The sequence below is a fragment of the Shewanella gaetbuli genome, from assembly GCF_023284065.1.
GTDB classification, from domain to species: domain Bacteria; phylum Pseudomonadota; class Gammaproteobacteria; order Enterobacterales; family Shewanellaceae; genus Shewanella; species Shewanella gaetbuli.
The window spans coordinates 173015-229481 of sequence record NZ_JAKIKP010000006.1 but is presented as its reverse complement, the minus strand read 5'-3'; the positions used below and the strand labels follow the sequence as shown (position 1 = coordinate 229481).

The 56467-nt window shown below is 39.3% G+C and carries 58 protein-coding genes and 2 tRNA genes; 33 read left to right on the top strand and 27 right to left on the bottom strand.

Translation table 11 applies throughout. The features are described 5' to 3' along the window. Nucleotides 1-900: 900 nt before the first annotated feature. The 3 genes from L2672_RS10465 to L2672_RS10455 all read right to left on the bottom strand — a co-directional run bounded on the left by L2672_RS10465 (nt 901) and on the right by L2672_RS10455 (nt 2757). Nucleotides 901-986: transfer RNA gene (locus L2672_RS10465), tRNA-Leu, on the bottom strand. Between the two features lie 40 nt (nt 987-1026). Beyond that, a tRNA-Gly gene (locus L2672_RS10460) sits at nt 1027-1102 on the bottom strand. A gap of 215 nt (nt 1103-1317) precedes the next feature. Then, on the bottom strand, nt 1318-2757 hold the full coding sequence (locus L2672_RS10455; protein WP_248995792.1) for a glyceraldehyde-3-phosphate dehydrogenase: 1440 nt from the start codon (nt 2755-2757) through the stop codon (nt 1318-1320). Between the two features lie 206 nt (nt 2758-2963). On the opposite strand from L2672_RS10455, the gene L2672_RS10450 reads away from it, so the two are divergent. Then, complete coding sequence (locus tag L2672_RS10450) at nt 2964-3812, top strand: DUF2989 domain-containing protein (protein ID WP_248995791.1); 849 nt, start codon at nt 2964-2966, stop codon at nt 3810-3812. Between the two features lie 210 nt (nt 3813-4022). Further along, nucleotides 4023-5033 (top strand): type I glyceraldehyde-3-phosphate dehydrogenase, encoded by a 1011-nt coding sequence (gene gap, locus L2672_RS10445; protein ID WP_248995801.1) that lies wholly within the window; start codon nt 4023-4025, stop codon nt 5031-5033. 67 nt (nt 5034-5100) lie between these two features. On the opposite strand, the gene L2672_RS10440 is transcribed toward gap, so the two are convergent. The 4 genes from L2672_RS10440 to L2672_RS10425 all read right to left on the bottom strand — a co-directional run bounded on the left by L2672_RS10440 (nt 5101) and on the right by L2672_RS10425 (nt 7825). Further along, complete coding sequence (locus tag L2672_RS10440) at nt 5101-5778, bottom strand: alpha/beta hydrolase (protein ID WP_248995790.1); 678 nt, start codon at nt 5776-5778, stop codon at nt 5101-5103. 17 nt (nt 5779-5795) lie between these two features. Beyond that, a complete protein-coding gene (locus L2672_RS10435) occupies nt 5796-6023 on the bottom strand; it encodes a DUF3389 family protein (protein ID WP_248995789.1) in 228 nt (75 codons plus the stop codon). A gap of 68 nt (nt 6024-6091) precedes the next feature. Further along, nucleotides 6092-6574: an FKBP-type peptidyl-prolyl cis-trans isomerase gene (locus L2672_RS10430; RefSeq protein ID WP_248995788.1), complete on the bottom strand. Its 483-nt coding sequence runs from the start codon at nt 6572-6574 to the stop codon at nt 6092-6094. 75 nt (nt 6575-6649) lie between these two features. Next, on the bottom strand, nt 6650-7825 hold the full coding sequence (locus tag L2672_RS10425; protein ID WP_248995800.1) for a lytic murein transglycosylase: 1176 nt from the start codon (nt 7823-7825) through the stop codon (nt 6650-6652). 250 nt (nt 7826-8075) lie between these two features. On the opposite strand from L2672_RS10425, the gene L2672_RS10420 reads away from it, so the two are divergent. Next, nucleotides 8076-8435: a DUF2750 domain-containing protein gene (locus L2672_RS10420; RefSeq protein ID WP_248995787.1), complete on the top strand. Its 360-nt coding sequence runs from the start codon at nt 8076-8078 to the stop codon at nt 8433-8435. 88 nt (nt 8436-8523) lie between these two features. Beyond that, a complete protein-coding gene (locus L2672_RS10415) occupies nt 8524-9192 on the top strand; it encodes a hypothetical protein (protein WP_248995786.1) in 669 nt (222 codons plus the stop codon). Nucleotides 9193-9221: 29 nt separating this feature from the next. Here the strand turns inward: L2672_RS10415 and L2672_RS10410 are convergent, their stop codons facing one another. Continuing rightward, nucleotides 9222-10163 carry a chemotaxis protein CheV gene (locus L2672_RS10410; protein WP_248995785.1) on the bottom strand — a complete coding sequence of 314 codons (942 nt, stop codon included), beginning with the start codon at nt 10161-10163 and terminating at the stop codon, nt 9222-9224. Between the two features lie 313 nt (nt 10164-10476). Here L2672_RS10410 and L2672_RS10405 point away from each other — a divergent pair, with 313 nt between their 5' ends. The 5 genes from L2672_RS10405 to L2672_RS10385 all read left to right on the top strand — a co-directional run bounded on the left by L2672_RS10405 (nt 10477) and on the right by L2672_RS10385 (nt 13758). Next, complete coding sequence (locus tag L2672_RS10405) at nt 10477-11013, top strand: lipocalin family protein (RefSeq protein ID WP_248995784.1); 537 nt, start codon at nt 10477-10479, stop codon at nt 11011-11013. A 63-nt stretch (nt 11014-11076) separates the two neighbouring features. Beyond that, nucleotides 11077-11652, top strand: coding sequence for an LON peptidase substrate-binding domain-containing protein (locus L2672_RS10400; protein WP_248995783.1), 576 nt, complete (start codon nt 11077-11079; stop codon nt 11650-11652). A gap of 125 nt (nt 11653-11777) precedes the next feature. After that, complete coding sequence (locus L2672_RS10395) at nt 11778-12380, top strand: sigma-70 family RNA polymerase sigma factor (RefSeq protein WP_420833151.1); 603 nt, start codon at nt 11778-11780, stop codon at nt 12378-12380. Beyond that, a complete protein-coding gene (locus L2672_RS10390) occupies nt 12373-13044 on the top strand; it encodes a ChrR family anti-sigma-E factor (RefSeq protein ID WP_248995782.1) in 672 nt (223 codons plus the stop codon). The genes L2672_RS10395 and L2672_RS10390 overlap by 8 nt, the downstream gene beginning before the upstream one ends. Before the next feature lie 540 nt (nt 13045-13584). After that, on the top strand, nt 13585-13758 hold the full coding sequence (locus L2672_RS10385) for a hypothetical protein (RefSeq protein WP_248995781.1): 174 nt from the start codon (nt 13585-13587) through the stop codon (nt 13756-13758). 119 nt (nt 13759-13877) lie between these two features. On the opposite strand, the gene L2672_RS10380 is transcribed toward L2672_RS10385, so the two are convergent. Further along, nucleotides 13878-14876: a 1-aminocyclopropane-1-carboxylate deaminase/D-cysteine desulfhydrase gene (locus L2672_RS10380; RefSeq protein ID WP_248995780.1), complete on the bottom strand. Its 999-nt coding sequence runs from the start codon at nt 14874-14876 to the stop codon at nt 13878-13880. 235 nt (nt 14877-15111) lie between these two features. Between L2672_RS10380 and L2672_RS10375 the strand changes: the two genes are divergently transcribed. After that, complete coding sequence (locus L2672_RS10375) at nt 15112-15525, top strand: YccF domain-containing protein (RefSeq protein ID WP_248995798.1); 414 nt, start codon at nt 15112-15114, stop codon at nt 15523-15525. Nucleotides 15526-15611: 86 nt separating this feature from the next. Here the strand turns inward: L2672_RS10375 and L2672_RS10370 are convergent, their stop codons facing one another. After that, the gene (locus tag L2672_RS10370; protein WP_248995779.1) at nt 15612-16367 is read right to left on the bottom strand and encodes a TIGR00266 family protein; all 756 of its coding nucleotides are present in this window, start codon (nt 16365-16367) and stop codon (nt 15612-15614) included. Nucleotides 16368-16431: 64 nt separating this feature from the next. Then, nucleotides 16432-17361, bottom strand: coding sequence for a LysR family transcriptional regulator (locus L2672_RS10365; RefSeq protein ID WP_248995778.1), 930 nt, complete (start codon nt 17359-17361; stop codon nt 16432-16434). Between the two features lie 231 nt (nt 17362-17592). Between L2672_RS10365 and L2672_RS10360 the strand changes: the two genes are divergently transcribed. From L2672_RS10360 to L2672_RS10350, 3 genes are all read left to right on the top strand, one after another. Further along, a complete protein-coding gene (locus L2672_RS10360) occupies nt 17593-18753 on the top strand; it encodes a homogentisate 1,2-dioxygenase (RefSeq protein ID WP_248995777.1) in 1161 nt (386 codons plus the stop codon). Between the two features lie 74 nt (nt 18754-18827). Then, a complete protein-coding gene (hppD, locus tag L2672_RS10355) occupies nt 18828-19868 on the top strand; it encodes a 4-hydroxyphenylpyruvate dioxygenase (protein WP_248995776.1) in 1041 nt (346 codons plus the stop codon). A 108-nt stretch (nt 19869-19976) separates the two neighbouring features. Then, the gene (locus tag L2672_RS10350) at nt 19977-20594 is read left to right on the top strand and encodes a LysE family translocator (protein ID WP_248995775.1); all 618 of its coding nucleotides are present in this window, start codon (nt 19977-19979) and stop codon (nt 20592-20594) included. A gap of 4 nt (nt 20595-20598) precedes the next feature. On the opposite strand, the gene L2672_RS10345 is transcribed toward L2672_RS10350, so the two are convergent. Next, nucleotides 20599-21765: a GNAT family N-acetyltransferase gene (locus tag L2672_RS10345; RefSeq protein WP_248995774.1), complete on the bottom strand. Its 1167-nt coding sequence runs from the start codon at nt 21763-21765 to the stop codon at nt 20599-20601. A 118-nt stretch (nt 21766-21883) separates the two neighbouring features. Between L2672_RS10345 and ggt the strand changes: the two genes are divergently transcribed. The 6 genes from ggt (at nt 21884) to L2672_RS10315 (ending at nt 29133) form a co-directional block, all read left to right on the top strand. After that, nucleotides 21884-23635 (top strand): gamma-glutamyltransferase, encoded by a 1752-nt coding sequence (gene ggt, locus L2672_RS10340; RefSeq protein WP_248995773.1) that lies wholly within the window; start codon nt 21884-21886, stop codon nt 23633-23635. Nucleotides 23636-24196: 561 nt separating this feature from the next. Continuing rightward, nucleotides 24197-25396: a porin family protein gene (locus tag L2672_RS10335; RefSeq protein ID WP_248995772.1), complete on the top strand. Its 1200-nt coding sequence runs from the start codon at nt 24197-24199 to the stop codon at nt 25394-25396. An 11-nt stretch (nt 25397-25407) separates the two neighbouring features. Then, nucleotides 25408-25803, top strand: coding sequence for a phosphate ABC transporter substrate-binding protein (locus L2672_RS10330; protein WP_248995771.1), 396 nt, complete (start codon nt 25408-25410; stop codon nt 25801-25803). Nucleotides 25804-25973: 170 nt separating this feature from the next. Next, nucleotides 25974-28142 (top strand): M3 family metallopeptidase, encoded by a 2169-nt coding sequence (locus tag L2672_RS10325; protein ID WP_248995770.1) that lies wholly within the window; start codon nt 25974-25976, stop codon nt 28140-28142. A gap of 133 nt (nt 28143-28275) precedes the next feature. Then, the gene (locus L2672_RS10320) at nt 28276-28827 is read left to right on the top strand and encodes a SixA phosphatase family protein (RefSeq protein WP_248995769.1); all 552 of its coding nucleotides are present in this window, start codon (nt 28276-28278) and stop codon (nt 28825-28827) included. 21 nt (nt 28828-28848) lie between these two features. Further along, nucleotides 28849-29133 (top strand): Rho-binding antiterminator, encoded by a 285-nt coding sequence (locus L2672_RS10315; RefSeq protein WP_248995768.1) that lies wholly within the window; start codon nt 28849-28851, stop codon nt 29131-29133. A 6-nt stretch (nt 29134-29139) separates the two neighbouring features. On the opposite strand, the gene L2672_RS10310 is transcribed toward L2672_RS10315, so the two are convergent. Further along, nucleotides 29140-30219 carry an AI-2E family transporter gene (locus L2672_RS10310; RefSeq protein ID WP_248995767.1) on the bottom strand — a complete coding sequence of 360 codons (1080 nt, stop codon included), beginning with the start codon at nt 30217-30219 and terminating at the stop codon, nt 29140-29142. A gap of 44 nt (nt 30220-30263) precedes the next feature. Then, complete coding sequence (locus tag L2672_RS10305; RefSeq protein WP_275975020.1) at nt 30264-30479, bottom strand: sulfurtransferase TusA family protein; 216 nt, start codon at nt 30477-30479, stop codon at nt 30264-30266. Between the two features lie 157 nt (nt 30480-30636). Between L2672_RS10305 and bepA the strand changes: the two genes are divergently transcribed. The 4 genes from bepA to L2672_RS10285 all read left to right on the top strand — a co-directional run bounded on the left by bepA (nt 30637) and on the right by L2672_RS10285 (nt 34927). Next, on the top strand, nt 30637-32082 hold the full coding sequence (gene bepA, locus L2672_RS10300) for a beta-barrel assembly-enhancing protease (RefSeq protein WP_248995765.1): 1446 nt from the start codon (nt 30637-30639) through the stop codon (nt 32080-32082). Nucleotides 32083-32108: 26 nt separating this feature from the next. Continuing rightward, entirely contained in the window at nt 32109-32462 is a 354-nt protein-coding gene (gene arsC, locus L2672_RS10295; RefSeq protein ID WP_248995764.1) for an arsenate reductase (glutaredoxin), read from the top strand. Nucleotides 32463-32468: 6 nt separating this feature from the next. Then, on the top strand, nt 32469-32849 hold the full coding sequence (locus tag L2672_RS10290) for a DUF2069 domain-containing protein (RefSeq protein WP_248995763.1): 381 nt from the start codon (nt 32469-32471) through the stop codon (nt 32847-32849). A gap of 146 nt (nt 32850-32995) precedes the next feature. Then, a complete protein-coding gene (locus L2672_RS10285; protein WP_248995762.1) occupies nt 32996-34927 on the top strand; it encodes a hypothetical protein in 1932 nt (643 codons plus the stop codon). Nucleotides 34928-35027: 100 nt separating this feature from the next. Here the strand turns inward: L2672_RS10285 and hda are convergent, their stop codons facing one another. Together hda and L2672_RS10275 are read right to left on the bottom strand one after the other, a co-directional pair. Beyond that, nucleotides 35028-35738, bottom strand: a complete 711-nt coding sequence (hda, locus tag L2672_RS10280; protein WP_248995761.1) for a DnaA inactivator Hda — start codon at nt 35736-35738, stop codon at nt 35028-35030. Nucleotides 35739-35810: 72 nt separating this feature from the next. After that, nucleotides 35811-36899, bottom strand: coding sequence for a DUF2066 domain-containing protein (locus L2672_RS10275; protein ID WP_248995760.1), 1089 nt, complete (start codon nt 36897-36899; stop codon nt 35811-35813). A gap of 145 nt (nt 36900-37044) precedes the next feature. Here L2672_RS10275 and L2672_RS10270 point away from each other — a divergent pair, with 145 nt between their 5' ends. Next, a complete protein-coding gene (locus L2672_RS10270; protein ID WP_248995759.1) occupies nt 37045-38277 on the top strand; it encodes a uracil-xanthine permease family protein in 1233 nt (410 codons plus the stop codon). Nucleotides 38278-38438: 161 nt separating this feature from the next. On the opposite strand, the gene L2672_RS10265 is transcribed toward L2672_RS10270, so the two are convergent. From L2672_RS10265 to L2672_RS10255, 3 genes are all read right to left on the bottom strand, one after another. After that, entirely contained in the window at nt 38439-38606 is a 168-nt protein-coding gene (locus L2672_RS10265; protein ID WP_248995758.1) for a DUF1289 domain-containing protein, read from the bottom strand. A gap of 6 nt (nt 38607-38612) precedes the next feature. After that, nucleotides 38613-38963 carry a VOC family protein gene (locus L2672_RS10260; protein ID WP_248995757.1) on the bottom strand — a complete coding sequence of 117 codons (351 nt, stop codon included), beginning with the start codon at nt 38961-38963 and terminating at the stop codon, nt 38613-38615. A 78-nt stretch (nt 38964-39041) separates the two neighbouring features. Further along, nucleotides 39042-39740 (bottom strand): DUF445 domain-containing protein, encoded by a 699-nt coding sequence (locus tag L2672_RS10255; protein WP_248995756.1) that lies wholly within the window; start codon nt 39738-39740, stop codon nt 39042-39044. A gap of 259 nt (nt 39741-39999) precedes the next feature. On the opposite strand from L2672_RS10255, the gene L2672_RS10250 reads away from it, so the two are divergent. The 4 genes from L2672_RS10250 to L2672_RS10235 all read left to right on the top strand — a co-directional run bounded on the left by L2672_RS10250 (nt 40000) and on the right by L2672_RS10235 (nt 44263). Continuing rightward, the gene (locus L2672_RS10250; protein ID WP_248995755.1) at nt 40000-43053 is read left to right on the top strand and encodes a DUF748 domain-containing protein; all 3054 of its coding nucleotides are present in this window, start codon (nt 40000-40002) and stop codon (nt 43051-43053) included. 77 nt (nt 43054-43130) lie between these two features. After that, on the top strand, nt 43131-43487 hold the full coding sequence (locus L2672_RS10245; RefSeq protein ID WP_248995754.1) for a glutathione S-transferase N-terminal domain-containing protein: 357 nt from the start codon (nt 43131-43133) through the stop codon (nt 43485-43487). Nucleotides 43488-43532: 45 nt separating this feature from the next. Beyond that, nucleotides 43533-43982, top strand: coding sequence for a hypothetical protein (locus L2672_RS10240; RefSeq protein WP_248995753.1), 450 nt, complete (start codon nt 43533-43535; stop codon nt 43980-43982). 89 nt (nt 43983-44071) lie between these two features. Continuing rightward, a complete protein-coding gene (locus L2672_RS10235) occupies nt 44072-44263 on the top strand; it encodes a DUF2986 domain-containing protein (protein WP_248995752.1) in 192 nt (63 codons plus the stop codon). Nucleotides 44264-44335: 72 nt separating this feature from the next. Here L2672_RS10235 and fadR read toward each other — a convergent pair whose 3' ends face one another. Then, a complete protein-coding gene (gene fadR, locus L2672_RS10230; RefSeq protein WP_248995751.1) occupies nt 44336-45055 on the bottom strand; it encodes a fatty acid metabolism transcriptional regulator FadR in 720 nt (239 codons plus the stop codon). 545 nt (nt 45056-45600) lie between these two features. On the opposite strand from fadR, the gene nhaB reads away from it, so the two are divergent. Further along, nucleotides 45601-47190 carry a sodium/proton antiporter NhaB gene (gene nhaB / locus L2672_RS10225; RefSeq protein WP_248995750.1) on the top strand — a complete coding sequence of 530 codons (1590 nt, stop codon included), beginning with the start codon at nt 45601-45603 and terminating at the stop codon, nt 47188-47190. Between the two features lie 124 nt (nt 47191-47314). Then, on the top strand, nt 47315-47827 hold the full coding sequence (gene dsbB, locus L2672_RS10220) for a disulfide bond formation protein DsbB (protein ID WP_248995749.1): 513 nt from the start codon (nt 47315-47317) through the stop codon (nt 47825-47827). Nucleotides 47828-47889: 62 nt separating this feature from the next. On the opposite strand, the gene L2672_RS10215 is transcribed toward dsbB, so the two are convergent. Both L2672_RS10215 and L2672_RS10210 read right to left on the bottom strand, forming a co-directional pair. After that, entirely contained in the window at nt 47890-48363 is a 474-nt protein-coding gene (locus L2672_RS10215; protein WP_248995748.1) for a YcgN family cysteine cluster protein, read from the bottom strand. A 9-nt stretch (nt 48364-48372) separates the two neighbouring features. Then, a complete protein-coding gene (locus L2672_RS10210) occupies nt 48373-48654 on the bottom strand; it encodes a YcgL domain-containing protein (RefSeq protein WP_248995747.1) in 282 nt (93 codons plus the stop codon). Nucleotides 48655-48775: 121 nt separating this feature from the next. Here L2672_RS10210 and minC point away from each other — a divergent pair, with 121 nt between their 5' ends. Genes minC through minE form a run of 3 tightly spaced genes read left to right on the top strand, consistent with a single transcriptional unit; the run spans nt 48776 to nt 50540 of the window. Then, entirely contained in the window at nt 48776-49441 is a 666-nt protein-coding gene (gene minC / locus L2672_RS10205; RefSeq protein WP_248995746.1) for a septum site-determining protein MinC, read from the top strand. Between the two features lie 26 nt (nt 49442-49467). Next, nucleotides 49468-50277 (top strand): septum site-determining protein MinD, encoded by an 810-nt coding sequence (gene minD / locus L2672_RS10200; RefSeq protein WP_248995745.1) that lies wholly within the window; start codon nt 49468-49470, stop codon nt 50275-50277. A gap of 2 nt (nt 50278-50279) precedes the next feature. Next, nucleotides 50280-50540 carry a cell division topological specificity factor MinE gene (minE, locus tag L2672_RS10195; RefSeq protein WP_248995744.1) on the top strand — a complete coding sequence of 87 codons (261 nt, stop codon included), beginning with the start codon at nt 50280-50282 and terminating at the stop codon, nt 50538-50540. A 130-nt stretch (nt 50541-50670) separates the two neighbouring features. Here the strand turns inward: minE and rnd are convergent, their stop codons facing one another. From rnd to L2672_RS10170, 5 genes are all read right to left on the bottom strand, one after another. Further along, entirely contained in the window at nt 50671-51789 is a 1119-nt protein-coding gene (gene rnd, locus L2672_RS10190) for a ribonuclease D (protein WP_248995743.1), read from the bottom strand. Nucleotides 51790-51844: 55 nt separating this feature from the next. Continuing rightward, nucleotides 51845-53518 (bottom strand): long-chain-fatty-acid--CoA ligase FadD, encoded by a 1674-nt coding sequence (gene fadD / locus L2672_RS10185; protein ID WP_248995742.1) that lies wholly within the window; start codon nt 53516-53518, stop codon nt 51845-51847. A 210-nt stretch (nt 53519-53728) separates the two neighbouring features. Beyond that, entirely contained in the window at nt 53729-54679 is a 951-nt protein-coding gene (locus L2672_RS10180; protein ID WP_248995741.1) for an alpha/beta fold hydrolase, read from the bottom strand. Nucleotides 54680-54682: 3 nt separating this feature from the next. Beyond that, nucleotides 54683-55528: a class I SAM-dependent methyltransferase gene (locus tag L2672_RS10175; protein WP_420833150.1), complete on the bottom strand. Its 846-nt coding sequence runs from the start codon at nt 55526-55528 to the stop codon at nt 54683-54685. Then, nucleotides 55518-56216 (bottom strand): M50 family metallopeptidase, encoded by a 699-nt coding sequence (locus L2672_RS10170; RefSeq protein WP_248995740.1) that lies wholly within the window; start codon nt 56214-56216, stop codon nt 55518-55520. Before L2672_RS10170 ends, L2672_RS10175 begins: the two co-directional genes overlap by 11 nt. Nucleotides 56217-56467: the final 251 nt, after the last annotated feature.

Here is a 56467-nt window from a genome sequence, read left to right as displayed (position 1 = left end):
ACGGGGCTACCGTTATTCCAGCAACGCTTTTGAGCTGGAATCTGCGCTAAACACTTAATAGCAGATCCTCGATTAAAGATCTCGAGGATGACGGGGTTACCGTTATTCCAGAACCGACCCAACCGTCATTCCAGCAACGTTTTTGAGCTGGAATCTACGGTAAACACTTAACAGCAGCTCCTCGATTAAAGCTTTCGAGGATGACGAAATTGGATGTGTTCGAGGATAACGGAAATATCGTCATTCCAGACTGATCCCAACCGTCTTTCCAGCAATGTTTCTGAGCTGGAATCTACGCTAATTACTCAAAAGCAGATCCTCGATTAAAGCTTTCGAGGATGACGAGCCAACCGTCATTCCAGCAATGATTTTGAGCTGGAATCTACGCTTAATACTCAAAAGCAGATCCTCGATTAAAGCTTTCGAGGATGACGGGGCTACCGTTATTCCAGCAACGCTTTTGAGCTGGAATCTGCGCTAAACACTTAATAGCAGATCCTCGATTAAAGATCTCGAGGATGACGGGGTTACCGTTATTCCAGTAACGACCCAACCGTCATTCCAGAACCGAACTAACCGTCATTCCAGCAACGCTTTTGAGCTGGAATCTGCGCTAAATACTTAACAGCTGATCCTCGATTAAAGATTTCGAGGATGACGAGCCAACCGTCATTCCAGCAACGCTTTTAAGCTGGAATCTACGCTAATTACTCAAAAGCAGATCCTCGATTAAAGCTTTCGAGGATGTCGAATATAGAAAATATCAAGGATGATAATAATTAGAAATTGTCTAGGGTACGGCTATAGAAAATATTGATGGTGACAAAAATAAAAAAGCCCCAACATAATGTTGAGGCTTTTTTATCCATCATCCGACTTTAAAAAGTGCGAACTTAATAATGGTACCCGAGGCCAGACTTGAACTGGCACGCTTATTCAGCGAGGGATTTTAAATCCCTTGTGTCTACCGATTCCACCACTCGGGCAAAACTGTTGTTCTAACCGTATTCACAATTAAAACTAATTTGGAGCGACATATCGGGTTCGAACCGATGACCTATACCTTGGCAAGGTATCGCTCTACCAACTGAGCTAATGTCGCATTTTGTTCGACACTCAAATTAATCAAATCAATTAACTGACTTGCTCCCTGAGTGCGGAATGGCATTCTACCGATTTAATGTTGATAGTCAATCAATAAAATCGTAAAAATTAAAAAAATTAATTAACTGACGAATAATGCAGCATTAAGCTAATGAAAAACACAAAAGCACCCTTCTCGGGTGCTTTTGAACCGTTGTAGCTAGCTAAATATTGCTACTCGCTTGTCGGTAAAGACAGCGTTGTTAGACCAAGCATTTTTTGCATTACGCCAACAACTTGGCAACTGTAACCAAATTCATTGTCATACCAAACATATAAAATTGCACGTTTACCATCAGCAATAGTCGCTTGCGAGTCAACCACCCCAGCATAACGAGAACCCACTAAGTCGCTAGACACAATTTCTGTTGACTCGGTGAAGTCAATTTGATTCTGTAAGTCCGATTGTAGCGCGACATCTTTAAGGTATTCGTTTAACTCATCACGGTTAGTTTCTGAATTAAGGTTTGCGCTAATAATGGCCATTGAAACATTAGGAGTCGGTACACGGATTGCGTTACCTGTTAACTTACCCTCTAAAACAGGTAGCGCTTTAGCAACGGCTTTAGCTGCACCAGTTTCAGTAATAACCATATTTAAAGGAGCACTTCTACCGCGTCTTTCAGCGCTGTGGTAGTTATCAATCAAGTTTTGGTCATTGGTGTATGAATGAATGGTTTCTACATGACCATTTTCAATACCATACTTATCATTAACAGCCTTTAACACTGGCGTAATAGCATTAGTTGTGCAGCTAGCGGCTGAAACAATCATATCTTCTTCAAGAATATCGTTCTCGTTAACACCAAATACAATATTCTTAATTGCGCCTTTAGCTGGAGCGGTTAGCAATACTTTCTTCGCTCCTGGGCTCTTTAAGTGAAGTCCTAGTCCGTCTTCATCTTTCCAAATACCCGTATTATCGACGATTAAAGCATCTTTAATACCGTACTTTGTGTAATCAACTTGATCTGGTGAATTAGCATAAATAATTTGAATGTAAGTACCATTAGCAATAATGGCATTGTTTTCTTCATCAACTTCTACAGAGCCATTAAAAGGACCGTGAACTGAATCGCGACGCAGTAGGCTTGCACGTTTTTCTAAATCACCTTTTTTACCACCACGCAATACTATTGCTCTGAGGCAAAGTTTATTGCTTTTACCGGTACGTTCAATTAACAAGCGCGCTAATAAACGGCCGATGCGACCAAAACCATAAAGCACTACATCACGAGCAGGCGTATCATCACCATGATTAAGCCCAACAGACAAAGCATCTGCCATATACGCTTCAATTTGGCTTTCGTCACTATGTTCACGCCAGTAGTTAACAGCTAACTTACCAATATCAACTTTACAATGTTTGACAGCTAGTTTGCTAAGTGCCTGAACAAATGGGAAGCTTTCACGTAATCTTAGTTTATTACCTACGTGGCGACGAACCAAACGGTGTGACTTGATAATTTCGATAGTAGATGCATTTAATAACGGCTTGCCATAAACCACAACCTCGACACCTTGGTTACGGTATAGTTTTCCTAATAAAGGCTGCATCGCTTCTGCCATTTCAAAACGTTCTTGCCAGCTTTGTAGGTGTTTATCTGCGCTCATGTAAGGTTCCTTTAATCCCACTTTTCTTTAAAATATTTATAGAAAGGTTTGAGTAACAAAAAGAAAAGGCTAATAATTAATCTTATAATCGGGATGTACTCCCGCTAGGTCGGCGACATTGTAATGAAAATTGATACTTTTCGCCAGCAACAAATTTTTACTAAACCTGTAATTTTATTAGATAAATTACTCACCGGGAGGCTATTTTGAAGCGAAATCTAGTAATAATTACATCATTTGGTTTGATCAGTGTCTTTTTAGCCCTAATTGGCTGTGAAAACGACCGAAATAGCGATGTCATTTGTAAAAATAATCCTGAAATTTGTGCCGATTTGCATCAAGATAGTTGGTGTCGATTCGAAAAAGGCGATCTTATTCGTCATAGATATCAGTTAAAGCAAACCGCTGATCCGTCTGGCAAACAACTTTACCAGCAACTTATTTACTTAGAGACCTACAGTAAATGTGTCGAACTGGCCTCTGGGGTACAACACATTTTAAACCCCGACAGAACCAAAGACCGCAAGCGTGCTTATGCTGTCAGCACTCAAACCTTGTCAGAGTTGCAACAACACACTAAAGATAACCCTGACGTATATTTAGCTTTTTATCGGTGGATTAGGTTTAATGATAAAGATTCACAAAATCTGGTGATTGAAAAATATAATGCCGGTGAAGTTGAATCAGTAGAAATACTGAGCCAACTCGCAGCCTCATTTGTTCGTCAGTCACCGCAAAAAGCTATTCAAGTGTATAAACAACTATTCGACATTACCCCATTTGAACAATTCGACCCCGATTGGCTTTTAGGGTTAGCAAAAATATATCAACATCAGCAAGATTTAGAAAATGTGTATATATTTACTCGAGCAAATACGCTTTTAGCTGAGCATCAAGTGAATGAAGAACAAATTCTAGCGTTAATCAATAACGACACTATGTTGGCTCAAAACCTCGATTTAAAAGCAGAGGCTTTAATCGATGATATTCAGACAGGAAACTTTGCTAACTCTAGTAGTGCTGAACTACTCTCTGACAATAAACCTGATGAATAATCATCAATTTGTTTAACTAGCTAGTATAAAAACTTTCATTTTCACGCTCAAAAACCAGCCAAAATGATTGAAATGGAAAAAAATTACGAAATTAATGTGCTTATTATGGCCTTTTTAGGTGATTTAACTTGACGAAAGCCGTCAATTTGGTAATTTTACTACCAGGCGATAGACGTGCCACCAAATTTTTTTTTAATTGAGGGATATGAGATGACTATCCGTGTTGCTATTAACGGTTACGGCCGTATCGGTAGAAATGTTTTACGTGCTTTATATGAAAGCGAAAAAGATTACCCAATCCAAATCGTTGCTTTAAACGATTTAGGTGATGCGTCTATTAACGCTCACTTAACCAAGTACGATTCAGTACATGGCCGTTTTAACGCTAAAGTAGACCATGACGAAGAAGCAATCTACGTCAACGGTGACAAAATTCTAACTTTCCAAGAGCGTGACCCATCTAAGTTGCCTTGGGCTGAGTTAAACGTAGACGTGGTTTACGAATGTACTGGTATTTTCACTTCAAAAGAAACGGTACAACCACATTTAGACGCTGGTGCTAAGAAAGTTATTATTTCTGCTCCTGGTAAAAATGTTGATGCGACCGTTGTTTACGGTGTTAACCAAGACGTATTAACCAAAGACATGACGGTAATTTCAAATGCATCATGTACCACTAACTGTTTAGCGCCTTTTGCTAAGCCACTAAGTGATGCGGTTGGTATTGAGTCTGGTTTAATGACAACCATTCATGCTTACACCAACGATCAACGTTTATCAGATGTTTACCACACTGACTTACGTCGTGCTCGTGCAGCAGCAATGTCAATGATCCCGACTAAAACCGGTGCTGCAGCAGCAGTTGGTTTAGTCGTACCTGAGCTACAAGGTAAATTTGACGGTTTAGCAGTACGTGTTCCTACTGTAAACGTATCGTTAGTTGATTTAACTTTCCAAGCTTCTCGTGACACTACTGTTGAAGAAATCAACCAAATCGTTGCTGAAGCAGCTAAGTCTTTCCCATTAAGCGAAGCACTTGCTATTAATGAAGAGCCTTTAGTATCTATCGACTTCAACCACAACCCATACTCTTCTAACTTTGACGCAACACAAACTCGTGTTAATGGTCGTCTAGTTAAAGTAATGGCTTGGTACGATAACGAATGGGGTTTCAGTAACCGCATGTTAGACAACACTGTTGCGTTAATGAACGCTAAGTAATCTATCGTTATTAATCGATATTAAAAAGCCGCTCAAAGGAGCGGCTTTTTTGTCTGTCTAAACTGCCTTAATGATTTATTAATCGTTGAGAAATCCAACGTCCAATATCAATAAGCTGATTAGGCAATACACTATGTGGCATGGGGTAGGTTTGCCACACAGACTCATAGCCTGCACCAAGCAAGGCGTCATGAGCCATTTTACCAGCAAACATCGGTACCACGTCATCTTGTTCACCGTGGTGCTGTAAAATAGGCGTACCTTTATTAACTTCACTTAATTGCTCTGGCAATTTGTCTCCACTGGGTAAATAACAAGATAACGCCATAATGCCCGCAAGCTTATTCTGTAAACGCAAGCCGGTGAAAAGACTCATCACCCCGCCTTGGCTAAAACCCGCTAAAATAATATTTTCACTGGCAATGCCGCTTTCCATTTGTGCTTTAATTAACGCTTTCACACGTGCCTCTGACGCCAACACACCATCAATATCAGCTCTGTCATGCAAGTCCATGCTTTTGATGTCGTACCATGAACGCATAACAAAGCCACCATTAATGGTTACGGCTTGCTCTGGGGCGTGAGGGAATATAAAGCGTATAGCATGATCAGTGGGTAAACCTAAAGCGGGTACCACTGGGGCAAAACCCGCGCCTGAATCACCCAAACCATGTAACCAAATAACACAGGCTGTTGCTGGCACTTTAGGCTCTACAACAATGGCTTCTAATTGCGCTTGTGACATATTAATCCTTTTACTTTTTATTGAGCTTGAATACTGGTCTGTTGTAAAAACAAATCAAACTGCTTAGCGTCATCTAATTTAACGCTCCACTTCACGGTTCCAGCATCGGCGGCTATCACTAACCCTTGATGATAACAGCTGATATCATCAACATCGGCTATAAAAATAATATGGTTTGCATTTAGGCGACACTGAATTTCGGTGGCAGTAATAATTATTTTGCCTTGGGAAAACGTTAAAATCATTGGAATTCTTATATAAGAGTCTAAGCCCGAAGGCTTAGACTTGTATCAACTGAAGGGTAATAATTAAATTAGTGGTGATGACCGCCTACACCATGGGCATGGCCATGTGCAATCTCTTCATCGGTGGCGTCACGCGCACCAACAACTTCAATATCAAATGTCAGCTCACGTCCAGCTAAAGGATGGTTTACATCAACGGTGGCCATAAATTTACCCACTTTAACAACAGTTACCTGTCGTTGACCTTGGTCGGTATTAATAATGGCAGCCATACCCGGCTTCCATACTTTCGCACCGGTTAAATGTTTAACTGATACTCGTTGTTCTGCACCTTCTTGGCGCTCACCGTAAGTATCTGCAGCAGGAGGCGTTACAGTAAATTTGTCACCCACATTTTTACCGGCAATAGCACTTTCAATCCCAGGCATCATATTGTCGTGTCCATGAAGGTACGCAATAGGATCACGGCCTTCATTTGACTCTAACACTTCACCATTTTCATCACGAAGTGTGTAGTTAAACTGCACAACCATGTCGTCATTGATGCTCATTTTAATTCCTTAAATAATTTGTGCCGATAAAAATGGATCATCAGCTATAAAAAGTCGCAAGAGCTTAACAAATGCTTATTGTGTCGGCAATTTGTTTAGGTCAATTGCTAATTTATCAAACGTGACTTTATCTGGATAACCATCGGCAATTAGCCCTTGTTGACGCTGGTACTCTTGCAGACCTGCAACCGTTTTTGAGCCTAGCACCCCATCCGGTTTGCCCACATCAAAACCTGCTTGTGTGAGTTTTTGTTGTAAGGTCTTGATCATTTCACGGCTTAAACGAGCATGACTCGGTAACGGTTTTACAATCCCCGTGCCGCCAACTATTTGGTCTGCTAACTTACCCACTGAGATAGCATAGAACTCTGACCGATTCCAACGCATGATGACATTAAAATTTTCATAACCAAGAAAAGCGGGACCAGTGTGCCCTGCTGGAGCATATAAAGATGCGGTCATATCTGGAGTCGACAAAGGCTGACCATTAACTTGTTTAATGCCCAGTTGTGCCCATTCGGTGAGTGATTTTTTATGTTTGCCCCCTAAATAAGCATAATCATAATTGCTAGGAATGGTCACTTCCCTTCCCCAACGCTCTGTGGGTTGCCAGCCTAATTGCTGTAAAAAGTAGGCCGCTGAAGTTAATGCATCTGCAGTACTGTTCCATAAATCCGCTTTGCCATCACCATCTCCATCAACCGCATACTTTAGATAGTTTGTCGGCATAAACTGAGTATGCCCCATCGCACCAGCCCAAGAGCCGACCATTTTGTCGTCACTAAACTGGTAACGTTCTTTCAAAGTTAACGCCTGCATTAACTCTTGGGTAAAATAATCACTTCGTCTAGGATCGCAAGCTAAAGTTGCCAGTGAATTTAATACCGACATTTTACCTTTGTAATTACCGTAATTAGTCTCTAGCCCCCAGAAAGCAATAATATACTGACCCGGAACGCCGTACTGTTGAGTCAATTTATTTAATAACTTTCGGTGTTCAGCGTACAGTTTTCGGCCCTCATTGATGCGCCAATCTGTGACTCTTTTGTCGTAATAATTTTTGAATGTAGTGGTAAATTCAGGTTGTTGTTGATCAAGCTCTATTACTCTAGGGACAAATTGTAAATTTGCTACAGTGTTATCAATAGTCTGTTGTGAAATGCCATGTTGTTTGGCTTTTTGCTGTAAATCGACCACACATGTGTCAAATGTGTCATTGGCAAAAACACTAAAAGAAAAGCAGCCACTCATTAAAATTACTGGGACAGAAAAAAACTTACCATTTAACATCAAAACACCCAATCTACGACAAATAAGTTGATAGCCACATCGTGACTTAAACCACGCTGTAGCACAAGAGTAACTTAGTTTGAAATAAGCGAGTTCGGTGGAAAAACCAACGAGTTTAATGGTTAATTAATGTTTAACAAATAGCAACTTGAGCAAATGTTGCTATGCAGTATAATGAATTAGATTTTAAACCTAATTATTGAGAATGATCATGACCGAACAAAATCCTGCTTTATCAAGTTTCATTGAAAGTGTAAAAGAACACCAAGTTGTTTGGGGACTTCAAGACGAAACCGGCGAAGGCTGGGTTGTTTGCGATTCATCGGAATATGAAGAAACTGATGTCATGCCATTATGGTCTACTGAAGCGGCAGCCCAAAAGCACTGCACTGATGAATGGGCTGATTATCAAGCGGTAAGCATTACGTTAGTGGACTTTTTAGAATACTGGGTTGGCGATTTAAACGATGACGGTGTATTAGTCGGCATCGATTGGGAAAACGATGAAGAGTGTTTAGAAGTCGACCCTATCGTACTGGCAAAAAGCCTCGTAGATATTGAAAAAGAATAATTTAGCTTCAGATTATCGCGCTAAGTATCCCATGCGCTGAATGACTATTCGGCGCATTTTTATATAGCTAACTTAATGATATTACCTCATGCCTGAAGCTAATCAGCCCCCCACTTTAGTTGATATTCCATTTGATAAACGCCATCTGTGCTGGTTTTGTGAAGAGCCTTGTAATCTACACTTATCCTATTGGCGTATGCCTCACACTCCCCACCCTTCATTGAGTGTACCTGCATGTAGTGAATGTTTGAAAATTGCCAAGCAGCAACTACTGACGTCTATTTGGGACTGCAGAGAAGCCGTCAAAGATCAGCTAATGGCGCGCTACCAAAAAGACTTAGCTATCGGAGTTAATTGGACAGAACAAGAATTACAAGAATCAGAGTTTGACTGTAAAATATTTGGCGGATTTAAAAAAAGTGCTTGGATGATGTATCAAATAGCCAAGCAACGGATGAACGCCAAAGGCTGGCCATTAAGTATTGATGGCGTAGTGCTAGAAAACGATCCTTTTCAGTTTGGTAAAGCTAGTTTAGATTTTGAGTTCGATGGTCTGCAATTTACCCATTTAACCCAAGCGATAAAACACTATAGTGATGCCATGGCTTTAGATAACGGGTTCCTCACCCAACTTGTGACCCTTCTTGGTAAAGATAATTTTGGCCACGCAATAAAGTTAGCACGATTAAATAACGGCGTAACGAAAACTATGCAACAGAAAATATTGGCTGAACTGATGGAAGATCTTGACCAGTAGCAACAATTTATGCAGCAAATTTAACAGTATTAATTCAAAATATCTCTTAATCTATTTTGAACTTCTGTCACGAGTAGATCAGGCTGGAATTTAGAAATAAACGCATCACAGCCGACTTTTTCAACCATCGCATGATTGAAATTTCCACTTAAAGAAGTATTTAAGGTGATATATAACTCTGCCATTTGAGGATCTGAGCGCACTTCAGCCGTCAGTTTATAGCCATCCATTTCAGGCATTTCGGCATCTGTTATCATCATTAGTAAATCTGATGAAACATTCTTGCCTTCACTTGTCCATTTTTTCAATAAATTCAACGCTTGCAAGCCATCTGTTGCTTCAATAATTTCTATACCTAGTTGAGCGAGTGTTTCCTTTACTTGTTTTCTTGCAGTGCTGGAATCATCAACCACCAAAATTTTTCTGCCAGATAATTTACCGCTTAAGCTTTCGTCTAAAATGCCTGCTGATAAACGAATATCATAATCAATAATTTCAGCAAGCACTTTCTCGACATCAATAATAGACACCAAGTGCATATTGCCCTGATATTCTAAACGAGTAATAGCGGTGAGATAATTGTGTTTACCAGCAGTTTTTGGCGGAGGCATAATATCTTGCCACGTCATATTAACGATATGCTCGACCTTCCCCACCAAAAACCCCTGAACACTGCGGTTATATTCGGTAATAATGAGATTACAGTCTGGAGTTATTGGCATGGGCGAAAAACCTATGGCTTCTCTGAGGTTGATAACAGGAATAGACATGCCACGAATATTCGCCACTCCGGCAATATTGCCATTACTCCCTGGCACACTGATTAATGACGGTATTTTAACGACTTCTTTTACTTTGAACACATTAATGGCAAATAACTGGGTTGAATTAATACGAAAAAGAAGTAGCTCAAGTCGATTCTCGCCGACTAAGTTTGTTCGTTGATCAACAGTATCCAACATTTTTTTCATATCATTTCTCACCAATCTTGTGCCGTTTAGCTTCACTAAAGTCGAACTCTATCAAACCTCATCATGCTGTTTATTGTCATTGTAGTATAAATCAGATCAATTTTGACTAGATTTAATATTTGATTACTATCCAGTAATCACTTGTAAAGCAACAACACAATGCTTAGAACAACTGGGCTAACGCCAAAATTTAGAGCTAATTTTTCGATCTAATATCGTTATATTTACGTATACACCATTACACTGAAATAAAGCCATCTTCTGCCTTTGGGTACATTGCTTTAGTTACTAACAATATTTAAGAGGGTAATTCATGCAAGCAACTTTTATTTTCATAAGGGCTATTTTATTAATGGGTTTGTTAACTGGCTGTACTGTTATTGATGAAAAGGTTTCTGTGGTTAGCAATTTTGACGTCAACAAATACTTAGGCACATGGTATGAAATAGCCAGACTTGATCATTCATTCGAACGAAATATGAATAAAGTCACCGCCAATTACCAACTAGATAAACCCTCTGGAAAAATCTCTGTTATCAACAAGGGATTCGACACGCAATCAAATCAATGGGATCAAGCAGAAGGAAAAGCCTACTTCATTGAAGAATCGAATAAAGGTTTGTTAAAAGTCTCTTTTTTTGGTCCGTTTTATGGTGCTTATCAAATACACGACCTGATTATTCAACCCGATGGCCATTACTCTGACGCTTTAGTCATAGGTCCAGATAATACATATGCTTGGATATTATCACGCAATAAACACATTGATGCCGCGACTCAACAACGTTTTATTTCCAAGATGGAAACGCTCGGCATTTCTGCCGATTCAATTATCTGGGTTGAACAATAATGAACCTTTCGCCCCTTTACTTCGTAAACATTATTATTAAAATTCAAAAGCATAAGGTTATATATGAATATTCCAATTTTTCCATTACCGATATGTATTTTGCCCTCAGGATACAGCCAACTGCGCATATTTGAAGCAAGATACAAACGGCTTGTCACTGAAACATTAAAAACCGGCAGTGGCTTTGGATTATGTATGTTTGACGAATCTAAAAAGCAAATTTACCCTACCGGAACGCTGTGCCACATTATCGATTTTGAAACCTTAGATGACGGCTTATTAGGCATTACTATTCGTGGCGAGCAAAAATTTGTTATAGAAGACATGAGTGTTGAAAGTGATGGATTAAAACGGGCAGAAGTGAACTTAATACCTGACTGGCCTAAGTCATTAATCACTGATAAACAGCCGGACATCAATATTGAAAACGGTAAGTTAAGTCAGATGCTCAAAAACCTGCTGCAACAATACCCTCAGCATTTGGCAAGGTATAAAGCTGAAGACTTCAACGACATGGCTTGGGTTTGTCAACGCTGGTTAGAAATTATTCCTGTCAGTTGCAGTGAAAAATATCCTTTTATAAATAGCCATGACCATAAAGCTGCCCAAGACTTTTTAACAAACATCATTAATGAATAAAAAAATACAGTAAATATGATCCAGTGGCTCAGTATCTGCGTAATGAAAGTTATGTCAGCAACATGCGAGTGAATTTGATGGAAAATATTCAGCCACAAACAGCACAAAATCGTTATGATAGAACAATGAACGTCAAACGTAACGGTGCGATTAAAGTGTCAAATAAAAATGAACTCGGCCCAGAACAATTATCTGAATTGATGATTAACGTCGCCAATAGCCGATGTAAGGCTTCTTTTGCAAAATTATTTAACCATTTTGGAGCCAAAATAAATTCATTCGGTAATCAAAGATTACATCAGCAAGGTCTCGCAATGGATCTTGTGCAAGAAACAATGACCAGAGTGTGGACCAAAGCACATTTGTATAATCCTGATAAAGCTGCAGTTAGTACATGGGTTTTTACCATAATGCGTAACCAATGTTTTGACATGCTGCGCAAGGTTCAGCACAACAAAGAAGACGCCTTTGGTGATGATATTTGGCCACTTTTTGATTCTGATGACGCTGAAAACAACGAAGATGATTTCAAGCTAACAGGTACATTACTCCAACATGTAAACGACCTACCGCCTCTGCAACGTCAGATAGTTCAGGGCATTTACATGCAAGAAATGACACAGCAAGAACTGGCCGACAAACTCAACATTCCTATTGGTACGGTCAAGTCAAGGTTACGTTTAGGTTTAGAGAAGTTAAAAGGTTTTATGGAGAAGCATTATGATTAATTACCATCCAAATGAGCAATTATTAGCTCTCCATATTGCGGGTGAATTGCCTTTATCTATGTCAATTGCGATTTCTGCTCACGCTGAACTGTGTTCTATCTGCCAACAAAATTTAAACCAGTTGAATGATGCGGCTAGTGATGAAGCTTTTCAAATCACTAACAGTACCGCTGAAATTGATACCGACATGTCAGATATGCTTGAACAACTAATGTCTACCACGTTGGATGATCTTGATAACTATCATGGTCGCGCTGAACCTGATGGAGTCGACCATGTCACCATTAAAGGGGATACTTTCAAAATCCCTAGAGCACTAAGGCAACAAGTCAATCACCCTTGGCAAGGCATAGGTAAAGTTAGTCGATTGAGGCTTGATACCGGTGAAGATAAAGCCAGGGCAAGTTTATTGCATATTGCAGCCAATGGAGAAATACCCGAGCATACTCATAAAGGGACAGAGCTCACGTTGTTGCTCGCCGGCGAATTTTTTGACGAATTTAACTCCTACCAACCTGGCGATTTTATATTGCTTGATGAAAATCATCAGCACTCGCCTAAAACAATAGATGGTTGCCTTTGTTATACCATCGTGGACGCACCGTTGTATTTTACAAAAGGGTTCAGTAAATTGTTAAACCCAATCGGCGAGCTGATTTACTGATAATTGAGCACAGCTTTGTCGCGCTAAAATGCTGACAAAGCTTGCTGTTTTGAACGACTTGTCAATAATATCGTGATGTCAGTAAGAGATTTGTTAATATCTCTTGCTAACATCCTTATTTAATGCTAATTTCCCTACAAGTTTTATACCTTGTTTATTTGTTTACCTTACGAAAGTCTGCTGTACGTCTGCTCAACTTCCTTTGTAAACCAATTCGTCTCAATGCTTTATGGTATTTATCTCATACGCATAAATTGTTGCATTGTAATCGACGTGTCATAAACCTGTGGTCAACTAACTACCAAGTGTTTTAGCGAAATAACTATTAATTATTTCGTGATAGAAATAGGTTAAAAAAAATTAATCAAAAAACATGATTAAAACCTCATTTTTCTCTTTTAAAACACTTGATTAGTGTAAGATTGATAAGGTATTTTACTGAAGAAAATTAAATCTTTCGCAACACTAAAAATGTTAAGGAAATTTTATTGGTAAACTTTTATCACCCAAGGGTGAACATAGATAAGAAGGAGTATGATAATGTCATACCATGCTAACGGACATGAAATTACAGTTAATTTTCCAGTTAATTCAATTTCGTCAAACAAAAATTCAATTGCTTTTACTGATTCACAAGGTAAAAACAAAACCACTTTTACTAAACGTACTGAAGCCTTAAACTTTATGAAATGGCTTATTAGTTCGAATAAGTAATACTCTCACACGTTTTACGTGTTTCATTTGCTCTGTTATTTAATAAGCTTGGCTAACGGTATTCTCCTCTCAATTACCGAATGTTTATTAAAACAGAGCAAATTGACCAACAACCTATATTACCCTCGTTCTACTTTTCTCACATTAGTTTTAGCTAACTTTCGCTGATAACGTTTCAACATACTATGGTTGCCGATCAAGCCGCCTTGATGCAAATACAGCACAGTTTTATCAGCAAAAATCGGATTATTCAGATGGTGTTTTAATACTGATAATCCTATTGGGTCATACAACAAATCAAATTCTACTCCAGTAGATTGCTGCACTTCCTGCCAAAGCTGATAAAGCGGTAAATACAACTTACCAAAGTGATACTTTTTGCCGTCATTCAAAATAATTGGGTGTAGGTGAACATCGTCCACTAACTGACTAAATTGGGCAGTTAAGTAACTTTCATCTCCCACTGTACAGCAGGTAGCAACTTGAACCTTAATATCGTTTGAAGCGTTAAGCAAAGCCAGTTGTTGATTTAAATATACCGCTGTTGTGCCTGTTCCCGAAGGCAAAAATACCACCACATCATTCTGCTTTGTTGCTTTACTCCATTCAAGCACCTCTGCAGCGAGCTGTTTCAAGCCAGTTTTAGCAAACTCACAACGGCCACCTTCTGGCACAAACAACACCTTATCGCCATATCGTTCAATATACTGTGGCTTTAAAACTTCAATAGCATCATCTAAATGCTCACAGTCACTAAATTGTTGTCGTTGCCAATCAATAGCTAGCACATTGGCACCATTTTCAAGCGACTTTGCATAATTAGTTTGAGAGGCAGTTGAGGATGTATATTGAGATTTAACCTGTTCACTAATGTGGCTGACATAATAATCAAGCTGCCAGCCATTCATTTTGGCCAAAACTGATAATGAATACAGCGAGTTGGCCTGAGCGGAGCCTGAACCCACAATGTATTTTATATGAGGAAAATCATTGACTAAAAAATGATAAAATTTTCGCGCTTTATTACCACTGAAGTGGGTATCTAACAAATCATCTCGTTTAACGAAAATTTGCTTATCCCACAATGTAATTGATTGGGTTGGACTATTAGTGAACATATAATGACCTAAGCGCCTGAATGCAGTGACATAATAATGATGAGCGACCTTTATTTTAACCAATTTTGGTCAGTTTTACTTATTTGTTAGTCAAAACCGTTAAATCAATGAGTTATACCAACAGGCAGAAAGGCTAAACCCATGTTTTAATTGAAAATTAAAAACTGGCACAAATTTAGCTTATTAATACTAAACAACATCATATATGCAACGTAAAAAAGGTAATATCAACAATATGACTATTTTGAGATTAATTTTTAATATCGCCTGGTTTGTACTCGGTGGATTCGTAATGGGTCTAGCTTGGTGGCTTGCAGGTATTTTGTGCTTTATATCAATTATTGGGATTCCATTTGGTCGTGCTTGTTTCGTCATTGGAGAAATGGCTTTCTGGCCTTTTGGTCAAGAAAGTGTCAGTCGAAAACAAATTAAAGGCTACGAAGATATCGGTACAGGCTCTGCTGGTATGATCGGTAATATTGTTTGGTTTGTGTTTTTCGGCATTTGGCTAGCCATTGGTCACTTAACGCATGCACTGGCTTGTTTTATCAGTATTATTGGTATTCCATTTGGTATTCAACATTTAAAACTAGCCCTATTAAGTTTAACCCCTATTGGTCAAACTGTGGTACCTAAAGCTGAGTACTAATAACTCACTCATACTCAAGCAAGATTATTTTGAATCAATCCAGCGAAGCTGGATTGATTCATGCTTGTTACGACATGTTCACCTTTCTACTTACCTCCTTTAGTTTTACCGCCTAAAGAAGGCGCATGAGAGATAATTCGGTCAGCCATACGTGAGAAAGGTAATGATTGTAACCACACCGTACCATGCCCTGATAACGTAGCTAAAAATAGCCCCTCGCCACCAAAAACCATCGATTTCAATGAGCCCGCTCGTTCAATATCGTAATCAATTTCTGAAGTGAAACCGACTAAACAGCCTGTGTCGACTCTTAATGTTTCACCGTTCAGCTCTTTTTCAATCAAGGTGCCACCAGCATGAATAAATGCCATACCATCACCTTTTAAGCTTTGTAAAATAAAGCCCTCGCCGCCAAAAAAACCACTACCTAAACGACGATTAAACTTCAATGTGACATTGGTGCCTAAAGCCGCCGCTAAAAAGCTGTCCTTCTGGCAAATTAACTCACCATTGTGTTTTGATAAATCAATCGCTAATACACTGCCAGGATACGGCGCAGCAAAAGCGACTTTTCGTTTTTGATTTCCTTCATTGGTAAAATGAGTCATAAAGATACTTTCACCAGAAAATGCTCGCTTGCTAGCCCCCCAAATTTTGCCAAAAAAGCCTGACTCAAGATCAGAACCGTCACCCATTTTGGCTTCAAAATTAATATCAGGCTCCATAAAGTTCATTGCTCCGCCTTCAGCAATCACCGCTTCACCGGGGTCAAGCTCAACTTCTACTAACTGCATACTCGAGCCAATAATTTGATAATCAACTTCGTGACATTGTTTGGTCATGGTTATTCCTTTGCTTTGTAAAATGTAAGTCTGCTTATTTAGCCTAAACTCAGTTGAGTTAATATTAACCTAACCCCGTTATATTGCGTGATTTTATAGTTTGGCCTTCAAACTGAGTAAATTCATCTAAAATCAAATCTGTAAACAGTTGACCAGCACGTCCAAGTGGCCGCTCAAGCGTTGATACAAGTTTAGGGGTAAAACTAAATCGATTACCACCAACAAAATCAACTTGGGTCAATTCACCTGACTGTAATTCTTCGGTAATCAAAAAGTCTGGCATCCAGCCAAACCCCAAACCATTTAAAAGCGCATTCTTTTTCATCATAAAGCCTGATAAATAAAATACTTTGTCGCCACCAAATTGCATTTCATCACGTAGGTTTCTATGCGGAGAAGAGTCTTCAATGGTTAATTCAACATGTTGCTGTAGTTCAGATAAGCTAACCCCTTGCATCGACGCTAATGGGTGAAAGGCACTGGCTACCAATAAGCTGGTGATGGTGGGCAGTGATTTAGGATGATAATTGGGGCCTGCATTGTAATCTTTAACGAGCATAAGATCAGCACCATCACGTTCAAACCTATGTTGCACCCCTCCTAAAAACTCCATATTAAGTTGGATTTTAGTCGGTATATTGTGCTCTGCCATGCGTTTAAGTGCCGACATAATAGGCTCCATGGGTAAGGCACCATCAATCACCAACTGCAACTTTGGCTCCCAGCCATCACTAAAACGTGTGGCTAAGTGTTCAATATTGGCCAAATGTTGTAGTAACCGCTGGCCTTCAGCAAGAATGACGTGGCCTTCTGGTGTCAATTCAGCTCGATATTTATCACGATTAAATAACGTCACTCCTAAATGTTGCTCAAGTTTCTTTACTTGGTAACTTACAGCAGACTGTGCTTTGTGTAGGCGCTCTGATGCTTTAGCAAAACTGCCCTCTTCCACCAGCACCTGAATCACATGAAAAGCATCTACATCAATACGCATAAACTTCCCCGAAAATAGCTGAACCCAAATGACCTCTGTATTAATAATCTGCCACTTATGTAATCAAATCATTACAATCGAAAAACTTGATTATCTTAAACACTTTATTATTCTTTTTTTTGTTCATCCCAGCAACTAAATTGAAATGATATACGTGACGTAGATCGCAATAACACATAATAAAAAGAGCTAAGCAGCATATTAACTTGCGAACTGTTTAAGGAATCAACAATGCCATTTTATATAAAACAAGGTCAAATTCCGCATAAGCGCCATATTGCGTTTGAAAAAGAAAATGGTGAACTTTACCGAGAAGAGTTATTTTCAACTCACGGTTTTTCTAATATTTATTCAAATAAATATCATCACAATATGCCAACTAAGGTCATGGAAGTTAAGCCTTATCAAGTTGAACATGGCGAAGCCTGGCAAGATACCCTAATTCAAAACTATAAATTAGACTCCAGAAAAGCTGATTGCGATGGTAATTTTTTCAGCAGTCGTAATAAAATATTCTTTAACACAGATGTTGCGCTGTACACCGCAAAGGTTACCCAAGACACGCATGAATTTTATCGTAATGCCTATGCTGATGAAGTAGTGTTTGTCCATGAAGGTGAAGGCACACTTACTAGTGAATACGGTGAAATTGCCGTTAAAAAGTGGGATTACTTAGTGATCCCCCGCGGAACAACCTACCAACTGAAGTTTACCGATTATTCAAATGTTCGTTTGTTTGTTATTGAATCATTCTCAATGGTTGAAGTACCAAAGCATTTTAGAAATGAATACGGTCAATTACTTGAATCAGCCCCGTATTGTGAACGTGATATTCGAACACCTCAACTTCAACAAGCTGTTGTCAAGCAGGGTGATTTTTCATTAGTTTGTAAGTTCGGTGACAAATATCAGCAAATGCAACTTGAATGGCACCCATATGATTTAGTGGGTTGGGATGGATGCGTTTACCCTTGGGCATTTAATATCACTGAATATGCGCCTAAAGTGGGCAAAATTCACCTGCCACCATCTGATCATATTGTATTTAGCGCCAACAACTTTGTGGTGTGTAATTTTGTCCCTCGCCTGTATGACTTTCACCCTCAATCGATACCTGCTCCTTATTACCACAACAATATTGATAGTGACGAAGTGTTGTATTACGTCGACGGCGATTTCATGAGCCGCACCGGTATTGAAGCAGGCTATATGACCTTACATCAGAAAGGCGTACCTCACGGGCCTCAACCGGGTAAAACCGAAGCCTCAATAGGTAAAACGGAAACGTACGAATATGCGGTAATGGTCGATACTTTCGCCCCATTAAATTTAACCTCTCATGTAAAAAACTGCATGAGTGAAGATTACAACCGTTCATGGTTAGAAAACTAAATCAATACATAACCATTAACTTTAAATACATTAATGAATCTCCCTAAAATGAATACAGGGAAAAGGAAAACATCATGGCTAGCGAACAAAACCCACTGGGACTTTTAGGCATCGAATTTACTGAGTTTGCCACCCCAGACACTAACTTTATGCATCAAGTATTTATAGACTTTGGTTTTTCAATGCTAAAAAAAGCCAAAGATAACGACATTGTTTACTACAAACAAAATGACATTAACTTTTTGCTGAACAAAAACCGCAGTGGTTTCTCAGCTGAATTTGCTAAATCTCATGGTCCTGCCATCTGTTCAATGGGGTGGAGAGTTGAAGACGCACAACTCGCCTTTAAACTTGCAGTAGAACGTGGTGCCAAACCTGCTGGTGACAGTAATAAAGATTTACCTTATCCAGCTATTTATGGCATTGGTGACAGCCTTATCTACTTCATCGATGTGTTTGGTGAGCAAAACAATATTTATGCAACTGATTTTGTTGATTTAGATGAACCCATTTTTACAGCCGATAAAGGGTTTATGGAAGTTGATCACTTAACTAACAATGTCTACAAAGGCACCATGGAAAAGTGGGCTAACTTCTATAAAGATATTTTTGGTTTTACTGAGGTTCGTTATTTTGACATTAGCGGTGTACAAACCGCACTGGTTTCATATGCCCTTCGTTCTCCAGACGGCAGCTTCTGTATTCCAATTAACGAAGGTAAAGGCAATAACAACAACCAGATTGATGAATACTTAAACGAGTATAACGGCCCTGGTGTTCAGCATTTAGCCTTTAGAAGCCGAGATATCGTTGCCTCATTAGACGCGATGGAAGGCACATCCATTGAAACATTAGACATCATCCCTGAATACTACGACACCATTTTTGAAAAGTTGCCTCAAGTAACCGAAGACCGTGATCGCATTAAACATCACCAAATTCTGGTTGATGGTGATGAAGAAGGATATTTATTACAAATTTTCACCAAAAACTTATTTGGCCCTATTTTCATTGAGATTATTCAACGTAAAAATAACCTGGGTTTTGGTGAAGGTAATTTTAAAGCCTTATTTGAATCTATTGAACGTGATCAAGTGCGTCGAGGCGTTTTATAACCGACTGACTAGCCTAAAAGTCACATAAATAAAAAACCAGCCTTGTGCTGGTTTTTGTTTGTTTAACCCATTAGAATCGCCACTCATTTTACAATAACGATGTTACTTATGCCTGATTTAGCCGTACTTGCTGTGTTTATTCCTACATTCTTTTTTGTCTCTATCACACCCGGAATGTGCATGACTCTCGCCATGACATTAGGCATGAGCATTGGGGTAAAAAGAACTTTATGGATGATGCTAGGTGAATTAGTCGGTGTTGCCATTGTTGCTGTTGCGGCGGTATTAGGTGTTGCCAGTGTAATGCTAAATTACCCACAGATTTTTCAAGGATTAAAATGGCTTGGCGGGCTTTATCTAATTTATATTGGCATCAACATGTGGCGCGCTAAAGGTAAAATGGCGCAAATTGATGGCCAAGCAATCAATACCCGCAGGTTAAGTTTAATGAGCCAAGGCTTTATCACCGCAATTGCCAACCCTAAAGGCTGGGCATTTATGATTTCATTATTGCCACCATTTATTACCGTGGATAAACCCGTCGCACCACAATTACTGGTGCTGTTGGCAGTGATCATGGTGACCGAGAGCCTTTCAATGTTGGCTTACGCCAGTGGTGGAAAAAGCTTGCGTATCTTCTTATCTAAAGGCGATAACATTCGTTGGATGAACCGTATAGCAGGCAGCTTAATGATGCTGGTTGGTGTGTGGTTAGCGCTGGAATAAAGGGTTATTTGGATTTAAAAGGCAGCATATTAGTCATCTGCTGCTGGTACAGCGACATATGTAACTGCTCTTGTTTACAATAATGACCAATGGCATCAGCAAACTGCTCATGTGCAACAAGGTGTTTTGAAAAGGTTGTTACAGGTTCAAATCCTCTGGCAACCTTATGCTCACCCTGGGCGCCTGCATCAAAAATAGCTAAGCCGTGTTCAATCGCGTATTCAATCCCTTGGTAATAACACGTTTCAAAGTGCAGTCCATCTAATTCTTGTTTTGTTCCCCAGTAACGTCCATACAAATGGGTTTGCGATACAAAAAACAAAGCACAAGCTAATTTATTTCCGCTTTCATCACTCACCAACAGCAAACGGATATCTTGTCCCATAAATTGTTTTAGTAACTTAAAAAATGCTCCTGAAAGATATCCGCTATGGCCAGATCTTTTGTGATAGGTAATTTGATAACAATCAATAAAGTGTTGCCAATCATCGTCCGAGGCCTCAGAGCCAATAACAAATGAAAACTTAAGATTATATTGCGCTAACTTAGCCCGCTCTTTTTTAATGGTTTTTCTTTTACGAGAGGTCATGCGGTTAAGAAAGTCATCAAAATTATTGTACTGATGATTAACCCAATGAAATTGAACCCCATGACGACTAATCACACCTTGTTTAGGCCACAGAGTATTTTCATTGGAGGTCACAAATAACCCATGCCAAGATGAAAACCCATGCTGATTAATATGCTCAACCAGATAATCATTCACCTTTGATAACAGACTGGTTTGCTCCGCTGGTGTTAGCTCATCAGTCAATCCTATACGTGTACCAACAGATGGGGTAAAAGGAATACTGGTCACTAATTTCGGATAATAACCTAACCCGTTACGCTCATATGCTTCAGCCCAAGCCCAATCAAATACATACTCACCCCATGAGTGGTGCTTAATGTACATAGGCATAACCGCAACTAGCTTTTGGGTTTTAGAATCAGTCACCATCAAATGATATGGCTGCCAGCCCGTATCTAGATTAATGCAACGAGATTGCTCTAACGCAGATAAAAACTCGTATCGATTAAACGGGTTAGATTGACCAAAACATTGGCACCAGTTATCTGGCCCTATAGTTTCGATACTATTAACATGCATAAATGAAATGCTTTCTGGCACAGATATCCTTATTAATGATGATTAAACAGAAGTTGCGTTTATAAGCATACCAATTTTATCTTAGCTGTGGCACAGTCGAATCATTATAAATATTAAAGCAATAATAAAGGATAATATTGTGCGCCCATTACGACAATTAACCCCGTTAGTTTTATCGACTCTTTGTAGTTTCACGCTTTTTTCAGTCGCAACACTTTCTAGCAGCGCTCACGCTACTGAGCAAGCCATTTTTAGTGATATCGCCACAGCTCAACCCGTTTTCGCCAAACAGGGTATGGTGGCAAGCCAAGAAGCCATTGCCTCTCAAATTGGTGTGGATATATTAAAGCAAGGCGGTAATGCCGTTGACGCTGCTGTTGCAGTTGGATTCGCGCTTGCTGTCACCCTACCTAGAGCAGGAAACCTTGGCGGCGGTGGCTTTATGTTAGTCCATTTAGCGAAAGACAATAAAACCATAGCAATTGACTATAGAGAAACTGCTCCCAACAAAGCCCATAAAGATATATTTTTAGATGAGCACGGTAACGCTGTCGCTAAATTGAGTCGTGAACACGGACTTGCCGTAGGTGTTCCCGGCACGGTAATGGGCATGGAATTAGCCTTAAACAAATACGGTACCCTTCCTTTAGCAAAAGTTATCCAACCGGCTATCGACTTGGCTAAGCAAGGCATTACCATCACCTCAGACTTGGCAAACTCATTGGCGGGTAGCAAAAGAAGAATTAGCCAATGGCCAAGCTCTAAAGCTATTTTCTATCAAGCTGATGGCAGCAATTTCGACATTGGCGATACCCTAGTGCAATCAGAGCTAGCCCATTCTTTATCGTTAATTGCCAAACAAGGGAGTAAAGGGTTTTACCAAGGCGAAACAGCAGAAAAGATCGTTAACACGATTCAGCAAGCTGGCGGCATAATGACACTTGATGATTTAGCGAATTATCAAGTGGTTGAACGTGAACCCGTTAAAGGAACTTATCGAGGTTTTGAAGTGGTATCTATGCCTCCCCCATCATCTGGTGGCGTACATATAATTGAAATGCTTAATATTTTAGAAAACTTTCCTCTGTCTGAATACGGCCATAACACCGCTCAAACCATTCACGTTATGGCTGAGTCAATGAAATATGCTTACGCAGATAGAAGCGAATTTTTAGGCGATCCTGACTTTGTTGATGTCCCCACCCAACAATTAACCGACAAAGCCTATGCCAAAAAAATTGCCAGTAAAATTGACTTGAACAAAGCCACCCCAAGTAGTGAGATTAAACCAGCCAACTTTGGCATCAAAGAAAGCCCTCAAACCACCCATTATTCGGTGGTAGATAAATGGGGTAATGCCGTGTCTAACACCTATACATTAAACTTTAGCTATGGTTCAGGTTTAGTGGCCGAAGGGACGGGTATTTTACTGAATAACGAAATGGACGACTTTTCAGCGAAAGCTGGCGTGCCAAATGGCTATGGTCTGATTGGAGGCGACGCAAATTCGGTGCAAGCTAATAAACGTCCTTTAAGCTCAATGAGCCCAACCATTGTAATGAGAGATGGTAAACCATTTTTAGTAACAGGCAGCCCTGGGGGGTCAAGAATTATTAATATCACTCTGCAAATTATTTTAAATGTTATTGACCACCATCTTAATATTGCAGAATCGACTGCAGCAGCCAGAGTCCACCATCAATGGCTTCCAGACTCGCTTTGGATTGAGCGTACTTTAAATAAAGACACCATTAAGTTACTTGAAGCTAAAGGTCATAAAACCAAAGTGCAACACTCAATTGGCAGTACTCAATCTATTTTAGTGGACGAGCAAGGGTTATACGGTTCATCAGATCCTAGACGAGCAGGCTCACTTACCGTAGGTCATTAATTTACAATTTGTGGCCTTATGTCAAATTAAGGCCACGTGATTTTTCACCCTCATAAAGCCCATCATATTAAAAACGAAATTAACAGCAACTTCATAGGTAAACAATTCCTCAAGTTATCCATGCCATTACTCACCTTTCATTATTAGTACCAACCAAAACCAATACCCCTAACTCACTGAATAAAAAATATTTAAACAAAAATTAAAGATAGTTTACCCCTCGCCGATACACAGTAAAACCTATGCGGTTATCGCAATAATCCAACCACATTCATGTCATTAACGCTATGAAAGTGAATGATAATTTACTAAAAGGCCTGCATGAAGCGGTGTAATTTTAAAATCAAACACAAGGTCAGCCTAATTCAGACCCTTTTTCGGTTCAGGTCCAACTCTATTCTGCTGTGAACTTAGTCGGCAAACAGATTAAAGCCGTAACCAATCAGGTTAATGTGTAAAAAAACATAACAAAATTGGTTAGTTGTAGAATTATTAGCTATATAAATATAGCAATATAAAAAAAGCCTTCGGGTAAATGAGAGATGTCAAAGGAGTAACACTATGAACTTTAATTTGAAAGCGCTACCTATAGCGATTTCTATTGCATTGCTGCCATCAGCCGTTTTAGCGGATGAAAGCACAGAGGCAAAAGTTGCTAAGCTAGAGCAACAAGTTCAATCTTTGCAAGCACAGCAAACAAAGAGTCTTGCAGACAAATTTAATTTTAATGGTTTCATCAGCGGTGCTTACATTAGCGCTGATAATAACGCCGGTTACAACGGTGCCACTACCAGTGCTGACTTCAGTCAAGATAGCAAAATTGGCTTTCAAGGCACATTTAATATAAGCAACAATACCCAAGCTGTTTTACAGTTGATGATGAAAGGCGAGAATGACTGGGATGTTGAAGCTGAATGGGCATACTTATCTCATCGTTTTGACAACGGTATAAAAATTCGTGGCGGTAAACTACGGGTTCCATTATTTATGTATTCTGATTATTTAGATGTGGGATACGCACAGCCATTCGCGCGCCCACCGGGAGAAGTTTACGACCAAGTGCCATTTTCATCGTACACCGGTGTTGATTTAGCCTATGACTTTGAATTTGATGATTCAACGTTAACAGTGCAAGCATTTGGGGGCGAATCAGATGTTGAAGTCGAGTCTGACACCAGTAGCGACACCAATTTAGATCTATCTAATTTAATGGGCATTAACGCTTCTTGGACTGATTTAACTTGGACCTTTAGAGCCGTCTACGGCGAAACCGTGCTAGATGGCACGGCTAGCGGTCTAGGCGTTGATGATGAAAAAGCAACATTCAATGGTTTGGGTGGTAGTTATGATAACGGAAGTTTCTTAGCTGTTGCAGAATGGACCACGGTTGATATTGAAGGTTTATTAGCGGATACCGAATCAGCTTATTTAACGTTAGGCTATAGAATTTCATCATTCACCCCTTACGTCACGGCAGCTTATGTTAAAACAACCGATAACGATGTAAGAGGCGCGATTCCGCTACCAGAGTTAGCCGCACAACTTTCTGCAGCGTTAAATGAAGAACGTACCGCATATAGTGTCGGCCTACGTTGGGATGCCATTGATAATGTCGCGCTAAAGTTTGATGTCACCTACTTAACTGATTTTGGTGATACTACTGGCGGTATGTCTCCAAACCTTCTTCCTTTACTCATGACGGGTGAAAACATGTATGACGATAGCATGGTATACACCGTTAAATTTGATGCAGTATTTTAAGGAGCGATAATATGAAGAAGTTACTATCAATATTAACGCTTAGTTTAGGTGTTACATTTGCGGCTAATGCTGCAGTAGTGGTTATCGGTAACCCAAGTGCCAGTGATATGTCTGCATCAGAGGCTAAAAAAGCCTTCTTAGGTAAAGGTAATTCATCAATTGTGGTCTATGAACTTGATGAAGGTAATGCGATTCGCACTGAGTTTCACAATACCGTAACGGGTAAGTCAGATGCACAATTAAAAGCATTTTGGTCTAAACAGGTATTTACTGGTAAAGGGAATCCACCAGCAACCGTAGCAACAGCAGCGGCAATGAAAGCAGCAGTCGCAGGCAACCCTAATGCCATTGGCTATATAGATGAAGCTGATGTTGATGGCTCTGTGAAGGTTATTTTAAAACCGTAACCCTTCTCAAACATCCGTGACACCTCTGAAAACGATGTAACACTATTGTGTTTACATCGTTTTTTTTGTTACAAAGTAACGTTTTTTTCTGAATTTGAAACACGTAAAATAACCGAGATAAATATCACCGATCTCAACTCGGGAAGTTCAACAAAAAATAAGGAATAACAATGAAGGGAATACCGCTGAAGCCACTCGTCGCGGCAATCACCATTTCACTGACATTAGCAGCCTGTTCAACCACCCCACAGCAAGCAACTAACACAGAGCAAACTCAACAAAATCAACTTGAAGTATCGGCAAATAATCCATTTTTTAAGCCTTATAATACCTTTTTTGGTATACCCGATTTTGACAACATCAAGCCAGAGCATTATCTGCCTGCATTTGAAGCCGGTGTAAAACAGCAGCAACAAGAAATTGCCGCCATTAGCAATAATGCTAAACCAGCAACCTTTGCCAACACCATTGAAGCGATGGAGTTTTCGGGTGATTTACTGAATAAAGTTAGCCGTGTTTTTTATAACTTAACTGGCGCACATACTAATAAAGACTTACAAGATATTGCCAAGATCGTGTCACCAATGCTGTCATCAGCAAGAGATGACATTTACTTAAATGATAAACTTTTCCAACGGGTTAAATCAGTATATGAGCAACAAGAAAGCTTAAATTTAACGGTTTCTGAAGCTAAGCTACTTAATGACACCTATAAATCTTTTACTCGTGGTGGGGCTAATTTATCACCACAAGATAAGCAAAAGTTACGCGATTTAAACGAACAAATAGGCAAACTCAGCATTGAGTATGGTGATAATGTCTTAAAAGAAAATAATGCATTTAAACTGATTATTGATAACCAAGACGATTTGTCTGGATTGCCTCAAGGTGTAATCAATACAGCAGCACAAAAAGCCACAAAACTAGGTCATGATGGAAAATGGGTTTTCACCATACACCGTCCTTCAATCACGCCTTTTTTAACCTACGCTGATAACCGTGATCTTAGAGAAAAAATCTATAAAGCATATGTTAACCAAGCTAATCATAATGATGCCAATGACAATAAAGCTATCTTAGCCACTATAGCAGCGTTACGTTCTGAACGAGCAACCCTAATGGGTTACAACACTCACGCTGATTTCGTGTTAGAAAACCGAACCGCAAAAAATCCTCAAAACGTTTATACACTGCTAGATAGAATTTGGCCTGCTGCAATTAATAAAGCCAAAACAGAAGTCGCAAATATGCAAAGTTTAATTGATGCTGAAGGCGGTGACTTTACATTACAAGCTTGGGACTGGTGGTATTATTCAGACAAGATTCGTGTTGCAAAATACGACTTTAATGAACAGCAAACTAAGCCTTACTTTTCTTTAGAAAGCACATTAGATGGGGTGTTTTATACTGCCAACCGTTTATTTGGTATCACCGTTAAAGAACGTACTGACTTACCAAAGTATCACCCTGATGTGAGAACATGGGAAGTCTATGATAAAGACGGCAGCCTAATGGGGATATTCTTAGGTGATTTCTATGTCCGTGAAACCAAACGTGGTGGCGCATGGATGAATGCTTATCGTCAGCAATACAACATGAATGGTGTTGACTCTAAACCCATTATTGTAAACGTATTAAACTTCCCTCGCCCGACGGCAAGCCGCCCTTCTCTGTTAACCTTTGATGAAGCCAGCACCTTATTCCATGAATTTGGTCACGCATTACATGGTTTACTTTCTGATGTAAAATATCGCTCACAATCAGGTACCAGCGTGCCACGAGATTATGTCGAGTTTCCATCTCAAGTCATGGAAAACTGGATGACACAACCTCAAGTGTTAGCGCAATTTGCTAAGCATTATGAAACCGGTGAAATTATTCCACAAAAATTAGTGGATAAAATTCAAGCGGCAAGTCAATTCAATCAAGGGTTTATTACCGTTGAATATATGGCAGCAACTTATTTAGATTTAGACTGGCATACCCTTAAAAATAATACGGTGCATGATGCGGCTAAATTTGAAGCTGAATCAGTGGCGAAAATGGGTTTATTACCTGAAATTGCTCCTCGTTATAGAAGCACCTATTTCTCACATATTTTTGCCGGAGGCTACTCAGCGGGTTACTACAGTTATTTATGGTCTGAAATTCTCGGAGCTGATGCCTTTGAAGCATTTAAAGAAAATGGCATATTTGACCCAGAAACCGCGCAAAAGTTTAGAGATAATATCCTTTCCAAAGGTGGCAGTGCTGACCCAATGATGCTGTATAAACAGTTCAGAGGAAAAGAAGCCGGTATTGAGCCATTACTTCGCGCACGTGGATTTTTAGCACAATAAACGGTGCATAAAGCGTAAATTAAAACAACATCATCAATGTTGTGCTGATAATAAAGCCCTGTACATCAGGGCTTTATTTTATGTAGATTAGCCAGTATGGTAATAATAACTGCTTTTATATTATGAGAATGATATGAACAAATTTTTAAGCAATTTAGCCCCTTGGTTAATGCTATGCGCCTTAGTGAGTCCTACAACCCTTGCCACAGAATCATCAAGTATCACGCCTCATAAAGTGGCAGAGCAACAGCATAAATGGACATTTATTCTAGTAAGACATGGCGAAAAACTTAAAGAGAAAAACCCAGGCTTAAACCCACAAGGACAAGCCAGAGCCGATCGCTTAGCGCAAATGCTGGCCCATATTCCACTCGACAAAGTATATTCAACTGACTACAAGCGCACGCTTCAAACCGCTGAACCAACAGCATTACACCATAACAAGACCATTGAAATTTATGACCCAAGTGAGTTAGCCGCCTTTACTGAAACGCTAATGACCCGCCCTGGGACATATTTAATTGTTGGCCACGGTAATACCACCATTACACTCGCGAAAAAGCTCAGTTTACAAACCGACGTTGATAAAATGGATTACACAGAAGATTACGACAGATTGTATTTTATTGAAGTCAACCAAATGGGTAATAAACAAACTCATTCAATTTATCGCTTTAGTTACTAACGCCGTGATAGGTAACCCACGATGAAACAGTCTGAGGAGCAAAATATTTTAGCCTGTGAATACCATGACTATATAGAAATCATATGCCTGTATCGTTATAACGTGACAATCACGCTGACAGACAACCGCCTTATTCAAGGGCAGTTTCATACCACGGGTTTTACCACTCACCAACAACATAAATATGAAGTTATTAAAGGGTTTGACGATAACCAACACCCCATTGAAGTGAAATTAACTGAAATAGTGAAGATTGACGTTAACAATCAAAACGCACAGTTTAGTTCAGTGCGTTTTGATTTATGAATCACGTTACTCTAAGTCTAACTTAGGGTTGTTATCCGGCTGATTCGGCCAAGCATTAATTACCGCTTTAACCAACGACGCCAAAGGAATAGCAAAAAACACTCCCCATACACCCCACAACCCACCGAAAACTAATACCGCAGCAATAATCATCACCGGGTGTAAATCCACAGCATCACTGAATAAGATAGGCACTAATAAGTTACCATCTAATGCTTGAATAATGCCGTAGCCTAACATTAAGTAGCCAAACTCAGGACCAATACCCCATTGGACAAATGCAACCAACGCAATAGGTAATGTCACCAAGGTGGCACCGACATAAGGAATGAGCACAGATAATCCCGTCAGAACACCAAGTAAGGCCGAATAACGTAACCCCATGATGGCAAAAAATACGTAACTCACGACACCCACAATAACAATTTCAATCACCTTACCGCGAATGTAATTAAAAATTTGCTGGTCCATTTCGAACCACACTTTACGCGCAAGCCCTCTATTTGCAGGGAAAAACCGCTTACTACCTTCAATCAGCTGTTGTTTATCTTTTAAGAAAAAGAACACCAACAGAGGAACTAAAATCACATATACCATTAAGACTAACAATGATGCTGAAAACCCTAATAGCTGTTTACCAAAATCAAGTAAGTGTTGGGTATCAAGCAACTTCTTGAACTCGTTTAACGAAGCATCAATTTGTTCTGCACTTATAAATTGCGGGTAGTCATTACTTAAATCACGAATAACTAACATGCCTTTATCTAACATGCTAGGTAAATCAGTCACTAAGCTTACTCCTTGTCGCCAAAGACTCGGTATTAAGACTAGAAATAACACCAACATTAAGCCTAAAAATGCCACTAATACAATTGATGCACCTGCGGTTCTATTGATGCCCAATTTGGCCATTTGCGCTACAGGCCACTCTAATAAAAATGCCAGCACTAAGGCGACTAATAATGGCGCAAGCAAGCCTGCGCCAAAATATAAAGTCAGCGTGATACCAATTAGAATAAAGACCAGTGTGATAGCTTGAGGATCACTAAAGCGAGTTGTATACCATTCTTTCAAAAACTCTAACATTACCAAACCTTGTATAAATGAAGAAAAATTAGCCTAACATGTCGTTATTTAGTAATAATTATTGCCATCTGCTGCTTATCTTGCTGCAATAGATCCACCTGATAACCATTATTTTTTGCCCACGCGGGAACATCTCTACGCGAACCAGTGTCAGATAATATAACTTTCAACGCTTCTCCAGAAGTTAATTGTTTCATATGCAATTTTACTTGGACTAAAGGATATGGGCATCGATAAGATGTTAAATTTATATTTTTCATCATTTTGTTACGTTAAATAAACTGCCGCTATTATCCTTAGTTGCATAGAAAACCACAAGCTAACAGAGTAAACTCTTAACCGGTTTTCTCTATAAATTAATCAGTTTAAGGGTGTCGTTTGGGAAAATTAAATTTCACCGGTAAGTCGTTTAAAAAAATGACTAAAACAATCCTAGCAAGCTCGGTGGCGGTGCTGTTTGCTGCAACCATTGCAAAAAGTTTTGCTAACAATGACCTACCTGATTTAGGTACAGCGGCTGTTAATACTTTTAGTCTAGAAAAAGAAACCGTCTACGGTGATGCATATATGCGTGTAATACGCTCATCTGCGCCGGTATTAAATGACCCTGTACTTAATCAATATTTATCTGAGCTAGGTAACAAGCTCGTCGCCCATGCAACAGGGGTTAAAACCCCATTTTACTTCTTCCTACTTAGAAATGACGAAATCAACGCGTTCGCTTTTTTTGGTGGTCATGTAGGTGTTCATACTGGGTTATTTTTGAATGCCAACACCGAAAGTGAATTAGCCTCAGTATTAGCTCACGAAGTCACTCACGTGACTCAACGACATTTAGCACGTTCTTTAGAAGCCCAGCAAAAAAGCTCTACGGCAACCATGGCGGGGTTACTTGGAGCCATTTTATTGACCATTGCAGCTCCGCAAGCAGGTATGGCTGCGCTTGCGACCACCCAAGCATTGGCAACACAATCTAAAATCAATTATACCCGCTTGCATGAAAAAGAAGCGGACCGAATTGGTATGCAAATATTAGTTGATGCTGGATTTGACCCTAACGGTGCATCTGATTTTTTTGCTCAGTTAGCAACTCGGTATCGTTTTACCACTACACCACCGCAAATGCTTTTAACTCACCCATTACCTGAGTCGCGTATTACTGATGCCAGAAACCGAGCGTCACTCTATCCACATCGCTATGTGCCTGATAATTTGAATTACCAGTTAGCAAAAGCCCGTATCCAAGTGCGTTTTTCTAGCTTTAGTGATCAAGCGGCATTATCTTTGTTTAATACTCAATTAAAAAAACGCACCTATACTTTTAAGCAGGCGGCGCAATATGGCAAAGCATTAGCTCTTTTTAGGCTCAAACAATTTGAAGAATCAGAGCAGATTATTGATGAATTATTAGCATTAGATAATGACAACCTGTTTTATATCGATACTAAAACGGATTTATTAGCGCAGAAAAAATCTTATGATGAAGCCATTGCCTTACTTGAATCGCAACGAAAATTAAAACCAACTTCTCAAGTAATCAACGCTAATTTAGCGCATATTTATGTGGAAGCAGGCCAACCTAAAAAAGCCATTCCAATGCTTCAAGATATTATCTTTTTAGATAAACAAAATATCTTACCCTATCAAATTATGAGTGATGCATACCGTAAAATGGGTGACAAAGCGCTTGAACATTATTCAAAAGCCGAAGCTATGGCGTTAATGGCTGACTACAAAGGTGCCATCGATCAATTAAACTATGCTTACAGACATTCAGAAGGAGAGCCATTACAAATCGCTCGAATTGAAGCCAGAATAAGACAGTTTAGAGAAGCTGACAGAAGCCTAGAAGCTTTAAAATAATCCATCCAAACAGAAAAATGAGTACTATGAAAAAAATCACCATTATTCATAACCCACGCTGTTCAAAAAGCCGCGAAACATTAGCCTTAATTGAGCAAAAATCTTCTGACATCGAAATTATCGAATACTTAAAACAGCCACTTGATGCTGCAAAAATTAGCCACATATTGTCACTACTTGGCTTAACAGCCCGCCAACTAATGCGTACCAAAGAAACAGAATATAAAGCCCAACAACTCAACAGTGAAGCGTTAACCGAAGATGAGTTAATTGCTGCAATGGTTAACACCCCCAAGTTAATAGAGCGTCCAATTGTACTTTGCGACGGCAAAGCGGCCATCGGTCGTCCACCTGAGAATGTTTTAGCCATTATTGAGTAACCCTAAATGACCTCTAATACTTTATTTAAGCTTTGTCGTTCAGGTTACATCGCCTTGGTATTGTTGCTGACTGGCTGGTTTATTCAGCAAGGATTGAATGGCACATATTCATTGGCATTTAGTCTTATTTGGATTGTACCGTTATTGTTTCCATTAAAGGGTGTAATACAAGGTAATCCCTATACTTATGCATGGGCAAGCTTCATTCTATGTTTATATCTACTCCATGGGTTAACCTTGGTTTACATTACTGAAACGGCAATCATTTTTGCTGTCATCGAATCTGTACTGATTATGGCTTTACTGGTGGGTTTTCCATTTTATGCCAGAAAAAGAGGTCGCGAATTAGGCCTTGGATTAAAAAAGAAATCAAAAGATAACGGCTAATTTACTCCGCTAGCGTTTAAGCTATCAACTCAACCCTTTAGCATTTTATTAAATGAAAACAAGCGCCTTATGGCGCTTGTTTTATCTTTTCAGCAACATTTCTATCATGCTATAGTCAAATCATAATAACGTTATGGAATTCTATTATGATTATTTTAAACAAGGCATTTCCTGTCATTATATCCGCGTGTGTCCTAACTGCATGTGGTGGCGGTGGTGATGATAGTACTGAAACTCCAGACACAGGGACTCCTATCGTACAGTGTAATGAAGGATTCGAATGGAATATTATAGACGCTGGCAATAATCTTGAGCTGTTTTTAGAGCCCAACTACCAACAAGGCAAACCGAGTGCCATCATTGCCAAGTTTTCTAATCGTGATAGTAAAGACCTTAACTTTGAATGGCAACAACTCACTGGTAGCCCATTAGCATTAGTAAGCAGTCAATCACCAGTGCTAAATTTCACCCCTAATAACAGCGGAGTCTATCAATTTTCGGTTAATGTAACCGGTTCAGGAATCGATATTCAACATGACTTCGAAGTGAATGTCACCGCAGAAAATCAAGTATATTATGGCGTTAATAGCGATCATCAAGTTGTTGAAGGAAATGGGGTTAGTGTCCGTTTGACCAGTGATATTACTCAAGCGACCAACAACACCCAATGGTGTAGTGACTCATCAATAAATCTTAATTTAGACCTGTCGAATGGAAGTAGACCCTTATTTACTGCTCCTACCGTTAGCCAAGATACTATTGTCACTTTAAACGCCACTGCTAATGTCAATGGTCAAACCTATACTGATAACGTCCACCTACTGGTGACCAATGAGTCACCTATTACCTCTGAATACTTTGATTCCCCTGTAGCCAGAACGTATCCCTATAACAATGACTCGCCCTACTCTGCTGCATTATCACAATGTGTATATTCCAATTCCTTGAATGAGAGTTGTGCCATTTCACGTTTACCGCTAATAGGCCAACAAAGAACTGCCCCTACCATTGATGAAATAATGGACAGAGTGATTGTGTCCCATGATTGGATGGGAGCAAACTTCAAACGTTTTTTGATTGAAAAAGATGTTAATAATGACTTTAAAACCTTATTGCAATCAGTAACGGCTGTCGTCATTAGTTACGATGTTAGGCCCTCTTTCTATTGGGTCGTCACAGGTGCAATATACCTAGATCCTAACAATCTGTGGATGACACCAGAACAAAGAGACACCATCAACGAAGCTCCTGATTTTCGAAGTGACTTCGGTAATGACTTACAATTTTTAGTCCCTTGGCGTCATGTTAAAAACAATGATTATGTCTATCGATATTATGATCCTGAAATCCGCGTCAGTCGAACCCTTAACGACTTAACGCCAAGACTGGCCTCTTTGCTTTATCACGAACTGGCTCATGCTAACGACTTTTTCCCTCGCAGTGTTCATGCGCAATTAACGGGCCCAACTCTGTTAGACGATTTTTATCGTCGCGCTAACAACAGTGCTTTGGTTTCTGATCAATTGGCTTTAAATTCACCTCTGCAAAGTAGCGAAATGTACTCTCTTGCTGAAGTTAGCTTCAAAGGTGAAACAGCTAATAATACTCAAAAAGCTTATAAGCCGAGTGATGTCACCAGCTTTTTTAAACCTGATCATGCATCTGACTTTTACAGTTACTCCTCTACTCGTGAAGATGCTGCCATGCTATTTGAAGAAGCATTGATGAGTCACAGATATAATATTTTACGTGATGTGGCAATTACCAATAACCCTGAAAATGCCTCAGGTTCAAATATTATTGTGGACTGGGGACAACGTGGGCGAATTGGTGAGCCAAGTATCAAACCTCGGGCAGAATACGTTATTGATCAAATGCTGCCAGAAGTCGGTAGCCAGCAACTGGTCGATAACTTACCTGCCCCAATTCAAATGGTTGCCGGTAAAACTTGGTTAGAAAACTTAGTATTAATGAGCCCGAGCAATGCAGTAATTCAACAACGTTCAACACCGCAAACGATTCAATCTACCCTCGATGATTCACGCCCACTTGAATTAAGCGGCTCACAACACAGATAAGCCTGCTGTACACCAAAAAGCCTAACTTAGTCAGCTAAGTTAGGCTTTTTAATATGGATACTTAATAAAGGCGGACAAACTTTGTCGGCAATAACTCGAATTACAGCCGTAACATCTCTTTGATAAACGGAATGGTTAGCTTACGCTGATGCACCATAGAGGCTTTATCTAACTTATCTAAAACATCGAATAATGTCCGTAAGTCGCGAGCCATACGAGTTAATAAAAAACGGCCAACCTCATCAGATAATTGTAATCCGCGCATTGCTGCTCGACGTTGCAGTGCCGCAAGCTTTTCATCATCAGCCATCGGTTGCAAGTGATAAATTAAGCCCCATTGCATACGTGATACCAAGTCGGGTAAGGCAAAGTTTGCCTCGGTTGGCGATGCACTCGCACTAACAATAAGACGGCAGTCAGTTTGCTCTTTAACACGATTATATAAGTGAAATATTGCCTCTTCCCAAACAGGGTGCCCTGCTATAGCGTCAATATCATCAATACAAATTAAGTTAAGAGACTCAACACCTTCTAATAATGCGGTAGAAATGCTGGCATGTATTCCAAGCGGTATATAGAGCGTGCGGCGGTCAAGATCATTAGCATGAGCGCAGGCTGCATGCATCAAATGAGTACGACCTGATTTTTGAGGGCCATACAAATACAATGAGGAAGTAGATTGCCCCTCAGCACAGGCTTGTAATTTCTGAATTAACTCGTCATTACCTGACGCCGGATAATAACTATCAAAAGTTTCATCATCCGGTAAATAGACAGGTAAAGATAATTGGCGTGGAGAGGATTGGCTCACTCAAACATTCTCAAAATAAACATAAAGCGTCGTTAATCATACCATAAAGCCTACGCTGACAAAACAAAGCCATTATTGACTTTGCCACTGATAGTTAAGTTTATTAGCTTGATCACCCTGAGGGGCATAATACATATCAACACTGCCTATAGCGTCTATCTGAGTAAACCGATTATCTAAATTCAGTAAACGTTCTAAGTCTTCTATACTACTAAACAATGATAATTTATATGTAATAGTGGCATCATTTAATGCATTGACACTAACCGATTTAACCGCACTTAAACTTTTTAGGTAATCTTCAAGATCAACAACCTGAGCCATACTTGTTACACCAGTAAAACTCACATGTGCAGTTAAATCATTACCTGAAGACTCAATAGCATATTGGCTAATATAATAATCAGCTAACAAAGCAATCATGATATTTGCCGCAGCAGTGGTGTCTGCCGCCACACCTTGACGCATAAAAAGTGGCTGAATATTCATCTCTGTTTGATTGTTATTGTATAAAGTCAGTTTATAACTAATTCGCCCTAATGACTCTTCAATGTCAGCAACCGCAAAATAATCTGCTTTGTATCGATTTGAAGCGGCTTTTATCGGGCTAACAAACATGCCTTTTACATCGGTTGGCGATACCGCCATCAGATCGTCTAAATCCATCAAAGGTAATAATATTGGAATCCCTTTATTACTCGACTCACTCGTCAAGTTATCACGAATTTCATTGTCGCTAATATCAGATAAAATGACTCGGCTGTTATCTTCAACAAATGATAACCATAACAAGGTTAACGGTCTTTGAACGCCCCAAACAGGCTGATCAGCTTGCCTAAGTGTGCGGATAACACCTTGATGATCAAAATTAGCTTTTAATATTAAATTCTCGTCTTCTTGAGTATAACCATACTGAATCAATAACAATTCAGGGTTGTCAATTTGAGCTTTGATTAAAGGATGAAGAACAACACTTGGTTTGCCTGAGTTTTTCAAAAAAACACTGGCTAAGGCTTCCTTTAATGCCTCTTGTCGTAATTTAGATGAACGAGACTCAACCACAATGTTAGCTTCGTCTAAGTTTGCCACTTCATCGGCAAAAGCAGGTAAATGAAAAGCAAACGTTAATAATACAATAATATTTAGGAATTTTTTTAGCATTAGGTGACATAAACGCAATAAAAATAAGTATGTGAAGTGTAACATAATAAAAAACTGACGAGTATGGTCACTGCCACTCTTTTTAATAGTTTATAATATCGAACAATAATAATTATCAATTGAACATCAGCCACAGGATTTATCAATGAAACACTTATTTATACCGCTTCAAGGGGCACAAATGCTATTTGTTGCCTTTGGGGCACTCGTATTAATGCCTTTACTTACTGGTCTTGATACCAGTGTTGCACTATTTACTGCAGGTATAGGTACCTTGTTGTTTCAGCTTATAACCAAGCGACAAGTCCCCATTTTTCTGGCATCTTCTTTTGCGTTTACCGCCCCTATTCTTTATGGCGTACAAACCTGGGGAATTGCTTCCACAATGGGGGGATTAATGGTCGCAGGTTTAGTTTACGTGTTACTCGGAATCACTGTTAAAGTGCGCGGAGCTGGCTTTATCCATAAGCTTCTACCTCCAGTAGTTGTAGGGCCTGTGATTATGATTATTGGCCTCGGGCTTGCGCCTATGTCCGTTAATATGGCACTGGGTAAAACGGGTGACGGTGCAGTGCAGTTAATCAATGCTGATACTGCATTAATCATTTCACTGGCGTCGTTAATTACCACTATTTTGGTGGCTTCACTGGCTAAAGGTATCGCGAGATTAATGCCAATATTAGCCGGTATAATTGTTGGATACAGTTTAAGTTTATTTTTTGGTGTAGTGGACTTTACCGCCGTAAACCAAGCAGCATGGCTTTCTGTGCCTAACTTTGTTGCCCCTGAATTCAATTGGCATGCCATTTTATTTATGATCCCAGTTGCCATTGCACCCGCAGTTGAGCACATAGGAGATATTTTAGCTATTTCAAATGTTACTGGAAAAGATTACATGAAAAAGCCCGGGCTTCATCGCACTTTAGCCGGTGACGGTGTAGCAACCATGGCCGCATCTGCTTTCGGTGGCCCACCAAATACCACTTATTCGGAAGTTACCGGTGCAGTAACATTAACCCGATGTTTTGATCCAAGAATCATGACTTGGACAGCCATCACCGCAATTGTTCTCGCGTTTGTCGGTAAATTAGGTGCCTTACTTCAAACTATTCCAGTGCCGGTGATGGGTGGCATTATGTGTCTTTTATTTGGCTCTATCGCCGCGGTAGGATTGAATACCCTAATTCGAAATCAAGTTGATTTGTCAGAGCCTCGTAACTTAAGTATTGTTGCGGTAACACTGGTGTTTGGTATTGGTGGTATGGCATTTGGTATTGGATCATTTAGCCTTACCGGTATTAGCCTTTGCGGGTTAATTGCCATCTTATTAAATCTTCTTTTACCTAAAACAACTGACGATCATAAAGCGGCTCATTAAAGTAAAATGAAGACAACACAATGAGGCTATTGGCTTAATAGCCTCATTGTCGTTAATGCGAATGTGGTTAACACGAATGTGATTAATGGAAAGTTAGCGTAACTTTTATTGATAATCTTATTTGTACTCTAATGTGTAATTGCTCAAAACTCTAGCTGACACTATTTACTCTGAGATGCGCGTTCAGCCAATTGTTTAATGATCTTCATTTTTTGTTCGTGAGTCATGTGATGCCACGCTAAAATCTCCTCTAGCGTTCGACGACACCCCAAACAAACATCATTTTCATCTAAACAGCAGTGCCTGATACAAGGCGATGCTATAGTCACTAGGTTTTACTCAGACCACACGGCAAACTCATTGCCGTTAGTGTCTAAAAAGTGAAATCTTCGTCCACCTGGAAACTCAAATATATTCTTTGAAATCGTTCCACCACTGGTGGTTATCGCCTGTTGAGTTTCAGATAAGTTTTCACTGTATATCACAATAAGAGGTGAACCATTTGCTAATGAAAATGATTGGGTTGTTTCATAAAAACCACCATCAATGCCCACATCTAAAAAGCAACTGTATTGCGGTCCATAATCTTTAAATTGCCAATTAAACACCGTCGAAAAAAACTGCTTTGACTGTGCTAAGTTGATGACAGGAATTTCAAGATAATTGATATGATGATGCGCTGACATAATGTAATCCGCAAAAAAAAAGACTACTTGCAGTATAGCAAATAGTCTTTTAATTGGATGATTTAAGCTTTAAACAGGCTATTTTAGTATAGCTGCAATAGCACCAATTAAACCGCCAAATACCCCGCCCCAAATCACTAACCAGCCTAAATGCTTTTTAATCATATCTTGGACAATTTGTTTCACAAGCTGCGGAGTAAGCTCCTCTAGTCGTTGTTCGACAATATTGTCAACTTTAGCTCTAATGTCAGCGATAACATCTGGCTGCTCTAATTCATTGATTAGTATTTGTTTAAAGTCATCGCTTTCTGATAGCTCAACCAGTTGTTGCTTCATTTTTTCTATAAATGGGTCTTTCAACGGTGTTAACGCCTCTGTGCCACCAAACATCGCTAGCATGCCGCCTAAAGAAGATTGTTCAACGGTATTCACTAAAGCATCAAACGATGGTGCCAAGTCAACTTTGTCGATTACCGGTGCTAAATCAATCGCTTTACTGTCAGCAACGTTCAGAAATCGGTCAATATTTTCTTGAGTAAAAAATTGCTCCATCATTAAATGTTTGATACCGGCTTTAAATTCTTCAAAACGATTTGGAACAACCCCTGAACCATACAAGCCTGGGACTTTTTCGAATAACATATGGATTGCTAACCAGTTAGTTATCGCTCCAGATAAAGCAAATAGTCCTATAGTAAACAGCATCATTTGGTCAGCCAAATAACCAACAATAACTAAAGTGGCAGCCAATAAATTGGTAATCAAACTTTTAGACAATCTCATTCTCCCGCTAAAAAATCGCCGTATTTTAACAGTAAATGATAAAAATGCGTCAATAAATAATTGTCGGTGAGCAGCGCCAAAAAAAATTTATCTGAATAATAGCGTTACTTACATGACTAATCTGTTGTTGGTTACGCAATAGTTTGCCCAAAAACATTTAGTTAAAATTGAAAAATAAACGCAAAAACCGTTCTCTTTCATGCTGTAAAAACGTTAAAATGGTGTTATTCAAATTGTACTGTAGAGTGTTGTAATGTCTTTTGTCAGACTAAAATTTTCACAATTTCCTTTATATCAAAAATCGATTATTGTTCTCGCGCTGTTATATGCCCTTTTATGTTTGATTTTAGGTGTTATCCTCCCTTATGTCGCAGAGCAAAAAATAGCCGATGTTATTGAACAACTCACAGGCCGAACTAGCCAAGTAAATGAGATTAGATTTAACCCTTTCACTTATGAGCTTTCAATAAACAAACTGTATATTCATGAGCAAAATTCTACTGAAGTTTTTAGCGGTTTTGATAATCTTTATATCAATCTTTCTCCATTATCCTCATTGGTTAATTTGTCACTCTCTATCGATGAAATCAGTTTTCAAAAGCCCAGTGTCAATGTCCATAGACTCACCGAAAACAATTTTAATTTTTCTGACATATTGGCACTAAATCAACAAGCTGATGATAAACCGATTAACTCACAAGCTGATAGTCAGCCCGGGCTTCCGTTTCAAATACAAATCAGCAAAATTGCCATTCAACAAGGTGTCATTTCACTTGAAGATAACGTGAGTGACAGTCAGGTGACTTACCCTGCAATTAATTTAGAATTTAACCACTTCGACAGCTTGGCTAAATTAGTGGCTGAAACAGATAAAAGCCTGACCAAACTAAACCAATACGCCATTACATTACATGACGAATATCAAGCACAGCTTGCCCTCAAGGGTGAGTTACAGCTATTCCCTTTGTCAGTTAATGTCGCGGTTGAGTTAACCGACTTTGACTTATCAAAATACTGGCAGTTTTTTGATGAGCATTTTGATATTCAACTACAGCAAGGTATGTTTGGGCTTTCCAGTCATCTTTCTTTAGCCATGAATACGGCTTCTGACACGCTTCAATTTAGTATCGACAATACTGATATATCATTAGAATCATTAAGTATTTATCATCAAGATGAACAAAAGGTTGCACTTAAAACGTTAACGATGAATCAGTTAACACTGGATAGTTTAACGCAAGAGATTGTTGTTGAAAGTATTAAAGCGGAACAAGGTAAACTGGTATTAAACGTGTCTCCTACTGGTGCCGATATCGTTAATATCCTTATGCCAAAAACATTCCAAACAGCGGCAACTGATGAAGCGACAACATCACCTGAAATTGCACCTCAACAACAAAATAAGTCTGAGAATGAACCGTCTTGGGTAGTGATAGTCCAAGAAAGTTATCTAAACAATGTTGATGTTAGTCTTGGTGAGTCTGTTGGCAGCCCGAAATTAGTCGTTTGGGACCTAAGCCAAATTAATCTACAAACAGGCGTTATTCGCTCTGATCTCACTACTCCTCTTGAATATCAACTTTCCGCCAAAATTAATCAGCGCAGTGATCTTGCCACATCGGGCATATATGATTTTGAACAACAATCATTAAATGCTGACTTTAGCTATAAAAACCTCTATTTAGCCAGCCTTCAACCTTACTTAGAAAAGTTTATTAATATCACTATTGAGTCGGGTAAATTAAGTACAGTGGGCAAACTCAGTTTAGATGCTACCTCAAAATTTAACTACACCGGTCAAGCATGGATAGACACCCTAGAAATTCAAGATAACATTTTAAATAAGCCACTCGTCACGCTAAATAAAATGGATATTAATCAACTTGAATTTGATAAAGAATCTAATACGCTTCTAATCGATGAAATTAGCTTTGATCAACTTTTTTCCAGAGTCATTATTGCTGAAGATAGAACCACCAACATTTCAGATTTACTTAAGCCAAGTTCTTCAGCGGCTAAAGAAGCTGAGACTAAAACAGCGGAAGCAACCCAAGCCGATGCTTCAACTCCCAGCACCAGTATCACCATTAACCGTATTACTTTTAAAGATAGTTCAGCATTCTTCGCTGATAACTCTTTAACACCCAATTTTGCATCTGGCATAGAACTGCTTAATGGTCATATTTCACAGCTTTCTAATACTAACAACACACCTTCAATTGTTGATATAGCGGGTAAAATCGATAAATACGCTCCAGTAACTCTAAAAGGCAAGGTAAACCCATTTTCGAAAATGCCCTTTGTGGACTTAAACCTCGTGTTCAAACATGTAGAACTAACCTCAGTAAACCCATACTCAGGCACTTATGCCGGCTATTATATTGATAAAGGCCAAATAAACCTCGACTTAAACTATCAGCTCGAGAAAAACAATCTGTTAGGTTCGAATCATGTAGTGATTAATCAATTACAACTTGGCAAACCGAGTAACAGTAGTTTAGCAACGAGCCTGCCTATCACATTAGCCGTTGCGCTACTTCAAGATAGACACGGAGTCATTGATTTAGGCGTCGATATTGAAGGTGATCTTGATTCTCCTAGCTTCAGCTTTGGCAGTATCATTTGGGGAGCTTTTGGTAACATTATCACCAAAGCGGTGACCGCTCCGTTTAGCTTACTCGCCAATTTAGTCGGCTCTGATGAGCCGCTGAATAAAGTGGCCTTTGATTACGGTCAAACTCACATTGTAGAGCAACAAACTGAGCATATCCTTGAGCTTGCTCAAGCGTTAAAAGACCGGCCATTATTAATTATCAATGTAAAAGGCGATGTTGATACCATAAACGATAGCCAAGCGCTGGCTGAACAAAAACTACACAGCAAACTGGCATCATCTGCCAATATCAGTGTCAGCAATCTGCCCTCGCCGTTAACTGCCAGTCAATTTCCGCAATCTGGCCCTTTAACACAGGCGTTATATCAGCTGTATACCAGCGAGTTACAGCTAGAACCGGAATTAATTAAACAACAGATAATCGAACAACATGCAACCATTGAACCTGACACTGAATTGCCACTTGAAACGTTAACAACTCGTTGGCATATTGCACTATATAACCAGTTAAAAAATAATCAAACAGTCAATGAAAGTGACTTAGGAGCACTGGCACAGGAAAGAGCGAAATCGGTTAAGTCATTCCTCGTTGAACAAGGGAATATTGCCAGCGATCGCATTTTTGTAATGGAAAGTAGAGTTCACACTCAGCACAAAGAGGCTGAAGTCTCATTAGAATTGCAGGCTGATTAGCATTTGATATCATAATGAAGCTTTAATCTGTATCAACAATACAGTAAGATTCGCTTTTATTTTTTTACGAGGTAGTTATGTTTGTTATACGATGGTTTTTAGGCCGAATTATTTTATTACTCAATTTTATTTTTGCGCCGAAAAAACGCCAACGTTCACCAGAAGAACAAACTCAAGTTGATGCACAATCTCAATCATTAACGCTTTTTCAATACCACGCATGCCCATTTTGTGTAAAAGTACGTCGAGAGTTACGTCGTCAAAACCTAAATATTCAATTAGTTGATGCCAAATTAGCAGATAATAAACAGCAATTGCTTACTCAAGGTGGCAAAGTTCAAGTACCTTGTTTAAGGATTGAAGAAAATGGTCAAACTCAATGGCTATATGAATCATCCGCTATCAGCCAATATTTAAATGAAAAGTTTGCCTAACCATTGGTATCATCAGTGACTCAATAAACATAAAAGGACTTACCTTTGTTGAAACGACTTCTCATCATTTCACTGTTATTCGGCTTAGCAGGCTGTAGTGCAAAAAAGATTGATCCCATGGAGTTTGCTGGTCAATTTAAAGATCAGTTTAAAACTCAAATAAAAGGCGATGGCATCAAATTATTTGTCTATAAAGCGAAACTTGCGACAGCATCAGATCGAAATATTGATGATGCCATGCCGCATCAGCAACGTATCAATCGTCGTAAACAAGATGCCAGAAGTTATCAACGGGAAATGCAACAACGAGAAGATTTTCTAGAAGTCTGGAAACAACAAGTTCAAATCGGTTTAGATAAAACTATCGCGATGACCGGCTATTGTCAGCAAGGCTATATTGAGCTCAGCCGTTATATTGAGTACGAGCGAGGTGAAATTCGCGGAGAATGTAACGAAGGTGCAACTGAAGACGATATCAAAAAATTTGCTCGCTAGGGATTTGGCGTTATTTACGCTAAAATAGCGTTAACAGAGTTTCTCATCGCCAAATGGCCTGTCATACATTGACATAACGAAGATTTATTATGAACAAAAAGCAACAGATGATTAAAAAGCTCGCTAAACGAGCTAAAGCACGCAAAAATAAAGTCGTGCCTGACAATCCAAGTAGTAAAGTTAAGCCTCGATATATTTCAAAGGCCGAACGCGCTAAACTTGAACAAGCTGAAGCAGAGTCAGTTGTTGTCACTGAAACGACTGAAGAAAACAAACCTTAAGTCATTAATTTCATAAAAAATGCCAATCAAATGATTGGCATTTTTTTTAGCATTCAACTCAAACTGCAACGGCTAACTGTTATCTTGTGCAATTTCAGCAGGCATATCATCACGAAGCTTTTGCCATAGTTTGCCACTTTCAATGGCATTAGTTCTCATTAAAGCAGGCACCGCTTGGTAATCTTTATTTTGAGCTAGCTTTTCTAATTCAATATAAAAATCTAACGCTAACTTTCTGGCTTCTTTACTCGAAAAATAATATCGGCCTACTCTGCTATATAATCCTTTAAAGCCGTTAAGAATTAAGACATACAAGGGATTACCCGAAGCAAAGGCTAAAGTATGATGTAAACGGTAATCAAATTCAGCATAGGCTTCAGCTTCATCCGGTAACTCATTAATTGTCGCTAATATTTGTTGCGCTTTTTCAGGATTTAATCTAAATGAGGCTCTGAAATAAATCGTGCTCACATTGGCACGAGCAGACATCAGTTGATCAACTAATAATGGAAAGCCTTCAGGGTTTAAGTCAGCAATGGTTTCAAGGATATTTAATCCAGACGTTTCCCAGAAGTTATTTACTTGAGTAGGTTTACCATGTTGAATCTTCAACCAACCATCACGCGCTAATCGTTGTAATACTTCCCTTAACGTCGTACGCGTCACACCGATAAGTTCAGACAGCTCGCGCTCTGCGGGTAAAATTGATCCAGGAGGAAACTTATTATCCCAGATAGAACGAACAATATACTTTTCTGCAAAACTTGCAGGACCTTTGGCATTGATAATCATCAGCCTAAAATTCCTATACTTAGCGGTTGTAGTTTTTATTGCTACTTAGAATGGCACTGATCATACCAGAGACAAGAAAAATAAAAACCATTGTTTAGCTTCAAACACGTTACTGAGCAATTATTGTACTAATGTTCGATAGGATTAAGTGAACCTCCAATATAATGCCACTTACTTAATGGAATTATTCAGCCATATTTGTTTGCCGAAATGTTATATTGTTTCACACATTTTTATGATGTAGCTCAAGTTTAATCATTACATTTAAGGTTTAATTAAGCTAAACTATCGCCCAAATAGAGACCCCCTCTATTTTTAACCGTTTAATTAAAAAATAAACATATAAAAATCATATGATTAAGTTTATTTCGTTTGGTAGTAAATTAAGCTAAATAGTCAAGTTGTTAACCTTTACTTTTGTTACACAATAAATACTTAAGCAAGCTCATTATTTTACACCTTTGAAACAACCTATCATCTGAGTTGAGTGTAATGCATAAGCTTACATTAACGTTAAATAACACGACAATTTTGGAGTGGCAGATATGCCGGCTAATCAAGCTCAAGCGATGTTTAATAACTTTTTAGGTAACTCTCCAAGGTGGTACAAACTCGCAATTGTAGCCTTTCTCATTATTAATCCTATTCTATTCTTTTATGTAAGCCCGTTTGTTGCAGGTTGGGTACTCGTGGTCGAGTTTATCTTCACCTTAGCAATGGCATTAAAATGTTACCCATTACAGCCTGGGGGCCTGCTTGCTATTCAAGCCGTTATGATAGGGATGACCTCCGCCAGTCAAGTATTACATGAAATAGAAGCAAATTTAGAAGTATTGCTATTACTGATCTTTATGGTCGCCGGCATTTATTTTATGAAGCAACTGTTGTTGTTTGTCTTCACTAAAATGATCACTAAAATCCGCTCAAAGATCATTGTGTCACTGATGTTCTGTATTGCTTCTGCATTCTTATCCGCATTCCTAGACGCCTTGACGGTCATTGCTGTCATTATTGCTGTCGCGGTGGGTTTCTACTCTATTTACCACAAAGTTGCTTCAGGCAAAGACTTTAGCTCAAATCATGACCACACCCATGAGGATAGTAGTCCACAACTTAATCACGAAGAATTAGAAGATTTTCGTGCATTTTTAAGAAACCTGTTAATGCATTCTGGTGTTGGTACAGCATTAGGTGGCGTATGCACCATGGTGGGCGAGCCACAAAACCTCATTATTGCAGCACAAGCTCATTGGAATTTTGGTGAGTTTTTTATTCGCATGGCTCCGGTGACGATGCCAGTTTTTGCAGCAGGTATTATCACTTGTTTTGTGGTCGAAAAATTTAAATGGTTCGGCTACGGTGCAAAATTACCTGAGGCGGTGCATAAAATTTTAACCGATTACGCCACCTATGAAGATGAACATCGAACCAGCCAAGACAAAGCCAAATTAGTGATTCAAGCTATTGTGGGTCTTTGGTTAATTGCCGGCTTAGCATTACACCTTGCCTCTGTGGGCTTAATTGGTTTGTCAGTTATTATTCTTACCACGGCATTTAACGGTATTACAGATGAACACCAAATAGGTAAAGCATTCGAAGAAGCGCTGCCTTTTACGGCTTTACTTGCGGTATTTTTTGCTGTGGTAGCAGTGATTATTGACCAGCAATTATTTGCGCCAGTTATTCATTGGGCATTAAGCTACGAAGGTAATACTCAGTTAGTGATTTTCTATATTGCTAACGGTTTACTCTCTATGGTGAGTGATAACGTTTTTGTTGGTACGGTGTATATTAATGAAGTTAAATCGGCATTAATGGCGGGTGAAATTACTCGTGAGCAATTTGACTTACTGGCTGTAGCAATCAATACCGGAACTAACTTACCGTCGGTAGCCACCCCCAATGGTCAGGCCGCCTTCTTGTTCTTATTAACATCTGCTTTAGCACCGTTGATTCGCTTATCTTATGGCCGAATGGTTTGGATGGCTTTACCCTATACCATTGTATTATCCATCGTGGGTGTGTTAGCGATTGAAACCGGTTTCTTAACGGACATGACTAGCTATTTTTATGATAATCATTGGCTTATTCACCACTCAGCCAAAGATGTCATTGGAGGTGCTACTGGGCACTAGTTGAAGCTTTTACCTATATCAAACAATGGACAAGGTTGAATAAATATTTTATGTTTAGCCAATATCGTCCAATGATGACACCCTCTTTTGAGGGTGTTTTTATTCTTCTACATGAGAAAAAATTTTGAATAAACTTCAGCTATTTTGCCAAAACAGATTGTCATGGTTATTACTGTTTTTTTCTGGGTTAGCGCTGCAACTTAGCGCATTATTTTTTCAATATGTGATGGAATATGACCCATGTGTAATGTGTGTTTATATTCGTGTTGCGGTGCTAGGTATCATGCTTTCAGGCCTTGTTGGTGCCTTATTCCCTAAACTTTGGATACTGAGATTTATCGCTATGATAGGCTGGATAGTCAGTGCTATTTGGGGAGCTAAACTCGCTTTCGAACTCAATGACATGCAGGTAAATCCTAACCCATTTGCAACCTGCTCATTTTTCCCAGAATTTCCGGAATTTATGCCTTTAGATAAGTGGCTACCTGAAGTGTTTTCACCTACCGGTATGTGTGGCGAGTCTGTATGGTCTTTCTTATCATTAACCATGGTGCAGTGGACTATGGTGGCATTCATTGTTTATAGCTTTATTTGGCTAGTGATGTTTTTACCCGCACTCACACCAAAACGTAAATAACGATATTCAACGCCATATTAAAACCATAAAAAAACGGACATGTTTGTCCGTTTTTTTATGGGCTAATCTAGGTCTTCCAATGGCCACATGACAATATTGTCTTCTAGATAGCGAACTTTCATTTCATTGACCGTTTTAGCTTGAACTGACATCCCTAGCCGATGCATTTCATCTTTAGAGCCGGTTATTAATGGGTGCCAACTGGGTAATCCCCTACCAAGATATAATCTACGATATGCGCAACTTTCAGGTAGCCAGGTAAGCTCAGCTAAGTTATCCATTGAAACAACCGTACAATCTGGTACGAACTTAAACCTTTCAATATAACGCCGACAATTACAACTATTGTCATCTAGCAAGTGGCACGCAGCATTGGTGTAATAAAGTTCGTCGGTGTCATCATCGATAAGTTTGTTTAAACAACATTTACCGCATCCATCACACAAAGACTCCCATTGCACTGCCGTCATATTTTCCAATGCAGTTGTTTCCCAAAAACGGGTGGGGGTTGACGTTTGGTTTTCTTCTTGGCTCATAGTTAAAAGCTATCTACTTTCAAAATTAATACTGGCTTTGTGTTGCTCAAGTAAGTTTTCTTCAGGCGGAGGCAGTTGTAAATAATAGCCCTTTTCATCCAACTGCTGTTTCACCTTTTCAATATCCGCCATCGCTAAAGAGTCTCGCTTAGATAATGGCACTAACATGACTAATTTGGGCGCGCCAAACATTGCCATCAAAGGTTCAGGTACATCATCAAATACATCACGTTTTTTGACAAATAGGTAGGTATCAGCCTTACGGCTACTTTTATATACTGCACAAATCATTTTCGTGTAAATTTCCGCTGGTTCAAACTTGATAGTCCACTGCGCACACTATAACATGGTGACCCAATAAAATAATTGTAAATCAGTTTACAAGCATGAATTTTTGGAGAATAACGACGAGATGATAAAACAAAATCTCGAGTTAAAAGCCACATCTTTTACTCTTTCCGTACTTTATATTAACAATAGCAACCTTGATAGTGTTGCCAACGAGCTTGATAAAAAGCTGGCCCAAGCGCCTCAATTTTTTATTGGCGCACCATTAGTGTTAAATTTAAGTGCACTTAACGAATGCAACGTGGATTTGGTTGCCTTAAAGTCGCTACTAGTAGAACGACAATTGATTATTGTTGGAGTGACAGAAGCTTCTGCCAACTTGGCCACCCAAGCAAAAGAGCTTGGTTTAGCAGTAATGAAATCAGGTAAGCAAGCTAAAGCACCTACAATCGTCCCTCGTACGACAAAAATCGTTAAGCAAAATGTTCGTTCAGGCCAACAAATTTATGCGAAAGAGAGTGATTTAATTGTATTTGGTGCGGTAGGCAATGGCGCAGAGGTTATTGCAGATGGTAGCATTCATGTTTACGGCGCTTTACGCGGTAAAGCAATGGCTGGTGCAGCAGGTGACAATAATAGTGTCATTATTGCCAGCTCATTAGAAGCTGAACTAGTATCTATAGCAGGGCAATATTGGACCGCAGATAGTTTGCAACAACATTGCCATGCCCAAAGAGGTTGTGTCCGCCTAGAAGGCGAAACTCTCACTGTTGAACTATTGCCACAATAAGGCAAATTTTAAGGATAAATAATCACATGGCACAAATTATTGTTGTCACTTCAGGAAAAGGTGGTGTAGGTAAAACAACCTCTAGTGCCGCCATTGCAACAGGCCTTGCGTTAAAAGGTAAAAAAACCGTTGTTATTGACTTTGATATCGGCTTACGTAATTTAGATTTAATTATGGGCTGTGAACGACGTGTAGTATACGATTTTGTGAATGTCATTAATGGTGAAGCAAATTTAAATCAAGCAATGATTAAAGATAAGCGCTGCGAAAATTTATTTATTTTACCGGCATCGCAAACTCGAGATAAAGACGCGTTAACTAAAGAAGGCGTCGGGAAAGTGTTAGATGATTTAGCCAAAGATTTTGACTATATCGTTTGCGACTCTCCTGCTGGGATTGAACAAGGTGCCATGATGGCATTATATTTCGCTGACATAGCCATTGTAACAACCAACCCCGAAGTCAGTTCAGTCAGAGACTCTGACCGTATTTTAGGAATGCTGCAAAGTCGCTCACGCCGTGCTGAACAAAACCTTGAGCCAATTAAAGAATACCTACTGTTAACCCGTTATTCTCCAAACCGTGTTAAAACAGGTGAAATGCTCAGTGTTGAAGATGTGAAAGAAATTCTTGCTATTCAGTTACTTGGTGTAATTCCAGAATCTCAAGCGGTGTTGAAAGCCTCAAACTCTGGTGTCCCTGTCATTATTGACCAAGAAAGCGATGCAGGCCTTGCTTATAGTGACACTGTTGCAAGGTTGCTGGGTGAAGATGTGCCACTACGATTTGTCACAGAAGAAAAGAAAGGGTTCCTAAAAAGGATATTTGGTAGCTAATTATGTCAATACTTGATTATTTTAGAAGTAATAAAAAGCCTAATACCGCCTCATTGGCTAAAGAGCGCTTACAAATTATTGTGGCTCATCAACGCGGTGAGCGTGAAGCCCCTGATTACTTGCCAAAAATGAAGCAAGAGATTATTGAAGTCATTCGCAAATATGTTCAAATTGCAGATGATCAAGTCAGCGTTCAACTTGAACAAAACGACGATAATTTATCAGTGCTAGAATTAAATGTGACTTTACCTGAGTCGAGATAGTGTCTTAGTACAACTCAGGCTATAAATAGTCAACATTTCACTGGGCAATATGATTAAAAAAGGATAAGCGAAAGCTTATCCTTTTTTGTTGATGAACGATTACAAAGACTTACAATTGACCTTTAGTCGGCTATTCTGCGGCAAATTCAATATCATGTAATTGGTCACCAATTAATTGACCTCTCCAGCCTTGCAATATCAAAGGTGCTTTAGAATTTTTGTCATGATAAAGCCAAGTTAAAAATTGATGAATCAGCCTTTTTGAACCCACAAATTCCATTGGAACATTGTGTTGTTCACAAACTGCCGTTAAACGTGTCTTTACGGTCTTGAAGGTTTGTTTATAATTAGGCTTTAACGCGATAACATCTACTTCATCCGGCAAATTACTCATGTCAGCTGTCGCCATAACCTTGATTAAGTCTTTACCATGAAAGCGCTTTTCGTGGTCAGTCAGGTCATTCATATTAATCAGATCAGGTAATGTTTTAGGTGATTTTTTAGCAAGTGCAATCAGTGCATGATCTTTAATAACAAAACCTAAGGCTAAATCTCTGCTAAGGGCTTTTTCTTGACGCCAAGCCGCTAGCACTTTCAATGTGGCCAATTGACGACGTGTTAATTGAAATGCATTTTTTACTTTAAGGTAAGCTTGCTGATTATCCAGGGCGTCTAAGCGCCCTTCTGTCAGTCTTTCACCCTCTTGATAAACCCAATCAAGACGTTGCAGCTCAATCAGTTTCTGCAATATTTGCGGGTATAATTCATACAAGTAATACACGTCATTGGCGGCATATTGTAATTGCGCGTCAGACAATGGACGCTTCATCCAATCTGTGCGCGACTCACCTTTATCAAGACTAATCTCTAGGCATTGTTCCACCAGCTTGGCATACCCCAACCCATGGCCCATTCCGGCTAAACTTGCTGCTATTTGGCTATCAAATAATGGCTTAGGTTGGCATTTTCCATAATGAGCAAAAACTTCTAAATCTTCACTACATGAATGAACTAATTTAATGATATTTTCATTGGTCAATAATGACCAAAATGGCGATAGGTCGGAAATTGCTACTGGGTCAATAAGTGCCAACGTTTTACCGTCATAGGCTTGAATCAGTCCTAATTTTGCATAAAAAGTACGGGTGCGCACAAATTCCGTGTCAAGTACCAAAAGAGGAGCTTTTTGATATTGCGCGACTAAAGACTCTAATGCATCATCATTACTTATATATTCAAACTCTAACACAACTTACTCCAGTTTTTTTAAGATAAAAAAACCGGCTATTGGCCGGTTTTCAATGTTACGTTTTTTTCACTTCGTCTCGAAGCTGCCTACGTAAAATTTTACCCACATTGGTCTTTGGCAATTCATCTCTAAATTCTACCAGTTTTGGGATTTTATATCCCGTTAAATGATGACGACAGTGATCAATTAGCGCTTTTTCAGTCAATGAGTTATCTTTTGCTACCACAAATATTTTGACAAGTTCACCACTTACATCATGCGGAACGCCAACAGCGGCAACTTCAACTACTTTAGGATGTAACGCAACCACATCTTCTACTTCATTAGGAAAAACATTAAAGCCAGAGACTAAAATCATGTCTTTTTTACGGTCAACAATATAGAAAAAACCTTTTTCATCCATATAACCTATATCGCCCGTTGCAAGCCAACCATCATTGTCAATGACTTTTGCTGTTTCTTCCGGACGTTGCCAATAGCCTTGCATCACTTGCGGGCCTTTAGCATAGAGTTCACCGGTTTCGCCTTGCGCTAAAACTTCACCTTCATCATTACGAACTTGTATTAATGTTGATGGTGCAGGAAAACCAATAGAGCCGTTGTACCCATCTAAATCATAAGGGCAACAAGTCACTAATGGAGACGCTTCCGTTAAGCCATAGCCTTCTAATAAACGGGTTTGAGTAAGCGTTTGCCACTTATCCGCAACCGCTTTTTGAACGGCCATTCCGCCGCCGATAGACAGTTTAAGCCTAGAGAAATCCAAGTTTTTAAAATCTTCATTATTCACTAACGCATTGAATAAAGTATTCACTCCAGTCAGTGCAGTAAAAGGATATTTTTTTAACTCGCCAACAAATGCTGGTATATCTCTTGGGTTAGTAATTAATAGGTTTTTACTGCCTTTATGTAAAAATAATAGACAATTAACCGTTAAAGCAAAAATATGGTATAGCGGTAATGCTGTAACAACAAACTCAGTACCGTCTTTAAGCGCTGGTGAATATGCACCGTTTGCTTGAAGCACGTTAGAGACAATATTTTTATGGCTTAACATGGCACCTTTAGACACCCCTGTAGTACCGCCGGTATATTGTAAGAAGGCTAAATCGTCACTTTGAATTTCAGGTTTAACGTATTGTAATCGTCGGCCTTTAGATAAAGAATCTCTGAATGAACGAGCGTGAGGCAAGTCATATTTCGGCACCATTTTTTTAATGTACTTAACAACAAAGTTTACTAAGGTCCGTTTAGGCGCGCTGAGTTGGTCACCTAACCCTGTAATAATCACAGACTTTACCGGCGTTTGATCAACCACTTCTTCCAATGTGCGGGCAAAGTTTGACACCACAACAATGGCTTTAGAGCCAGAATCAACTAACTGATGTTTAAGCTCTCTTGGGGTGTAGAGTGGATTCACATTAACCACAACCATACCGGCTCTTAACACCCCAAATAATGCAATGGGATATTGCAATAAATTTGGCATCATCAATGCCACTCTATCGCCTTTTACTAGCTTTAATTCATTTTGTAAATATGCGGCAAAAGCACGACTTCGCTCTTCAAGTTTGCGATAAGTCATGGTCGCCCCCATGTTAATAAATGCAGGTTGGTCAGCATATTTTGACACTGCATTTTCAAACATAGAGATTAAAGAAGTAAATTCAGAAGGGTCTATTTCAGCCGGTACATTGGCCGGTAGGTGATTAATCCAAGGCTGGTCCACAAGTGTCTCCTATTATTGCCACTGTGCTAAGACGTGCATTCCCCGTCAGTGGCTAAAATCGTTTTACTGTTATTCGCTTTTGTTAGTATTAGAAATAATCAGCAAACGTGTTGTTATCGTTATAGCAAGTAAAATCATACAAGCGTTTTAATTTTGAACATAATCACACAATTGTTATCAAATTAATAGCGCTTTAAGCGTTAGGTTAGCTTATTTTAGAATAAATGCTCGAATTTGTGCCAACAAACTGGTTGCATGGCTCATATGTAAATGATGACAGCCCGGTAATTCTATAAGCTGCACTTCAGTGAACCAATCTAATACTTGTTTTTTTGCTGATTTTAGCTGTTTATAGCCATTTTCACCTAACACTAAAAGCGTTTGGGTCTCATTGTGGCTCATTAATGCATCGACTTGTTCAAAAGTCATTCGATACATGGAGTCAAGCTTAAGCCTTGAATCACTTCGCCAACAATATTTTTCGTCAACGTTAACGAGATTTCGACGGGCAATTAAATGACACCACTTTTCATCTAAACCCGTTAACTTATGGCGGGCTTTGGCAACAATTTCAATACTATTATAGCCGCTGGGCTTAAGAGATGTGGGGATTGGTTGTTTATTTGAATTGTGTGTATTGGCATGAACTCTATGTTGTTTCAAACTTTTATTAAGCCGCTGCTTTATTAAACTGGCATCTTCAAACAAAGGCGCAATGGCTTCTATTAAAATCAGCTTGTTAACTCTTTGGGGCGCACATGCATTATAAGCACTAGCAACTATGCCACCAAGAGAGTGTCCTAATAGAACTAAGTCTGGTTGATTTACCCCTACCAACAAGGTTTCTATAAGGTTATCGAGATCATAAACATAATCGACCCAATTAAGAGGATATAATCCTGGTCGATGTTCAGATAAACCATGTCCCGGCCAGTCAAACGTTATCAACTGGTATTGATCCACTAGATCTGAAGCCAAAAAAGCCTCTGCCAGTGGTTTAAAGCTATTAAGATTATCTAACCAGCCATGGCAAGCTAAAATGATGGGTAAGTTTTCATGTCCGTATCGGCATGCTGCAATATTCAAATGAGCCAAAGGGATAGTAAATTCTTCACCTATTTGGTTGGTTTTCATCATCGGCTTTGACTCATTTTTCTGCATGTTTTATTTCGCTTTTAAAAACTTCAATGTCATTCGGTCACTTTCACCGATATCAATATACTTTTGCTTATCTTCATCACCCATTCTCAAATTTGGCGGCAATGTCCAAACACCTTTGGGATAATCTTTAGTGTCTTTAGGATTGGCATTAATTTCTGAACTAGCCACTAATTCAAAACCAACTTTTTTAGCTAGGTCTATCATTTGCTGTTGTTCCATATAACCACTTTTAGCCTCCATACCTTTATTCGCTCGATGCTCAACAACGCCAAATGAACCACCGACTTTTAACACTGCATAAGCGGCTTCAAACACCCCTTCTAATTGATCATTCGTTGCCCAATTATGTAAATTTCTGAATGTTAGAACATGATCCACTGAATTATCTTCGCCAAGGCTTAGTTTCTCAGGAGGATTTAAGGTGACAAATTTCACGTCACCCACAATAGCTTTATTGTCAGACACCCATTTTTCAAACTTCTCTCCAGCTGACTTAAAATAAGCTGAACGCCTTGTATCTTCTTTAGGCTGAGTCTCAAAATTTGCCGCAATATATTGACCTTTGTCAGCAAGATATGGCGCAAGTATTTCAGCATACCACCCACCACCAGGCCAAAGCTCAACAACCGTTTGCTCTGGTTTAACATCAAAGAAAGCTAACGTTTCAGCGGGGTGACGATAATTATCTCTAGCGACATTTGATTGACGACGAAAGTCACTGGCCACCGCATCAGCTAGCGCTTGGTTAATGGTAAGTTCTTGCGCGCTAACCGCTGGTGAAAACATCGTAGAAGTTAAACTAACAGAAGCAAGGCTCATTGCCATTGCTAATACAAACTTAGATTTCATTAAATTTTTCCTTTTTAATAATTACTTTCTTCCAACATAACCAAAGTGCTCCACAGCTGATTCCCAGCCAAAGAAATACCCATATCCAAGCAGGTATCCAAGTCATTTGCGCTAGAGCTGCAGCGTCACCTTGTCCGGGCAAACCGAATAACACCACAGGGCTAGCCATGGCATTAACAATTATCACAAGTGCTAATATACGAAGTAAACTGTTCAAAGGACGACTATTTTTTACTTTAAGTGGTAACAAAATAAGTCCAACAAGGGCTATAACAATCAATAAGGTGAGAAAATCTCTAACCCAAAATACGATTGAGGCAACCAAAGTCAAGGCTAAAAGTGTTAACGTGAAGCGAATGCCTTCACGCCAAGTGGCCAGCAAGAATATGATATATCCCCACACTGCAGCCCCCATATAGCCCGAAAACGCAATAATAATACCGCTACCACCTTGGCTAAAACAAAGGCCTGTGCCATTGGGGAACAACTCGATATGACTCACGATTCCCCCAGTCACAATGGTGGCAATGCCATGCGACAACTCATGAAAAAAGCTTTCGAACCATTTAATTGGAATACTAATATACGGAATGCGGGTCAATAAAAATGCCAAAATCAGCTCAACAATAAATCGACTTCGACTCGGAATGCCCGAGTCCGTTTGTTTCAATGCATTATTATTTGACATACTGCCCCTTTTATCGACTCATGAGCATAATAAATGCTCAACTTGCTCGGTAAATGTAAAATATCAATATTCATTCTCAAGTGCATATGGTAAAACAATTTTATCGTTTGAGATAACGCGGCTTAAGATGCATTATTTCAACTATGTAGATTCAATTTCAGCTGGCAACCTCCCTATTAGACCAAAGTCTAATTTTACTAGAATGTCATTGAAATGTTCTACAAACCAATGGAACAAGAAGTTACTTTTCT

Excerpts from the sequence above, each read along its gene's own strand:
- L2672_RS10405 (WP_248995784.1), top strand. The coding sequence starts at position 10,477 with ATGCAAGCAACTTTTATTTTCATAAGGGCTATTTTATTAATGGGTTTG.
- minC (WP_248995746.1), top strand. The coding sequence starts at position 48,776 with ATGATAAAACAAAATCTCGAGTTAAAAGCCACATCTTTTACTCTTTCC.
- minD (WP_248995745.1), top strand. The coding sequence starts at position 49,468 with ATGGCACAAATTATTGTTGTCACTTCAGGAAAAGGTGGTGTAGGTAAA.
- L2672_RS10170 (WP_248995740.1), bottom strand. The coding sequence starts at position 56,216 with ATGTCAAATAATAATGCATTGAAACAAACGGACTCGGGCATTCCGAGT.
- hppD (WP_248995776.1), top strand. The coding sequence starts at position 18,828 with ATGGCTAGCGAACAAAACCCACTGGGACTTTTAGGCATCGAATTTACT.
- L2672_RS10390 (WP_248995782.1), top strand. The coding sequence starts at position 12,373 with ATGATTAATTACCATCCAAATGAGCAATTATTAGCTCTCCATATTGCG.
- L2672_RS10370 (WP_248995779.1), bottom strand. The coding sequence starts at position 16,367 with ATGACCAAACAATGTCACGAAGTTGATTATCAAATTATTGGCTCGAGT.
- L2672_RS10365 (WP_248995778.1), bottom strand. The coding sequence starts at position 17,361 with ATGCGTATTGATGTAGATGCTTTTCATGTGATTCAGGTGCTGGTGGAA.
- L2672_RS10455 (WP_248995792.1), bottom strand. The coding sequence starts at position 2,757 with ATGAGCGCAGATAAACACCTACAAAGCTGGCAAGAACGTTTTGAAATG.
- L2672_RS10175 (WP_420833150.1), bottom strand. The coding sequence starts at position 55,528 with ATGAAATCTAAGTTTGTATTAGCAATGGCAATGAGCCTTGCTTCTGTT.
- L2672_RS10380 (WP_248995780.1), bottom strand. The coding sequence starts at position 14,876 with ATGTTCACTAATAGTCCAACCCAATCAATTACATTGTGGGATAAGCAA.
- L2672_RS10375 (WP_248995798.1), top strand. The coding sequence starts at position 15,112 with ATGACTATTTTGAGATTAATTTTTAATATCGCCTGGTTTGTACTCGGT.
- L2672_RS10425 (WP_248995800.1), bottom strand. The coding sequence starts at position 7,825 with ATGAGTGGCTGCTTTTCTTTTAGTGTTTTTGCCAATGACACATTTGAC.
- L2672_RS10325 (WP_248995770.1), top strand. The coding sequence starts at position 25,974 with ATGAAGGGAATACCGCTGAAGCCACTCGTCGCGGCAATCACCATTTCA.
- L2672_RS10215 (WP_248995748.1), bottom strand. The coding sequence starts at position 48,363 with ATGAGCCAAGAAGAAAACCAAACGTCAACCCCCACCCGTTTTTGGGAA.
- L2672_RS10395 (WP_420833151.1), top strand. The coding sequence starts at position 11,778 with ATGAACGTCAAACGTAACGGTGCGATTAAAGTGTCAAATAAAAATGAA.
- L2672_RS10410 (WP_248995785.1), bottom strand. The coding sequence starts at position 10,163 with ATGAAAAAAATGTTGGATACTGTTGATCAACGAACAAACTTAGTCGGC.
- fadR (WP_248995751.1), bottom strand. The coding sequence starts at position 45,055 with ATGATTATCAATGCCAAAGGTCCTGCAAGTTTTGCAGAAAAGTATATT.
- L2672_RS10210 (WP_248995747.1), bottom strand. The coding sequence starts at position 48,654 with ATGATTTGTGCAGTATATAAAAGTAGCCGTAAGGCTGATACCTACCTA.
- nhaB (WP_248995750.1), top strand. The coding sequence starts at position 45,601 with ATGCCGGCTAATCAAGCTCAAGCGATGTTTAATAACTTTTTAGGTAAC.
- L2672_RS10320 (WP_248995769.1), top strand. The coding sequence starts at position 28,276 with ATGAACAAATTTTTAAGCAATTTAGCCCCTTGGTTAATGCTATGCGCC.
- L2672_RS10385 (WP_248995781.1), top strand. The coding sequence starts at position 13,585 with ATGTCATACCATGCTAACGGACATGAAATTACAGTTAATTTTCCAGTT.
- arsC (WP_248995764.1), top strand. The coding sequence starts at position 32,109 with ATGAAAAAAATCACCATTATTCATAACCCACGCTGTTCAAAAAGCCGC.
- L2672_RS10235 (WP_248995752.1), top strand. The coding sequence starts at position 44,072 with ATGAACAAAAAGCAACAGATGATTAAAAAGCTCGCTAAACGAGCTAAA.
- L2672_RS10430 (WP_248995788.1), bottom strand. The coding sequence starts at position 6,574 with ATGAGCATCAATGACGACATGGTTGTGCAGTTTAACTACACACTTCGT.
- L2672_RS10335 (WP_248995772.1), top strand. The coding sequence starts at position 24,197 with ATGAACTTTAATTTGAAAGCGCTACCTATAGCGATTTCTATTGCATTG.
- L2672_RS10285 (WP_248995762.1), top strand. The coding sequence starts at position 32,996 with ATGATTATTTTAAACAAGGCATTTCCTGTCATTATATCCGCGTGTGTC.
- L2672_RS10315 (WP_248995768.1), top strand. The coding sequence starts at position 28,849 with ATGAAACAGTCTGAGGAGCAAAATATTTTAGCCTGTGAATACCATGAC.
- bepA (WP_248995765.1), top strand. The coding sequence starts at position 30,637 with ATGACTAAAACAATCCTAGCAAGCTCGGTGGCGGTGCTGTTTGCTGCA.
- L2672_RS10420 (WP_248995787.1), top strand. The coding sequence starts at position 8,076 with ATGACCGAACAAAATCCTGCTTTATCAAGTTTCATTGAAAGTGTAAAA.
- minE (WP_248995744.1), top strand. The coding sequence starts at position 50,280 with ATGTCAATACTTGATTATTTTAGAAGTAATAAAAAGCCTAATACCGCC.
- L2672_RS10415 (WP_248995786.1), top strand. The coding sequence starts at position 8,524 with ATGCCTGAAGCTAATCAGCCCCCCACTTTAGTTGATATTCCATTTGAT.
- L2672_RS10435 (WP_248995789.1), bottom strand. The coding sequence starts at position 6,023 with ATGATTTTAACGTTTTCCCAAGGCAAAATAATTATTACTGCCACCGAA.
- L2672_RS10270 (WP_248995759.1), top strand. The coding sequence starts at position 37,045 with ATGAAACACTTATTTATACCGCTTCAAGGGGCACAAATGCTATTTGTT.
- gap (WP_248995801.1), top strand. The coding sequence starts at position 4,023 with ATGACTATCCGTGTTGCTATTAACGGTTACGGCCGTATCGGTAGAAAT.
- L2672_RS10305 (WP_275975020.1), bottom strand. The coding sequence starts at position 30,479 with ATGAAAAATATAAATTTAACATCTTATCGATGCCCATATCCTTTAGTC.
- L2672_RS10250 (WP_248995755.1), top strand. The coding sequence starts at position 40,000 with ATGTCTTTTGTCAGACTAAAATTTTCACAATTTCCTTTATATCAAAAA.
- L2672_RS10275 (WP_248995760.1), bottom strand. The coding sequence starts at position 36,899 with ATGCTAAAAAAATTCCTAAATATTATTGTATTATTAACGTTTGCTTTT.
- L2672_RS10330 (WP_248995771.1), top strand. The coding sequence starts at position 25,408 with ATGAAGAAGTTACTATCAATATTAACGCTTAGTTTAGGTGTTACATTT.
- L2672_RS10440 (WP_248995790.1), bottom strand. The coding sequence starts at position 5,778 with ATGTCACAAGCGCAATTAGAAGCCATTGTTGTAGAGCCTAAAGTGCCA.
- L2672_RS10310 (WP_248995767.1), bottom strand. The coding sequence starts at position 30,219 with ATGTTAGAGTTTTTGAAAGAATGGTATACAACTCGCTTTAGTGATCCT.
- L2672_RS10360 (WP_248995777.1), top strand. The coding sequence starts at position 17,593 with ATGCCATTTTATATAAAACAAGGTCAAATTCCGCATAAGCGCCATATT.
- L2672_RS10245 (WP_248995754.1), top strand. The coding sequence starts at position 43,131 with ATGTTTGTTATACGATGGTTTTTAGGCCGAATTATTTTATTACTCAAT.
- L2672_RS10180 (WP_248995741.1), bottom strand. The coding sequence starts at position 54,679 with ATGCAGAAAAATGAGTCAAAGCCGATGATGAAAACCAACCAAATAGGT.
- L2672_RS10290 (WP_248995763.1), top strand. The coding sequence starts at position 32,469 with ATGACCTCTAATACTTTATTTAAGCTTTGTCGTTCAGGTTACATCGCC.
- L2672_RS10400 (WP_248995783.1), top strand. The coding sequence starts at position 11,077 with ATGAATATTCCAATTTTTCCATTACCGATATGTATTTTGCCCTCAGGA.
- L2672_RS10350 (WP_248995775.1), top strand. The coding sequence starts at position 19,977 with ATGCCTGATTTAGCCGTACTTGCTGTGTTTATTCCTACATTCTTTTTT.
- L2672_RS10260 (WP_248995757.1), bottom strand. The coding sequence starts at position 38,963 with ATGTCAGCGCATCATCATATCAATTATCTTGAAATTCCTGTCATCAAC.